Raw genomic sequence first — 57671 nt, forward strand, 5'->3', positions numbered from 1 at the left:
GTTCCTCTGCCACTTCGAGCGGGCGGTCGGCCTGACCGAGCGCGACCCCTACCAGGAGATCGTGCGCTACCTCTCGGTGCATCGGGATGCCGCGGCGCACGTCTTCGAGACCCTGTCGTACTTCGACGGCGTGAACCTCGCCGCACGTGCGACCGCGCCGGCGCTGTTCTCGGTGGCGCTCATGGATCCGGTGTGCCCGCCGTCGACGGTGTTCGCCGCCCGCAACCGGTGGGGTGCAGGGGCCGTCGGGGGCACGGGAGTGACGGATGCCGCTGGCGCCGCCGAGGTTCCGGTCGCCGACATCGTCGAGTACGCGTTCAACGAGCACGAGGGCGGGGCGGGCGCGCACTGGCCGCGGCAGGCGGCCTGGCTCGCCGAGCGGCTCGCGACGTCGCGGCGCGCGTAGCGAGGGCGGACGCGCCCCCCACGACGTTTTGCCGGTCCACGGGGGTCTGGCAAGGGTCGTAGCGCGTCAGAACGTCGTGGGAGCGTGCCGAGGGAACGCGGGAGGGGGATCGGAGCCGGAGGAGGAGTAGGGAGTGCGTGTTCTCGCGGCGGAAGCGTCAGCCCGCGTCGCGCGCCGACCGCGTGGCCTCGCGTGAGGCGCCCCATTCGACGAGCGGCTGCAGCACCTCGATGAGCCGCAGCCCCGCGGCGCTCGGCGTGTAGGTGATCGTGACGGGCGTCGTCGCCCGAACGTGCCGCTCGATCACGCCCTCGTCCTCGAGCTCCTTCAGTCGGGCCGCGAGCAGTCGGTCGGAGATGCCGTCGACGGTCATGCGGTACTCGCTGAACCGCCGCGCGCCGCGTACCCCGGCGAGCAGGATCGCCGCGTTCCACTTGCGCCCCGTGAACTCGACGTCGCGCTGGAAACGCCGGCATGCGGCCTCGTCGATATGGCCCAGCTCGTGCAGGCGGGCCCGGTGCTGCGCCAGGTCGTCGACCTGCGCCGCGGCGACCCGCTCGGCGTCGGCCGCGGCATCCGTTCGCTCGTTCGTCACTTCACTAACCATAAGTGAGCAGCTTACCAGCGGTTCGGCCTGACCCGGCCGGATGCGGAAGAGTCGAACCAGCACGACACGACGGGAGCACCATGCACTACGGACACGACCTGCAGTTCGGCACCTTCATCACCCCGAGGAACGACCCGCCGCAGGCCGCCGTTCGCCTCGCCGAGCTCAGCGAGGCCTCTGGGTACGACCTCGTGACCTTCCAGGACCACCCGTACCAGCCGGCGTTCCATGACACCCAGACCCTGCTGACGTGGGTCGCGGCGCGCACCGAGCGCATCCACGTCGCGGCCAACGTCGCGAACGTGCCGCTGCGCCCGCCGGCCGTGCTCGCCCGTGCCGCCGCGAGCCTCGACCTGCTCTCGGGCGGACGGTTCGACCTCGCGCTCGGCGCGGGAGGCTTCTGGGACCCGATCGCGGCGATGGGCGGCCCGCACCTGACGGCCGGCCAGGCGGTCGACGCGCTGTCCGAGGCGATCGACGTCATCCGAGGCACCTGGGATGTCGACGACCGCTCCCGCTTCGTCGTCGAGGGCACCTACCACCACGTGAACGGCGCGAAGCGCGGCCCGGCGCCCGCCCACAACATCCCGATCTGGATCGGCGCCCTGAAGCCCCGCATGCTCCGCCTCATCGGCCGCAAGGGCGACGGCTGGCTGCCGTCCTACGGCTACCTGCAGCCCGGCGACCTCGCCCGCGGCAACCAGGCCATCGACGACGCCGCGCTCGCCGCGGGTCGCGACCCCCGCGAGATCCGGCGCCTGCTGAACATCAACGGCCGCTTCTCGAACGGGCGCGGCGGCGGGACGTTCGACGGGCCCGCTGGCCAGTGGGTCGAGCAGATGCTCGAACTCGTGCTCGAGGACGGCGTCGGCACGTTCATCCTCGCGAGCGACGACCCCGGCACGATCGTGCACTTCGCCGAGGAGGTCGCGCCCGCGCTCCGCGAGGCGGTCGCCGCCGAACTCGCGAGCTCGGGCTCCGAGCGGGCGGATGCCGCATCCGCCGGTCTCGTCGTCGCGGCCGGGCAGCTGCGCAGCTCCACGGTGCGCGCGAAGCGCCGCGACGGCATCGACTACGAGTCGGTGCCGGCCTCGCTCGCGTCGAAGGCGATCGAGCCGGGCGACGCCGGCTACTCGCGCGTGAAGTCCACGTACATGCGCGGCGGATCGCCCGGACTCGTGCTGCAGCCCACCACGCCGGCCGAGGTCGCCGATGCCGTCGCCTACGCCCGTCGGCACCCCGACGTGCCGCTCGGCGTGCGCAGCGGCGGACACGGCATCAGCGGCCGGTCGACGAACGACGGCGGCATCGTGATCGATCTCTCGGGCATGCGCGACCTGCGGGTGCTCGACGCCGACCGGCGCCTCGTGCGAGTCGAAGCCGGTGCGCGGTGGATGGACGTCGCCGCGTTCCTCGCGCCGCACGGCTGGGCGCTGAGCTCGGGCGACTACGGCGGCGTCGGCGTCGGCGGCCTCGCCACGGCGGGCGGCATCGGCTGGCTCGTGCGCGCGCACGGCCTGACGATCGACCACGTGCGCGCCGTCGAGCTCGTGCTCGCCGACGGCAGCATCGTTCGGGCGGATGCCGCGGAGCATCCCGACCTCTTCTGGGCCGCCCGCGGCGCCGGCGCCAACATCGGCATCGCGACCGCGTTCGAGTTCGAGGTCGACGAGGTCGGCGAGGTCGGATTCGCCCAGCTCGCGTTCGACGCGAGCGACACGGCCGGGTTCCTGCAGGCGTGGGGCGACTGGGTCGTCGATGCGCCGCGCGACCTCACGAGCTTCCTGCTCATGGGCGCCCCGCGCGCCGGGCAGCCGATGATCGCGCAGGTCATGGCGGTCATCGACTCGGCCGACCCCGACACGATCATCGCCCGCCTGCAGCCGCTCGCCGAGGTCGCCCCGCTCGTCGGACAGGAGGTGCGGCTCACGACCTACGAGGCGGTCATCTCGAACGCCGCTGACACCGCGCATGGCGGCCAGGGCGAGCCGATGGCGCGATCAGGGCTCGTCGGCCGCATCACGCCGGAGTTCGCGCGTGACGCGGCCGCGTTCCTCGAGAGCGGCGCGACGCCCTTCTTCCAGATCCGCGCGGCCGGCGGTGCCGTGCACGACGTGCCGGCGGATGCCACGGCCTACGGCCACCGCGAGGCCGAGTTCTCGGTCTCGGCGATCGGGTCGCCGCGTCACGGCACGAACGAGCGCTGGAACGAGCTCATGGCCCCGCACATGTCGGGCGCGTACCTCAGCTTCGAGACCGAGGTGGGCCCCGAGCACGTCGCCGCCGCCTACCCGCCCGCCACCCTCGAGCGCCTGCGCGAGATCAAGCGGCGGGTCGACCCCGGCAACCTCTTCCGCGACAACGCGAACATCGCTTAGGCGCCGCGCCGCGGCATCCGCTCGTCGTCGCCGCCGTCGTCGTCGTCGCCCACCTTTTCAGGACCACATCGGTCATGGACGCATATTGCAGCCAACGGCGCTCTGGTCCTGAAAGGTCGACGGGACGGGGAGTCCAGCGGGATCGAACTTCCGATCGAGGCCGCGCGCACGGCCTCGGCATAGGCTCGACAGTGGAGGAACCATGGAACTCGAACCGATCCTGTTGAAGTTCGATCGGCTGGCCGGCGGGCGCGCGGCCGGGGTGAAGGCCGACGTCGAGCTCGTGCAGCACCCCCGCACGCGGCGCACGTTCACCTGGATCATCTGGCTGCTCGCGGTGGAGCTCGTGATCGGGGTGGCCGCGCTCGTCGTCGCCGTGGTGCTGTGGGTCGACGGCACCGTGCTCGCGTTCCCGGTGTGGATGCGCATCCTCATCGTGCTCGCCATGACCGCGACGCTGTTCTACTTCGCGTGGCGGGCGCAGGTCGGCTACCGCTGGGCGTACTCGCGGCTGCGACTGTTCAGCAAGATCTTCCCGGTCGTCACCCTCGTGATGGCGGCGATCCCCGGGCTCTTCCCGTTCTGGATGGTGACCGAGCAGATCATCTACAGCCTGATCCTCATCGGCATCGCCGACTTCCTCGACAGCGACCACATGCGCGCGGTGTTCCGCAAGCCCGAGACGGCCTGAGGCGGCCGCCCCGCGATCACTCCATGGTGTCGAGGATCGCCGAGAGCTGCTCGAACGTGGTGAGCGGGTTCACGATCGCGAAGCGCGTGTTCGGGCGGCCGAGGTGCGAGCTCGGGGTGACGAACGCGAGCTGATCGTCGAGGAGCTTCGCCGACCAGGCGGCGTACTGCTCGCGGGTCCAGCCGTCGCGCTCGAAGACCACGACCGAGAGCTGCGGGTCGCGCACGAGCGTGAACCCGTCGCGACGTCGGATCTCGTCGGCGATGTCCTGCGCCAGTTGCAGCGACGAGCCGATGGCCTCGCGGTAGGCCGCCCCGCCGTACGTCGCGAGCGAGAACCACATCGGAAGGCCGCGCGGGCGCCGGGTGAGGTGGATCGCGTAGTCCGACGGGCTCCACTCGGTCGTCTCGGTGAGCGTGTCGAGGTACTCGGCGTGCTGCGTGTGCGCCGCCCGCCCGCGGTTCGGGTCGCGGTAGATGAGCGCGCACGCGTCGAAGGGCGCGAACAGCCACTTGTGCGGGTCGACGATGACCGAGTCGGCGCGCTCGACGCCGTCGAAGCGCGCGCGGGCGAGCGGCGAGAGCATGGCGGCGAGCCCGTAGGCGCCGTCGATGTGCAGCCAGAAGTCGTAGTCGTCCTTGAGGGCCGCGATCGAGGCGACGTCGTCGACGATGCCGAAGTTCGTGGAGCCGCCGGTGGCGACCACGGCGAAGACGGATGTCCCGTGCTCCTCGAGTGCGGCGCGCACGGCCTCGCCGCGCAGCTGTCCGTCGGGCCCTGGCGAGACCTTCACGATGTCGACGTCCATGACGCGCGCGGCCGACGCGATGGAGGAGTGCGCCTCGGCGCTGCAGACGACCTTCCAGCGACGGGCGGATGTCGCGGGCTCGCCGTCGGCCTCCGACGCCGCCGCTTCGGCGAGTCGTGCACGGGCCGCCTCGCGGGCGGCGACGAGCGCGGACAGGTTGCCGAGCGTGCCGCCCTGTACGAACACGCCGCCGGCACCGGCCGGAAGCCCGAACTCGTTCGACAGCCAGCGCAGCACCTCGTTCTCGGCGTGCACGGCGCCGGAGCCCTCGAGCCAGGAGCCGCCGTAGATGGCGGACGCCGAGACGACGAGGTCGAACGCGCTCGCCGCGTTCGTCGGCGCGATCGGGATGAACGAGAGGTACTGGGGGTGGTCGGTCGTGATGCAGGCCGGCGCGAGCACGTGCTCGAAGATCGCGAGGGCGCGGCGCGCGCCGATGCCCTGCTCGTCGATCGTGCGCCCGGCGAGGCGGTTGAGCTCGGCGGGGGAGAAGGGCTTGTCGAGGGGCGTGTCCTCCGAGAGCATGCGGCGGCGAGAGTAGTCGAGCACGAGGTCGACGATGGCCTCGGCCTCGGCGGTGTTGGCGTGCATGCGCGTGGGGTCGGCCGGCGCCGAACCGGGGGCGATGCGGTGGTCGGAGTTCATGGTGCTTCCCTTCGGAGTCGCGCGGGTTCGGCGAGCTAGGAGCAGCGTCGCACACGAGCATGCCCTGGTGCAAAAACGCGCGCGAGAACGGAATCAGGCGCACTATTCGTGTGTTGCAGGTCGATCGATCGAACGATAATGCGCGTCGCGGTGCAGTCTTGCGCACGCCTTCTCGGCCCGCGGCGCCCGCGACGGCATCCGTGGCATCCCTGATCCGGAGGGTGCATGATGAGCGTAGAACTCGACATGAGAGAACCTCAAGGAGAGGACGTGCGCCATGCCGGTCTCAGTCGGCGGAGTGGAGCTGTACGTCGGGCCGACCTCGGTCGGCGGTCCCGACGACCTCGACCTCGCGATCCGCTCGTTCCTCGACGGGGCGAAGCACACGCTCGCGATCGCCGTGCAGGAGGTCGACTCGCGCCCGATCGCCGAGGCGATCGTCGCCGCCACGAGGCGCGGGGTGCGGGTGCGCCTCATCCTCGAGGGCGACTACCTCACCGAGGACAAGGCGATCGCAGACCCGTGGACCAGCCCGGGCGCGCACGACGAGAACCGCTTCCTGCTCGCGGCGCTGTTGAAGTCGCGCGTCGACGTGGTCAGCGACCTGAACCCCAAGATCTTCCACCAGAAGTTCATCGTGCGCGACGCGGGCGAATCGACCGCGGCCGTGCTCACCGGCTCGACGAACTTCACGCGCACCGACACCGGCACCAACACGACGACCGGATCGGGCAAGGGGCAGAACCTCAACCACGTGGTCGTGCTGCGCGGACGGCGACCGGCCGCCGAGTACCTCGTCGAGTTCGAGCGCATGCGGTCGGGCACGTTCGGCGACCTGCACGAGCGCATCGAGCCGAAGCCCTCGGAGTTCGGGCTGCCCGCCGTGCGCGTGAAGCCGCTCTTCGCCCCGAGGCACGGCCCCGAGATGGAGATCATGAAGCAGATGCTCAAGGCCAGGTCGTCGATCGACTTCGCGATGTTCACCTTCGCGCAGTCCTCGGGCATCGACGACACCATGATCCGGCTGCGGCCGCTCGTGGCGCGCATGCGCGGCGTGCTCGATCGCGGACAGGGTGCGGCGAAGTGGGCGGCGACCAAGGGGCTCGCCGGCGGCAGCGTCGAGCTGTTCACGACGAAACTCGGCACGGGCGTCCGCAAGCTGCATCACAAGCTCATGGTCCTCGACGAGCGCGTGCTCATCGTCGGAAGCTTCAACTACACGGCGCCGGCGAACACGCTGAACGACGAGAACATCGTCGTCATCGGCGACCTGGAGGAGCCGGAGGGCACGCCGACGGATGTCGCGCAGCGAACGCTCGCGGGCTACGCACTCACCGAGATCGATCGCATCATCGCCGAGCTGTCCGAGCCGATCACGGTGTGAGCCGTCCTCCCCAGGATGACCGGATCCCACGACCCGTCATCGTGCTGCGGACGCCTCCCGTGCGACGCGGTCGCCGCTGAATAGACTTCGCGAATGGCGTCCACGTGGAGTGAACAGTCGGCAGAGTACCTGACCGCCACCGGCGAGTGTCCGAGGTGCCGAGCCGCTCTCACGGCAGCGGTGTGCACGAACTGCCGCGCCGACCTCCGCGGGGCCGAGGCGACCGCCGTGCTCGGGGCGTCGCAGCGAGCGGCCTCGGCGCTGCTCGAACGCGAGCGGCTGATCCAGGCGCTGCCGACGGTGCCGGTTGCGGCGCCCGTGGCGCCTGCCGCGCCTCCCGCCGTGGCGCCCGTGGGGGGCGCGGCTCCCGTCGCGGCACCGGTGGCGGCCGCCGCAGCCGCGCCGACCGCAGAGCCCCGGTTCGCCGCGCCGACCGGCCCGCCTGCGGCATCCGCCCCCCGGACTTCGAGCCAGGCGAGCGTGCAGTCGGTGCTGGCGGTCGCCGGCGCCGCCCTCTTCGCCGTCGCCGCGATCGTGTTCTCGTTCCTCAACCCCGAGATCACGCTGGTCGTGCGCACGCTCGTGCTGGTCGGCGTCACGATCGTCTTCCTCCTCGGCGCGTGGCTGCTGCGCACCCGAGGCGTGCTGTTCTCGGCCGAGGCCATCGGCGCGCTCGGCATGGTGTTCCTCGCGCTCGACGTGCAGACGCTCGTGCAGCTCGCGCCCGATGGGGTGAGCGGGTGGGTCTTCGCCGCACTCGGCACGTTCGTGGCATCCGCCCTCATGCTCGTGGTGAGCCTGCTGACGCGCATGCGCACCTGGTTCTGGTCGGCGCTCGTCGGGCTCGTGCTCACTCCGGCGTTCCTCGGCTACGCGGGCACCGAGTTCTCGGTCGCGTGGGGCCACGTCGGGGCAGCCGCCGTGGCGCTCGGGGCCAACCTGCTCGCGCCGCGGGCCGCCGCACGATTCGGCGGCAGCATCCGCACCGAGCGCGTGACCCTCACCGTGCTGCAATTGCTCGCCACGTTCCTGGTGCTCGTGCAGGTGCCGTTCCTCCGCGACACCGCGGAGGGCGAGTTCGGCCGCGTGCTGCTCCTCCTCGCCCTCGGGGCCTGCGCGATCGTCGCGGTCGGCACCGGCGCACGGCGTTTCTGGAGTGCGGCCGGCGGCGTGCTCTGCGCGAGCGCCGTCGCCATCACACCGCTCATGCTCACGCTCTCCGCCGACGACGCGGTATGGCAGCTCACGCTGATCCCGCTCGCCGCGGCGGTCGCCCTCGCGATCGCCTCGTTCGTTCCGAGCATCGGCGCCCTGCTGGCCCAGCCGCTGCGCGCCGGCGCACTCGGCGTGCTGCTCGTGAGCGCGAGCGCCGGCTTCACGATGATGTTCGTGGCGCTCATGCGCGTGGCGGCGACGTTCGTCACCTCGCTGCCCGAGCCCGGACGGTCCTCGGCCTCGTGGGCCTTCGACGAGATGTTCACCGGCACCGCGTCGACCTGGGCGCTCGCGGCGCTGCTCGGTCTCGTCGCCGCCGCGCTCGGCATCGGCGTGCTGGCGTGGCGCTCGCACATCGACCACCGACGGGGCATCGGCACCTGGACCGGCACCGGGCTCGCCTCGGTCGCCCTGTGGGTGACCGGCCTCGCAGTGCTGCAGTTCATCGCCTGGCCGTCGCTGCTCACCGTGACGCAGGTCGCCATCGGCATCGCGGTGTCCGCGCTCGCGGCACTCGTGCTCGTCGCGCCGGCCTCGCCGCTCACGCGAACGGGGATCGCGCTGCGGGCGCCCTTCATCGTGGCCGCCCACGCGGCCCTGCTCGAGGCGGCGCTGCTCAGCTGGGCCGACGCGGCGATCACCGTGCCGCTCGGCGCCGTCATCGTCGTGGCCCTGCTGCTCGTCGCGCGCACGGTGCCCGTGCCGTTCCGCGCCGTGCACCTCGCGATCGCCTACGCCTACGCCCTCGTGCTGCTCGCCACCGCACTCGGCCGAGCCGGTGTCGAGACCGTCGCGGTGCTCTGCCTGACCACGACGACCGCCGCGCTCGTCGCGCTCGCCGCGACGCTCGTGCGGCGGATCGACGCGCGCTCCTGGTACGCGATCCTCGTCGTCACGCTCGTGCCGTTCCTCGTGGGCATCGCCACGGTGCTCGTCGAGCGCAGCATCTGGACCGCCCTCTCCACGGCCGTCATCGCGGCGCTCGCCGTCGCGCTCGTCTTCACGCGACGCCCCGGGCTCAACCGCTTCGTGCGCTCGGCGGCGGCGGCCATGATCGTGCCGGCGCTCTCGGTCGTCGTCATCTGCCTCGGCGCGGCGACGCTCGACTCGAGCGGCTCGCCCGCGACCCTGCCGATCGTCGCGGTCCTCGTCGCGGTCGCCCTGCCGCTCACCGTGCTGCTCGAGCGCACGATGCTGCGCAGCGAGATCCCGGCATCGGATGCCGCATCCGCGCGCCTGTGGTTCGAGGTGGGCGCCCTCGTGTCCGCGGCCGTCTCCGTGCTGCTCGCCCTCGTGCGCGACGCGGCCGGCCTCGGCACGGCGGCCGTCGTGCTCGTGGTCCTCGGACTCGGCGCCGCCGCCGGCCGAGTGGTCGCCGGCCGCCGCTACGGCTGGTGGCTCGCCGCCGCGAGCTGGACCGGCGCGCTCTGGTGCGTCTGGGCGATCCCGGGCGTGGCCGTCGTCGAGCCGTACACGCTGCCGCCCGCCCTCGCGGCCGTCACCGTGGCGAGCGTGCTGCTCGCGCGCCGCGGTCGCGGCATGGCGCTCCTCGCGAGCGGGCTCGCCGTCGCGGTGCTGCCGTCGCTCGTCGCGCTCGCCGCCCTCGGTTCCGAATCCACCGTGGCTCCGTGGCGAACGCTCGGCCTGCTCGCGGGGTCCGGGCTCCTGCTCGCCGCGGGCGGCCTGCTCGCCTTCGGGGCAGGCGAACGCCGTCGACGCCTCCGGGCAGCGCGTCCGCTCGTGTTCACGACGGCGATCGTCGCCGCCTCGGCCGGTGCGATCCAGGGGGTGCGCTGGGCGATCGGCGCCGATGCGGCCGGCTGGACCGACCCGGTCATGGGCCAGATACTCGCCGTGGCCGTGCTCGCCGCGGTGCTCGCGGGCCTCGGAGCGGTCGGCCTGAAGGCGGCGCTCGAGCCCGCCGAATCCGACGGCGCCGGCGTCGGTGACCGAATCACCGTGAACCCCGTCGCCGTGCACCCGGCCGCCGGTCGCGCGCTCGCGGCGAGTCGATGGTTCGGCGCCCCGGCCTTCGTCTACCTCGCACTCGGCCCGATCTTCGCGACCCAGCGTGACTGGACCTCGATCTGGACCCTGTGGGCCTTGATGGCCGTGCTGTTGGTCACCGCCGTCGTGTCCGTCGCGCGTGACCGCGCGCAGGAGCCCGTGCTGCCGCCGTTCTGGTTCGTCTACGCCCTGGCGTGGGCTGCCGGCGTCTCCGGCTGGAGCCAGCGCGACCTGCGCGTCGAGGTGTTCTCGCTGCCGCTCGGCATCGCCGTGCTCGTCGCGGGCATCCTCTGCCTGCGTCCCCGCCCCGAATGGCGCGCACCGGCCGCCACGCTCGACTCGTGGCCGGTCGGCTTCCGCGGATCGTGGCGGCTGCTCGCGCCCGGCATCATCCTGACGCTCCTGCCCTCGGTGCTCGCCACGGCGACCGATCCGCAGCTCTACCGCCCGATCATGGTGATCGCCTTCGCGCTCGTGCTGATCCTCGTGGGCTCCGCGCGCAAGCTCGCGGCACCCTTCATCCTCGGTCTCGTCGTGCTGCCCATCGAGAACATCGTCGTGTTCGTCGCCCAGATCGACCGCACCGTCGGCGCGATGCCGTGGTGGATCACCCTCGCCACGGCCGGCGCCGTGCTCCTCGCCATCGCCGTCGGGGCCGAGCGCAAGACGACGCAGGGTCGCGGCGTCGCCGCCCGCCTGCGTGAGCTCGAGTGAGCGCGCAGTTGCTCCGCCGTCCTCCCGATGCCGCCGTCCGTGCGTCGCGTCGAGCGTGGCGGTCGGCGCATGTCGGCGGCGTGTGATCTGGTTGGCGCATGGGCTTCGATGAACGCTTCCTCGGTGTCGGTGCCGCGCTTCCGCGCGTGAGCGGGGCGGATGCCGCGGCATCCGTCAGCCTCGACTACGTGCACTTCACCGTGGTGCTCGACTCGGTGCGCCGGCTCGCTCGCGTCACGGGCGTGAACGTCGACGGCGCGTCGCTGCTCGACATCCCGCGCGGCGACGACTGGCGCTTCGACGAGCGCATCCCCGAAGACTGGCAGACCGGGCCAGCAGTGTACGCCGCCAACGACCTCGATCGCGGGCACCTCGTGCGACGCCGCGATCCGGTCTGGGGCACGCCAGAGGTCGCGGCGCGCGCCAACAGCGACACCTTCCACTTCACGAACGCGGCCCCGCAGGCGGGCGGATTCAACCAGTCCGAAGAGCTGTGGCTCGGCCTCGAAGACCACGTGCTCGAACACGCCGAGGCCAACCGGCTGCGGCTCAGCGTCTTCACCGCGCCGGTGCTCGGTGTCGACGATCCGCCGTACCGCGGCATCCGCGTGCCCCTGCGCTTCTGGAAGATCGCCGCGTGGAACACCGGCGCCGACGAGCTCGCCGCCGCGGGCTTCGTGCTCGACCAGTCACCGCTCGTCGAGACGAGCGAGGTCGTCGCCCCGGCGCCCGGCGAGGTGCCGCCGCTCGGGCCGTTCCGCACCTTCCAGGTGCCGATCGCCGACATCGCCGCGATCACGGGCCTGTCGATGCCCGATCTCGTCGCGGCCGACGTGCTGCCGCAGACCGTCGCGGCCGCCGGGTGGCGACGGCTCGACGCGGCATCCGACATCCTGCTCTGACGAGCGCGTCTGAGCGTTGGCGCCTGCATGCGTGTTTCCATCCGCATCCGCATGGAGCACCCGCATGAAGCACCCGCACGACGCCCGCGCACCGCGCCCCCGCCCGCCCACCTTGCATGTGCAGGCCCATGCCCACGTCGCGCCGCGGCTGGGCCCGTGAGCGCTTTGCGTCGCCCGGCGCGCGGATGCGTCGCGAATCCGATATGCCAGTTCCGCCTCATCGATGAGGCGGAACTGGCATCTCGGAATCTGGGAACGTTCTTCGGAACCCGCGCGAGCGCAGGTCGCGAACGACGGTCGTGAGCCGCTCATCGTGACGGCCGGGAACTGCCCGCGGAACCGCGCGAACGCGTGCCGCGGACGAGGAGCGGCGCCAGTCCGGGGGCGGTCGAGCGCGCGCGAGCGCGACGACCGCGAGGCGACGGATCAGCCGGGTCGGTGCGGCTGCAGTGCCGGTCCGCCCGGCGCGGCGAGGGTGAGCGACGCGAGCTCGACCATGGCGTCGCCCTCGAGCACGGCTTCGAGGGCCCGGAGCTCGCGCGCGGCATCCGCTTCGCTGCGATCACCCACGAGGTCGACGGCCGCGATGAGCAGCACGCGACCGGGGCCGATGAACTCCATGTGCAGGAACGACACGCGGTCGACCGACGGCAGGGCGAGCAGCTCGCCGATCATGTCGGAGCGCACGTTCGACGGCACGGCCTCACCGATGAGGAACGCGCGGTTTCGGCCGATGAGCAGCACCGCGACGACGCCGAGCAGCACGCCGACGGCGATCGACCCGATCGCGTCGAAGACCGGCGAGCCCGTGACCTGGTGCAGCAGGATGCCGACGAACGCGATCAAGAGGCCGATGAGTGCGGCGGCGTCCTCGGCGAACACCGCGCGCAGCGTCGGGTCCGAGCTCTGCGACACGTGGTGCAGCGTGCCGACGCGTCGCCGCTGCGCATCGGAGCGGGCCTGGCGGTAGGCGCGGATGAACGAGATGCCCTCGAGCACGAACGCGAGGCCGAGCACCGCGTACGCGATGCCGTAGTCGCTCGCGGGCTCCGGGTCGATGAGCTCCGAGATGCCGTGCTGGATCGACACCGCGGCGCCGACCGTGAACAGGCCGAACGCGGCGAACATCGACCAGATGTAGGCGTCCTTGCCGTAGCCGAGCGGATGCCGCGCATCCGACGGCCTCCTCGATCGCCGCTCGGCGATCACGAGCAGCACCTCGTTGCCGGTGTCGGCCCACGAGTGCGCCGCCTCGGCGACCATCGATGCCGAGCCTGTGAGCGCTGCGGCGACCGACTTGGCCAGCGCGATGAGCGCGTTCACCACGAGCGCGACGATGACCGTGACGAGCGAGTCGCCGGGTGCCGCCTTGCCCGATTCGGTGTCTGCCACGAGTCCGAGTGTGGCACCGGGGCTCCGCCCGCGGGTCTGGAACCTCCGTCGCGCGGCGGATCCGTCGGCGTCGCTCCTGGGGCAGGCTCGAACCGTGGACCTCGACCTGCTCAGCGGTGCCGCCCTCACCGGACCCGCGCTGCTCGGCGCGCTCGCCGTGCTCGCGCTCGTGGACTCGACGAGCTTCGGAACGCTGCTCATCCCGATCTGGCTCATGCTGGTGCCCGGCCGGTTGCGGCGCAGTCGCATCGTGCTCTACCTCGCCACGGTCGCCGGCTTCTACCTCGTCGTCGGGCTCGTGCTGCTGGCCGCCGCGGCCGTCGCCCTGCCCCAGCTCATGGAGCTCGCCTCGACGACACCCTTCCTCTGGGCGCAGCTCGTGGTCGGTGCCGCGCTGCTCGTCGGCTCGTTCTTCGTGGGCGGCAAGCGCAAGCGCGAGGGCCCGGGTCGCTTCGCCAGGTGGCGTGAGCGGGCGGTGATGGATGCCTCGGAGGAGCGCTCGAGCGTGCTGCCGCTCATGGGGCTGGCCGTCGCGGCGGCCGGCGTCGAGGTCGCGTCGATGCTGCCGTATCTCATCGGCATCGGCCTGCTCTCGACATCCGACCTCGACCCGTCGGCCCGGGTGCTCGTGCTCGTCGGCTACTGCGTCGTGATGGTGCTGCCCGCCCTCGTGCTGCTCGCCGTCCGATCGGTCGCCAGTCGCGCGATCGAGGCCGGACTCGCCCGCATCAGCGGCTGGATGGAGCGCAACGCTGCCGAGACGACCGGCTGGATCGTCGGCATCCTCGGGTTCCTGCTCGCGCGGGCCGCCGCGGTCGAGCTCGGCCTGTTCGACGCGTTGGGCTGAGGCCGCGCGCCGGCCCGAGCCCGCGCCGGACGGCGAGGACGCCCGCCCGGGGCTCTGGCGCACGGCAGGGCGCAGTGCGAAGGTGGACGCATGGCGCCGTCAGCTCCAGCCGATGCATCCACCGACCTCAGCACCGACGTGCTCATCGTCGGCGCAGGTCCGAGCGGGCTCATGCTCGCCGTCTGCCTCGCCCGGCTCGGGGTCGACGCGATCGTGGTCGACGGCAAGGCCGGCCCCACCAGGGAGTCCCGTGCGCTCGTGGTGCAAGCCAGGTCGATGGAGCTCTACGACCAGCTCGGCCTCGTCGATCGCGTGCTCGCGAACCGCTCGCCCGCCACGAGACTGATCCCTGGCGTCGGTCGACGCGAACTCGGTCGCGTGGACCTCGCGCTGGCCGGACGCGACGTCACGCCGTACTCCGAGATCACGGTGTTCGAGCAGTCCGCCAATGAACGGCTGCTCATCGAGGCGCTCGGCGGGCTCGGGCGTGAGGTGCGGTGGGGGCATCGCCTCGATCGGCTCCTGATCGAGGGGCCGGCGGAGGGCCGGCCCGCGGCATCCGTCCTGGCCACGCTGTCGACGGGCGGCGATGACCGCGACGGCGCCGTCACCGTGCGCGCCCGCTACTGCGTCGGTGCCGACGGCGCGCGTTCGACGGTGCGGCGCGAGCTCGAGATCCCGTTCGACGGGGCCACCAATGCGTTCACGTTCACGCTCGCCGACGCGATCGGCATGCGAGGCCTCGAGGCCCAGGCCATCAACGTGCGCGTGACCGAACGCCACCTCATGCTGGGCTTCGGCATGGGCGGCGACCGCGCGCCTCATCGGCGTCGTGCGCGACGACGACCTCGGCGCCGACGGCGAGGCATCCGAAGCCGAGTCGCGCGCGGTGTTCCGTCGCGAGTTCGGCGTCGAGTACGACGAGTCCGCGTGGTTCACGACCTACCGGCTGCACCACCGGCTCGCGGCGCGCTTCCGCGAGGGGCCGTGCTTCCTCGTCGGTGATGCGGCGCACATCCACTCGCCCGTCGGCGGCCAGGGCATGAACACCGGCCTGCAGGACGCGCACAACCTTGCATGCGCCTTCGCCGACGTGCTCGTCGACGGCATGCCGGAGTCGCGGCTCGAGCGCTACGAGGCCGAGCGCCGGCCGGTCGGCAAGACCCTCGTCGAGACGACCGACCGCCTGTTCGGGCTCGTGACGAGCGACTCGCGCCGGGCCCGGTTCGTGCGGTCGCGCGTGATCCCGGCGATCGGCCGGGCCGCCGTGCGGCTGATCCCGCGTCTCGTGGGGTTGCCGCGCGCATTCGGGTTCGTCTCGCAGACGCGCATCCGCTATCGGATGCCGGATGTCGCGGGCGCGACGTCCCCGGCCCGAGACGACGGCCTGCTCGGCATCCGCCTGCCCTGGACGGGCGCCAACTTCGACGTGCTCCGCTCGATGCGCTGGCAGCTGCACGGCTACGGCGTGCCCGAGCGCTCGGTGCGGCGCATCGCGGGTGAGCTCGGGGTCGACGGCCACGTGTTCGACGCGGACCCGCACGGGCGCCTGCGCCGTGACCGGGTCTACCTCGTGCGGCGCGATGGCTTCATCGTGGCCGAGGTGCCGTCGCCTGGGACGGGTGCCGCACTCGCCGCAGCGCGGGCTCGCATCGCCGGGTGAGCACCCCGCGGCATCCGTGCGCTCGACGGCGGCGAGCCCGCGATCGGGTACGTCACTGCCCGCGAGCGGCCCTCGCTCGCGCCTTGATCGCGACGATGACGTCGGTCTTGGCGTCGGCGTAGTCGTTCATGTCGTCCCACCGCCTGCTGAGCAGGGCGCGCTTGGTGTCCTCGTAGAGGGCGCGGTCGTCGGCGTCGGAGCGGAGATGGTCGCGGAGGAGGAGGAGGTACTCGTCCACGGCGGGGTCGCCGCGCTCGAAGAGGTGCACGTGGACGTCGCGTTCCGGGGTGCGCACGAGGCGATGCCCGGGTTCGCGAACCCGCAGTTCATATCCGGCGGCCAGGAGGGGGTCGAGGTAGTCCTCCTCGGCGGTGATGTCGTCGACCGTGACCACGATGTCGATGATCGGCTTGGCCGCCAGCCCCGGAACGGACGTGGAGCCGATGTGCTCGATGTCGACGTCCGCGGGCGCCAGCGCATCCTGGATGCGCCGCCGGTGATCGAGGTACCTGCCGGGCCACCGCTCATCGGCGGGGTGCAGCTCGATCGCGAGCGCCTCCGGACCGCCGACGAGGTCGAGGGTCGTGACGTCGGGTCGTCGCGGTGTTCGAGGTCGGCTCACCCGGACATTCTCGCAGCGCACCTCGGCAGAACACGGACGACGGTATCGCGCACGACGGCAGCGGGCGATGATGGATCCATGCCCGCTGCCCACCGCCCCGGTCTCCGGGTCGACGCCGGACTCACGATCCCCGAGTCCGAGCTGTCGTGGCGGTTCTCGCGGTCGTCGGGCCCCGGCGGGCAGGGCGTGAACACGGCCGACTCCCGAGTCGAGCTCGTCTGGGATGTCGCCGGCTCCGCCGTGCTCGCTCCGCTCCAGCGGGAGCGGATCCTCGAGCGGTTGAGCGGTCGCCTGGTCGACGGAGTGCTGACGATCGCGGCATCCGAGCACCGTGCGCAGTTGCGCAACCGGGATGCTGCGCGCGCTCGACTGGCCGACCTCGTGGCCGACGCCTTGCGGCCGCCCTCGCCGTCTCGACGAGCGACGCGACCGAGCCGCGGCTCCAAGGAGCGTCGTCTCGACGCCAAGAAGCGGCGCACCGACGTCAAGCGACTGCGTCGCCCGCCGCACGACTGACGGAAGCGGACTCAGGCGGCTCGAGGGGTGAGCTGCAGGACGGGGATCCGGCGATCGGTCTTCTCGAGGTAACCCCCGAACTGCGCCTCCTCGGCCACGATCGCGTCGTACGCCTCCCGCCACTCGTCGGCCGGGATCTCGGTCGCCGTCACCGGCACCGTCACGATCTCGCCGTCGACGAGTGCCTCGATGTCGAACGACGGGTTCGCCCGCAGGTTGTGGTACCAGGCGGGGTTCTCCGGCGTGCCGCCCTTCGACGCCACCACGCGCCATCCGTGCTCGTTGCGGAAGCCGACGACCGGATTCAGGTGCGTCGCGCCCGACTTCGCCCCGATCGAGTGCAGGATGACCAGCTTCGGACCCCAGTAGTTCTCGGTGCCCTTGCTGCTGCGGAACTTCTCTATGACATCGTCATTCCAACCCATACAGGCGACAACGCAGGGGCGGCCCGGAATCTTCCGGCACCTCGCGGATCAGCTCGCCCGGCGGTAGCGGATGTGCGTGGACAGCGGCGAATGCAGCACCTCGACGGGCTCGAACCCGAAGGACTCGACGCCGTCGAAGATCCGCTCGCCCGATCCGAGCAGGACCGGGGCGATGTCGAGTGTGAGCTCGTCGATGACCCCGGCGACGAGCGCCTGGCGCACCGTCGAGGCGCCGCCAGCGATGTCGACGCCGGCGTCGCCGGCCACCTCGAGCGCTCGCGCGTAAGCGGCGTCGAAGCCGTCGGTGACGAAGAAGAAGGTCGTTCCGCCCTCCATCTCGATCGGCTCGTGGGCGTGATGGGTGAGCACGAACACCGGTGCGTGATAGGGCGGTTCAGCGCCCCACCATCCGCGCCAGTCCTCCTCCCATTCGCCCCGGATCGGCCCGAACATGTTGCGGCCCATCACATAGGCGCCGCGCGGACGCATCAGCCAGCCGGCGGCGACCTCGTCGGCCTCGGTGGCGCGCTCGTCGCCGATGTGCCAGCCGTGGAGCTCGATGCCGCGCTTGCCGAGGGGGTTCTCGCGACTCTGCTCGGGCCCGGCGACGAACCCGTCGAGCGAGATCGACATGTGGCAGGTGGTGTTCGGCATTCATGACCCTTTCGAACGGCGATGCCGACCGCGACGGCGACGGCGGGAGAGGACGTGGTCCGAAATCTACTCGGGCCGATGGTGGACGGAAAGCGTCTCGGGTGCCACGGTGGCATGCGTCGGTGGCATGCATCGTCGTCGCCGTCAGTCGAGCGGGTGGCGGAGATAGCGCTCGGGGGCGTCGAGGTAGGGGACTCCGTGGCCCTGGTCGTATGCCGGGACGACTGGTGACTGCGACATCTGCACGCGGCCAGTGTTCCAGCAGCGGCAGACATCCGAGACGAAGGGCCGGCCCGCGAGCGGGGTCGGGCGCTAGCATCGCCGCAGGCCGGGCGGCCGCCTCGACCGGCGATCGATGCCGGCGATCGAAACGGACCGCGATAGTCGGGTGCGAGCCGAGGTCGTCGAGCAGGCTCGAGGGAGAAGGGGGAAACCGTGATCGCAGTGCTCAACCGACTCGTCGAGTTCATCGAGGATCACCTCACCGAGGAGATCGACATCGCGGGCCTGGCGAGCAGCCTCGGCACCACGGAGTACCACCTGCGGCGGATGTTCTCGTCGCTGGCGGGCATGCCGTTGTCCGAGTACGTCCGGCGGCGCCGCATGGCCGTCGCCGCAGCCGACGTGCTCGGCGATGGCGACCTGCTGGGCATCGCGGTCCGGTTCGGCTACGGCTCGACCGAGGCGTTCAACCGGGCCTTCCGCTCGGTGCACGGCGTCAGCCCGGCGGACGTCCGCCGGGACGGCGGCCCCCTTCGCACGCAACCACAGCTCAGGTTCCGCCTGACCGTCGAAGGGAACACCACCATGGACACGCGCATCGCCGATCGACCGGCCTTCCGGCTCATCGGCCACTCCGCCCGCGTTCCGCTCATCCACGAGGGGGCCAATCCGCACATCCAGGCGTTCATCGCCTCACTCCCCGTCGCCGAGCACGCTCGCCTGAAGGCGCTGGGCGACACCGAGCCGGCCGGGCTCCTGCAGGTGAGCGCCGACGTGGATCCCGATTACTCCGAGGGCAGCGAGCTGACCTACCTCCACGGCGTCGCCGTCGGCGAGTCGACGGCGGTTCCCGGCGACCTCGACGCGATCGAGGTGCCGGCCGGCAGCTGGGCGGTCTTCCGCACCGAGGGCCCCTACCCGGCGGCCCTGCAGTCCATGTGGGCCGCGACCGCGACCGACTGGTTCCCCTCGAACCCGTGGCGACTGCGGCACGGGCCGTCGATCGTCGCGGTGCTCGAGCGCGCCGAGGACTTCAGCACCGCGACCTGCGAGTTGTGGATGCCGGTGGAACGCGCCTAGCGCCGGTGCGCCCGGCGATGCCGCTCGGCACCACCCGGTCAGGCGTCGCCGTCGAACTCGCGTCGCAGGTACTTCGGGGCCTGCACGCGCCAGGCGTCGGTCACGAGCTCGGCGAGGTGCTCGAGGTCGATGCCGGCCATGCGGAACGCGACCTTCGGCTCGCCCCATGGCGTCGTGGTTCGCAGGAACACGTCGGGCGCCATCTGCACGAGGGCGAGCGCGTCGACCGGGTCGGCGACCTTCACGCCGACCACGAGCTCGGTCGCGACGATCTCGCGCACGTCGTCGGGGATGCTCGGCCACGGGTGGCACTCCCACGCGTAGAGCTTGCCGCGCACGAACCACGCCACGCCGCCCGTCGTCGCCCGCTCCTCGCTGCCGGGGAGCTCGTCGGCGGTGCGGCGGAGGTCGTCGAGTGAGGCCACGATGCGAGCCTAGGCCGCACGACCGACAGGCCTGATCCGGGCGCCCGCCCGCGGCATCCGAGCCCCGGAATTGCACGTATCTTCGAACGGTGACCCACGAGACCCCGACCGCGATGACGGATGCCGCGCTCAGCCGCCGCAGGCTCACGGGCGCCGCGACGCAGGTCGGCACCGAGGTGTCGATCAATTTCGGGTCCTCGCTCGCGGGCCTCGTGATCCCGGTCGTCGGGTCGTTCGTGGTCGTCGCCGTGCGCCAGCTCGTGATGCTCGTCGCGGTGCTGCCGTTCTACCGGCCGAAGCGCGCCGAGCTCACGTGGTCGCGGCTGTGGCCGGCGCTCGCGCTGGGGGTCGTGCTCGCCGTCATGAACGTCGTGTTCTACGAGTCCGTGCACATCCTCGGCCTCGGCATCGCCGCGACGATCGAGTTCCTCGGCCCGCTGGCCATCGCGCTCGCGACCTCGCGACGGTGGCTCGACGCGGTGTGCGCGGTCGCGGCGGGCGCCGGCGTGGTCCTGCTCATCGGCCCCGGGTCGTCGGATGCCGCGGCCATCGACCCGTGGGGCGTCGCGCTCGCGCTGACGGCGGCGGCGACCTGGGCGCTGTACATCCTCCTCACGCGCCGCGTCGCGGTCGGACTGCCGGGGCTCGAGGGCCTCACGGTCGCGAGCATCGTGAGCCTCGTGCTGCTGGTGCCGTTCGCGGTCGCGACGTTCGACCCGGCCGTCATCGACTGGGGCGTGGTGCTCCTGCTGCTCGGCGTCGGCGTACTGTCGTCGGCACTGCCGTACAGCCTCGACACGTTCATCCTGCGGCGCATCTCGCCACGGCTGTACTCGATCATCACGAGCTTCGGCCCGGTGATCGCCGCGATCTTCGGCTGGCTGGTGCTCGGCGAGACGTTCTCGCCCGTCGAGGTGCTCGCCATCGCGATCGTCTGCGGCGCCGCGGGCACGGCCATCGCGACGCAGCGCGAGCGGCCGAAGTCCGACCTCGAGCAGACCGCCGAGGGCATGGCCTGACCCCGCGACACCCGGCTCGGGCTCGGTGCGTTCAGCCGCGTGCGGCGTGCCGGCGGCTCACCCACCGGTCGTACTCGGCCCAGGGGTCGTCGACGCCGATCGCGAGGGCCTCGACGTGCTCGAGGAGCGCCGGATGCCGCGCGAACCACTCCGTGCCCGCGAACCGGTGCTCGGCGAACTGCACGTGCCGACGCTGCTCGAGCCGGCGCCCGCCCGGCTCGAAGGCGAGCACCTGCTCGTGGGGGATCGCCGCGAGCCGCTGCCGCGGGTTCGCCGAGGTGCCGATCTTGACCTGGTCGCGATAGCGCACGTAGTAGACGACCTCGACGCGCACGGGCGACAGCTCGCCGTCGGGGGCGTCGCCCAGCCGCCACTCGCAGTCGGCGCAGAGCCACCCGGACGGGTAGTGCACGCCCACGCGGCATCCGCAGGCCGGGCACGGATGCGGCGCGAGGTCGGTGACGCCGACCTCGGCGGCGACCACGTCGTACGCCTCGATCAGGTGCCGCGCGCAGAGGCGCAGGGTGGCCGCCGCGACGGGTGCGCCGCATGCCGTGCCGGACGGCTCGAGGAGCCCGCACGTCGTGCCCGCGGCATCCGCTCGATCCATGCCTGCAGGCTACGTCGCCCCACCCACAGCGCAGTCGGGGCGCCACCGGATCGCCGCCGCACCTCTGCCCCCCACCGCGTCACCGGCCCACGGTAGGCTCGATCTCCGACCGAACGGGCGGTCGATGCGACGTTCGAAAGCGAGGCGGGCGGCATGGCGTGGTGGGGCAAGCGCAAGCGTCGACGGTTCAAGCCGTTCGACCGCAGCGCCCTGCCAGAGGCCGAGCCGCTCACGTTCGAAGAGACGTACAACGAGGGCCTGCTCGTCGCCGAGGCGGCCGGGCGCATGGCCCTGAAGAACCGCATCATCGTGCGCGCGCTGCGCGGCGACGAGCCGTTCGACGCCGATCGGGCGTCGGCCGAGGCGCGCGAGGTGCTGCGGGAGCTCATCCAGGAGTTCGACCAGGTCGCCGAGTGGGCCGAGACCGAGCGCGAGACCGCGGCACGGCGCGAAGGCCGGTCGGCGCACCAGCACGACTACCACCGCGCCGACTCGTGGAACCTGCGCCTGCGCGAACGCGTCAACGAGGCCGTCGCGCAACGACTCGGCGAGCTGCGCAACGACAGCGAGTACCTGGCCGCGTTCGCCGAGCGCGCGCGGCTGGAGGCGTGGGGCGAACTCTCCGAGGCGATCGAGCAGCGCCTCGCGCGCGACTGGCCCGACATCGAGATCGACGAGGCCTACATCGCCGAGCGCGAGAACCGCATGGCGGGCGTCGCGTTCGACCTGCTCAAGGACCTCGACGAGGTGCGGCAGCGGCGCGAGGAGCGCGACGCGCTCGACGACGCGTTCGGCGGTTGGTAGCGGGCGGGTCGCCTGGCGCACCCGACTGGTCGCCCGGTCTCGGCGCGGACCGGTCTGCACCGCGTCGCCGGCCCGGAGTAGCCTCGCGCGCATGAGCATCGACGACGGCCTCGTGGTCGCGACCATCACCACCTCGCTCGACGGCTTCGTGGCGGGGCCGAACCAGTCGCTCGAGGATCCGCTCGGCGAACGCGGCGAAGAGCTGCACGAGTGGCTCTTCAGCGCGACCGAGCCCGCGAGCGCGGACGTCACCGGCGAGATCCTCGGCGGCGCGGCGGTCATCCAGGGGCGCAACATGTTCGGGCCGATCCGCGGCGAGTGGCCGGATGACGCGTGGAAGGGCTGGTGGGGCGACGATCCGCCGTACCATGCGCCGGTCTTCGTGCTCACGCACCACCCGCGCGAACCCGTGGAGATGCTCGGCGGCACCACGTTCCACTTCGTCACGGGCGGCATCGAGGCGGCGCTCGAACGGGCACGCGCGGTTGCCGGCGGAGGGCGGATCTCGGTCGCGGGCGGCGCGAGCACGATCCGCCAGTTCCTCACGGCCGGGCTGCTCGACCGGCTCATCCTCAGCATCGCGCCGATCACGCTGGGGGCGGGCGAGCGGCTGTTCGACGGCGTCGAGCTCGGCGGCGAGTCCGGCATCCGCCTGACGCCCGTGCAGGTGTTCGAGAACGCGGCCGCCACGCACGTGGTCTACGACGTCGGGCGCTGACCTCGTCGAGGGGCGGATGCCGCGGCATCCGCTCGCCGGACGGCCGACCGCGGCATCCGATTCAGGAGATCGCACGCAGCTCAGGACGAACGCCGCCGGATCGGCCTGAGCAGCGTTCGAACGCCTGACGCGGGCGTCAGCAGCCCGGGGCAGTGTCGCCCCGCCGCGACGCCGAGGCCGACCCGCGGACTACTCGCCGCTCGGGTGCGCCCCGGCCCGGTCGATGACCCACGCGTAGGCGAACGCGCGCTCGCGCCAGGCCGAGTACCGGCCCGAGACGCCGCCGTGCCCGGCCGCCATCTCGATCTTCAGCAGCGGGTCGGCCCCGACCTCGCGGAGCTTCGCGACCCACTTGGCGGGCTCCACGTAGAGCACGCGCGTGTCGTTCAGCGACGTGACCGCGAGGATCGGCGGGTAGTGCGTCTCGTGCACGTTCTCGATGGGGGAGTACGACTTCATGTAGTGGTACACCTCCTCGTCGTCGAGCGGGTTGCCCCACTCGTCCCACTCGATGACCGTGAGCGGCAGCGACGGGTCGAGGATCGAGGTCAGCGGGTCGACGAACGGCACCTCGGCGAGGATGCCAGAGAAGTACTTGGGCGCGAGGTTCGCCACGGCGCCCATGAGCAGTCCGCCGGCGCTGCCGCCCTGCGCGACGAGCCGGTCGGGCGAGGTGATCTCCTCGTCGATGAGGTGCCTGGCGGCCGCCACGAAGTCGGTGAACGTGTTGCGCTTCTGGAGCTTCTTGCCGTGCTCGTACCAGAGCCGGCCCATCTCGCCGCCGCCGCGCACGTGGGCGATCGCGAAGACCATGCCGCGGTCGAGCAGCGAGAGGCGGGGAATGGCGAAGCCGGGGTCCATGGATGCCTCGTACGAGCCGTACCCGTAGAGGAGCGTCGGCGCGGGCTCGCCGAGGTTCACGAGGTCGTGGCGGTAGACGAGCGAGATCGGGATCTTGGTGCCGTCCTTGGCCGTGGCCCACTCGCGGCGCTGCGCGTAGCGGGTCGCGTCGTAGTCGCCGAGCACGGGCTGGCGCTTGCGCAGGCGGCGCTCGCCGGTCGCGATGACGAGGTCGAACACGGTGGACGGCGTCACGAAGCTCGTGTAGCCGAGGCGCAGCACGGGCTGGTCCCACGACGGGTTGCCGCGCAGGCCGACCGCGAAGAGCGCCTCGTCGAAGGCGAGCTCGTGCAGCGTGTCGTCGGGGGTCGCGTCGGCAGGAAGTCCGGCGGGCGGCAGCTTGGCGATGGCGACCCGCGACAGCCCGTCGCGGCGGTACTCGAGCGCCACGAAGTCGCGGAACGCGTCGACGCCCTCGAGGCGCACGCCCTCGCTGTGCGGCAGCAGCATGCGGCGCGGCCCCTCGGGGTCCGATGCCGAGACGCTCACGAGCTCGAAGTTCACGGCGCCGTCGTTGTGCACGATGAGCAGGCGGTCCTTGCCGCCCGCCACGACGTGCTCGACGTCGTACTCGACGCCCTCCTTGCGCGGCCAGACGACGCGGAACTCGCCGGTCGGGTCGCCGGCGTCGAGCAGGCGCGTCTCGCTCGTGATGTTCGAGCCGGCCTCGATCACGAGGTAGCGGCGGCTGCGCGTGAGCCCGACGCCGAGCCAGTAGCGCTCGTCTGGCTCGTGGAAGACCTTCACGTCGTCGGATGCGGCCGTGCCGACCTCGTGGCGCCAGACCGTGTCGGGCCGCCACGACTCGTCGACGGTCGCGTAGAAGACGTACCGGCCCGACGGGTCGAACACCGCCCCGCCGGCCGTGCCCTCGATGACGTCGTCGATCGTGCGTTCGGCGTCGTCGAGCGCACGCAGGCGCAGCGTGTAGCGCTCGTCGCCCTCGAGGTCGGTGCCGTAGAGCAGCGTCGCGCCGTCGGCGGTGATGTCGAAGCTGCCGAGCGAGTAGAACTCGTGGCCATCGGCCTCGACGTTGTCGTCGAGGAGCACCTGCTCGCCGGGCAGGCCAGCGGTGGCGGTGGCAGGCTCGCCCGCGGCATCCGTCGCCTCGAGCACGGGCGGCTCCCAGTCGTCGGGGCCGGCGATCGGCGCCCGGCAGTGGATGCCGTACTGCTGCCCTTCGACCGTGCGCGTGTAGTACCACCAGTCGCCCTCGCGGGTCGGCACCGAGAGGTCGGTCTCCTTGGTGCGCGCCCGGATCTCCTCGAAGAGCTGCTCCTGCAGCAGCGAGAGGTGCTCGGTGCGCGCGTTCGTGTACGCGTTCTCCTCGTGCAGGTGGGCGAGGACCTCGGGGTCCTCCTTGGCGCGGAGCCATTCGTAGTCGTCGACCACGGTGTCGCCGTGGTGCGTGCGTTCGATGGGGCGCTTCGGAGTCTTCGGCGGAGTCAGCACGGGCTCAACGCTACGCGCATCCCTTCGACGTGCCCAGCGGATGCCGGTGGCGGGCGCATGGCCGAGCGTGCCGAGTGCGCGTCACCCGGGAGTCGGCGTGGTGAGGAATCCCAACTTGCATTCGCGCTGAGTAAGGCTAGCCTTAGCTCATCCCACCCACCGTGCTTCCTTGGAGACATCCGTGCTCGCCACCTACCTGATCGGCCTTCGCGAGGGCCTCGAGGCGGGCCTCGTCGTCGGCATCCTGGTCGCCTACCTCGCGAAGCTCGGCCGCCGCGACCTGCTCGGCCGGCTGTGGATCGGCATCGGCCTCGCGATCGCGCTGGCGCTCGGCATCGGCGCCGTGCTCACGTGGGGGCCGTACGCGATGACGTTCCAGGCCCAGGAGATCCTCGGCGGGGTGCTCTCCATCGTCGCCGTGGCCATGGTCACGTGGATGACGTTCTGGATGGGATCGCACGGCGCGAGCCTCTCGAAGGAGCTGCGCAGCCAGGTGGATGCCGCGGTCGACCGCTCGTGGTTCGCGCTCGTGCTGCTCGGGGCGATCTCGGTCGGCCGCGAGGGCATCGAGACGGCGCTCTTCGTGTGGGCCAACGCGGCCGGAGGCAGCGACCCGCTGCTCGCGACGCTCGGCGCCGTGCTCGGCATCCTCACGGCCATCGTCATCTCGTGGGGCATCTCGCGCGGCCTCGTGCACTTCAACGTCGGCCGCTTCTTCACGTGGACCGGCCTGTTCCTGATCCTCGTCGCGGCCGGTGTGCTCGCCTACGGCGTCGGCGACCTGCAGGAGGCCTCGGTGATTCCCGGCTGGGGCACGCCCGCCTACAGCCTCGTCGGCGTGATCCCCCCGGGCAGCTGGTACGGCACCGTGCTCGCCGGCATCTTCAACTTCACGCCCGAGCCCACGTGGGCGCAGGTCATCGCCTGGGTCGCGTACGTCGCGATCACCGTGCCGCTGTACCTGCGGATGCTGCGCCGCCGCAGCCGGGCGCGCGCCGCCGCCGCGGCACCCGCCGCAGCATCCGCCCGCGCCGCATCAGCCGTCGCACCCGCGTCACCCGCAGTCGATTCCCGCCGCACCGAGCCCGCTGCGGCCGACGCGACCTGACCGGTCCGCGGCATCCGCACCCCCAACTCCACCCAGATCAGGAGCATCAATGACCCGACGTGTCCTCGCGGCCTCCGCCGCCGCGACCGTGTTCGCGCTCGCCCTCTCGGGCTGCGTCGCGAAGGCCGACCTCGCCGACGCGATCTCGGTCGCCATCACCGATGACGCCTGCGACGTGGCGGTCGACACCGCCACGGCCGGCACCGTGACGTTCGCCCTCGAGAACACCGGCTCCGACGTGAACGAGTTCGAGATCCTCGCCGACGACCAGCTGCGCATCGTGGGCGAGAAGGAGAACGTCACGCCGGGTCAGAAGGTCGACTTCGTCGCGCAGCTCGAGCCCGGCGACTACTACACGGCCTGCAAGTTCCAGCAGGTGGGCGCGCCCGTTGGCCTCGCGGCCTTCACGGTGACGGGCGAGGCATCCGAGGTCTCGGCCGACGAGCAGGAGCTCAGCGACCGGGCCGTGACCGAGTACCTCGCCTACGTGCGCTCGCAGACGTCCGAGCTGCTGCCGCTCGTCGAGCAGCTGGCCGCCGCCTACGCGGCCGGTGACGACGAGGCCGCCCGTGCGCTCTTCGCGACGGCCCGCGTGCCCTACGAGCGCATCGAACCCACGGCCGAGGCGTTCGGCGACCTCGACCCGAAGATCGACTTCCGCGAGGTCGACGCCGTGGCCGACGGCATCGACTGGACCGGATTCCACCGCATCGAGAAGGACCTCTGGCCGCCGGCGCCCGGCGACCTGAACTCCGACGGCACGGACGCGTTCCTCGACTGGGCGCCGTCGACCCCCGAGGAGCGCCAGGCCTACGCCGACGGCCTCGTCGAGAACGTCACCGAGCTGCACGGACTCGTGACCGCCGACGACTTCTCGGTCAGCCTCGCCGACATCTCGAACGGCGCCATCGCGCTGCTCGACGAGGTCGCCGCCGGCAAGATCACCGGTGAGGAGGACTGGTGGTCGGGCACCGACCTGTACGACTTCCAGGCCAACGTGCAGGGCGCCTACGTGGCGTTCGGCGCGGTGCGCGCGCTCGCCGAGTCCAAGGGCGACGAGGGCACCGAGCTCGCCGCCGAGATCGACGCGCAGTTCACGTCGCTGAACGAGGCGCTCGCCGCCTACGGCTCGCTCGACGAGGGCTTCGTGAACTACGCCGAGCTCACCGACGCCGACAAGAAGGCCCTGAGCGACCAGGTCAACGCCCTCGCCGAGCCGCTCTCCCAGCTGACGAGCACGATCCTCGGGGTCTGATGACCGAGGATTCCGCCGGTCGAGTAGGCCGCGACGAAGGAGCGTCCGTATCGAGACCCACCGTTCCCGGGTCTCGATACGGCGCTGGCGCGCCTCCTCGACCGGCGGAATCCGGGGTCAGCCGCCGCCACCTGCTCGGGCTGTTCGGCGCGGGCGCCGCGGGGGCCGCGGTCGGCGTCGCGGCGGGTGCCGCTGGGGTCGGAGTGGCGATGTCCACCGCTGCGGCGAACGCCGGCGGCGGGGACGTGGCATCCGCCTACCCCTTCTACGGCGAGCACCAGGCCGGCATCGTGACGCCCGCGCAGGACCGCCTGCACTTCGCCGCGTTCGACGTGTCGACCACGCTCGATCGCGACGGCCTCATCGGCCTGCTCCAGGACTGGACGGATGCCGCGGCGCGCCTCACGCAGGGCCTCGAGGTCGCCGAGGGCGGCGCGGTCGGCGGCTCCGACTACGCACCGCCCGCCGACACGGGCGAGGCGCTCGGCCTGCCCGCGAGCGGACTCACGATCACGTTCGGCTTCGGCCCGGGCCTGTTCGCCGATGCCGACGGCGTCGACCGCTTCGGCATCGCCGCCCGCCGCCCGGCGGAGCTCGCGGTGCTGCCCCGCTTCCAGGGCGACGCGCTGCAGCCCGAGCGCGGCGGCGGCGACCTCTGCATCCAGGCCTGCGCCGACGACCCGCAGGTCGCGGTGCACGCGATCCGCAACCTCAGTCGCATCGCGTTCGGCCGCGCGAGCCTGCGCTGGTCGCAGCTGGGGTTCGGCCGCACCTCCTCGACGTCGACGACCCAGGAGACGCCGCGCAACCTCTTCGGCTTCAAGGACGGCACGGCGAACATCAAGGCCGAGGAGACGGCGGATGTCACCGAGCAGGTGTGGGTCGGGGCATCCGACGGCCCTGCGTGGCTGGCCGGCGGCTCGTACCTCGTGGCCCGCCGCATCCGCATGATCATCGAGAACTGGGACCGCGTGCAGCTCGGCGAGCAGGAGACGCTCGTCGGTCGCTCGAAGGGGTCGGGTGCACCGCTGTCGGGCGGCACCGAGTTCACCGAGCCCGACTTCGAGGCCGAGGGGCCCACCGGCGCGCCGCTCATCGACACGGCGTCGCATGTGCGACTCGCGCATCCGACGGCCAACGGCGGCGTGCGCATGCTGCGCCGCGGCTACAACTTCGTCGACGGGAACGACGAGCTCGGCCGCCTCGACGCCGGCCTGTTCTTCCTCTCGTTCCAGCGCTCGCCCGAGCAGTTCATCACCGTGCAGCGCAGCCTCGCGGCCGACGGGCTCAACGAGTACCTCAAGCACGTCGGGTCGGCGATCTTCGCGGTTCCCGGCGGCATCCGCCCTGGCGAGTACGTGGGCCAGGCGCTCTTCGCCTGAGGTCGCTCAGACGGCGGCGAGCACCGCGGACCTGATCCGCTCGAGCGCGTCGGCGAGCTGCCGATCGCCGACGCCGGCATAGCCGAGCACGATGCCCGGCTGCCCGTCGCCCACGGCCGCCGAGTACTCGGCGAGCCTCGCGACCGCGATGCCCGCGGCATCCAACCGGCCGATGACGGACTCGACCGCGTCGTGGTGCGGCAGTCGGAGCACCGCGTGGAGTCCGCCGTCGAGGCCGCCGAGGTGCGTGCCCGGCAGGTCGCCGAGGGCCGCGATCACGAGCGCGCGTCGGTGCGCGTAGTCGCGTCGCGTCGCCGCGATGTGGCGACGCAGCGCACCGGTCGTGAGCAGGTTCGCGACCGCGAGCTGCACGATGCCTGGCACGGGCGACGGGCTCTCGAGACGCACCCGCGCGACGGCTGCGCGCAGCGCCTCGTCGCGGGGGAGCACCGCGTAGCCGAGTCGCAGCCACGGCGTGAGGATCTTCGAGAAGCTCCCGACGAGCACGACGCGGCGGTTCTCGCGCCGGGCTCCCGCGTCGGGTGCGTCGTCCGCATGCCCCCTGCCTGCGGCATCCGTCGTCTCCGTCGCGTCGGTCGCCTGCGCGGCCGAGCCGTCGAGCGAGGCGAGCGTGGGCATCGGCGGACCGACATGGCGGAACTCGCTGTCGTAGTCGTCCTCGATGACGACGGCGCCCGTTCGGCGTGCGTGCTCGAGCAGCTCGAGCCTCGCCGCGACCGGCAGCCGGCCGCCGAGCGGGTACTGATGGCTCGGCGTCACGAGGATCGCGTCGGCCGGCCGCGGCATCCGTCGCAGCAGGTCGACGCGCAGGCCGTCGTCGCCGACCTCGACGGGCACGAGCTCGGCGCCCGCGCGCGCGAGCATCCGGCGGGCGTTCGGATAGCCGGGATCCTCGACGGCCACGAGCGGCCTGGCGCCGAGGCGATCGCCCAGCGCCGTGCCGATGAGGGCGGTCGCCTCGCTCGTTCCCGCCGTGACGACGATGTCGTCCGGCTCGCAGGCGAACCCCCGCGCGTGCCGCACGTGGTCGGCGATCGCGGCACGCAGCACGGGCTCGCCGAACCGCGGCGGATCGTCGCTCGGGACCTCGGCCGCCGCCGCCCGCCGCCAGGCCGAGCGCCACGCCCGTTCGTCGATGCGGGCGGTCGAGGGGCGGCCGGGCAGCAGGTCGATGCGCGGGGGAACTGCGGCGCTCGGCGCGGGCCGGGCCGGTGCGGCGGCGCCGGGTCCGGCCGACCCGCGGCCCGCCCCCTCGGCGCGCGCGTCGGCCGGTTCGACCCGGGTGGAGGATGCCGCGGTCGGGCGCCGGCGCGCGGCATCCGCCTCGGTGCCGGTCGTGCCGCCCCCTGCCGTGCCGCGCTCGGATCCGCCGCCGCCGGCGTCGCCCAGCTGGGCGACGAGCGTCGGCGCGCCCTGCCGCAGCTCGACGTAGCCCTCGCCGGCGAGTTGCTCGTAGGCGCTGACGACCGAACTGCGGGCCGTGCCGAGCTCGGCGGCCAGCACGCGCGTGGAGGCGACGCGGTCGCCGGGCTGCAGCGTTCCGGTGAGGATCGCGTCGCGCATCGCGTCGACGATCTGTGCGACGACCGGTCGGTCGTCGAGGCGGTCGATGACGAGCAGCGGGCCGTCCATGGGCGTCTCCATCCGAACAACTGGTCTGTCCAGTGTTGCACGAACTGGACTGCGTGCAAGTCCAGTATTCGTCGAGACTGGGGCCATGACGATCTCCGAGGCCACTGCCGCACCGACCTCCGGCGCGCCCGCCGCCGCCCCCGCGCCCGTCGCACCGACCTCGGGCGCACCGACGCCCGCGCGCCGCATCCGCCGACTCTCGGAACGCCAGGTCGTCGACCGGGCCGCGGTCGACGCGCTGCTCGACGAGGAGCTCGTCGGTCACCTCACCGCGGTCGTCGACGGCATGCCGATCGTCGTGCCGATGGGGTTCGCGCGCGTCGGCGACGACGTGCTCGTGCACGGCTCGACCGGCGGCGGCTTCGCCCTGCGTGCGGCGGCCGAGAAGTCGACGGTCGCGTTCGCCGTCACGGCGCTCGACGGGCTCGTCTACGCCCGATCGCTCTTCGACAGCTCGATGAACTACCGCAGCGCCGTCGTCTACGGCGTGCTCGAGGCGGTCGCCGACGACGAGGCGGATGCCGCGCTCCTCGCGCTCTCCGAACGCCTCATGCCCGGCCGGCCGGCCGAGGTCCGCGCGACGATCCGCAAGGAGGTCGCCGCCACGCGCGTGCTTCGGCTCCGGCTCGACGACGTGGTCATGAAGGCCCGTGCCGCGGGCGTCTCCGAGGCGGTCGACGACGGCGAGGACCACTCGGTCTGGGCCGGCGTCGTGCCGCTCACCCGCACCTGGGGAACGCCGGAACGTTCGGCGCTGACGCCGGTGCAGACCCCGACCCCGGAGTCCGTGGTCGCTCTGACGACGCGGTCCGCCCCGGGTCGCAGACTGCCATGAGGCTCAGCGGAACCCTCGCTGGCCGAGCTTCGGAAGGAGGTGCGCCATGTCCATGTTCATGATCGTGCTCGCGGTTCTCGCGATCTCGGCGATCGCGTCGAGCATCGTCGATGTCGCCCGTGACGGCTACCGCCGCGTCCCGACCCTCCAGCACTGAGCCTCGCGAGCGCGGCCGGTCTCCATGCGGGCCGCGGCCGGGCTCACCCCGTCTTCGTCCAGTCGAGGTTGATGGCGTCGCCGATGTAGACGGCCTCGCCGTAGTCGTGGATCTGCGGGTTCATGCGCAGCAACTGCTGCTGCGGCAGGTCGAACCGCTGGGCGATGTCGAAGAAGCTGTCTCCGGCCACCACGACGTAGCTGATCGGCATGCCGGAACCGTCGACCGCCGGGGTGCCCATGGCGCCGTCGCGCGCACCCAGGTCGTAGGCGGGGCCCGGCTCGACGACCGGCGCAGGTGCGTTCGGCACGGGCGCGGGAGCCTCTGGCGCCGGGGCCTCCGCCACGGGCGGGGTGGTCGGCGTGGGCGTCGGGATCGGGGTCGGGGCGACCGTCTCGGTGACCGCAACGGTCACGGTTGCCGGCGCGGGTGCGGGCTGCGGCACGCAGCCGCTGAGCGCGAGCCCGGTTCCGATCACGAGGGCGCCGGCGGCCGAGGCGGCCGCGGCCGCGGTGAATGCCGGATGACGGCGCCCGCCCGTCGTACCTGACCCCACCCGTGCCTCCTCGTCGACGTGCCGAACGGCGCCCCGTCGTCGGGCGCGCCGTCACCCCCAGCCTCACGGAAACCCCTCTCCGGCGCAAGGCCCGAGGCACGGGGAGGCGGATGCCGCGCCCGAGGCGGATGTCGTCGGGTCATGGCAGCATGAACTGGTGACCACGTCTGCGCCGGCCATGATCGGCCGGGACGCCGATCTCTCGAGGCTCCTCACCGCCCTCGACGAGGTGCGAACCGGCGCGCCGTTCACCGTCATCATCGGCGGCGAGGCGGGCATCGGCAAGACCAGGCTGGTCCGCGAGTTCGCTCGTCGCGTCGGCGGCGATGCGCGCTTCGTGATCGGCCAGTGCGTCGACCTCGGCACCGTGGCCTCGCCGTACGCCCCCGTCAAGGCCGCGCTCCGCTCGCTCGTCTCCGACGAGGGCGTCGCACGCGTGCTCGAGGCCGTCGGGCCCGGCCGGGCGGCCCTCATCGCGCTGCTGCCCGAGCTCGCGGCATCCGCCGGTCTCGAGGGCGCCGACCTCGACGCGGCCCGTGCGGGTTCGGCCGGCGTCATCCGCGGCGACACCGCGACCAGCCAGTTGCACGAGGCGATCGCCGTGCTGCTCGAGACCCTCTCGCGCGACCAGCCCATCGTGTTCGTGCTCGAAGACCTCCACTGGATCGATGCGGCGAGCCTCGCGCTGCTGCGCTTCCTCATGCGCGCGCTCGGGTCGAGCCGCGTGCTCACCGTGCTCACGTACCGCAGCGAAGACGTGACCAGGGGCCATCCGGTTCGCGCGTTCCTCGCCGAGGCCGACCGCGACCGCTGGGTCGACCGCAGCGAGCTCGCCAGGCTCGCTCCCGCCGACGCCGAGGCGCTCGTCGCCTCACTCGTGCCGGCCGACTCAGCCCCCGACGCGAAGTCGGTCCAGACCATCGTGCGACGCAGCGACGGCGTGCCCTTCCTCATCGAGGAGCTCATCGGACTCGATGGCTGCCGCGACGACAGCGAGGTGCCCGAGACCCTCCGCGACCTGCTGCTCGCCCGCTACGAGGCGTTGTCCGAACCGGCCCAGCAACTGCTCCGGCTCATCTCCATCGGCGGCGTGCGGGTTCCGCACGCGCTGCTCGAGGCCGTGCACGACGGCGACGACGAGGGCATCGACGTCGCCGCGCGCGAGGCCGTGCTCGGCGGGGTGCTCACCATCGAGGGCGACGAGTACGCGTTCCGGCACGCCCTCGTGCGCGAGGCGATCCTCGCCGACCTGCTGCCGGGCGAACGCGCGCGCTTCCACGGGCGCTACGCGCTCGCCTACGAGAACGCGGCGCAGGGCACGCGGCGCGTGGCCGCCGAGATCTCGTTCCACTGGCTCGGCGCGAACGACGCCGCGCGCGCGTTCCCCGCGACGCTCAAGGCAATGGCCGAGGCCAGGGCCGCAGCGGCCTACGGCTCCGCGGCCCAGTTGGGCGAGCGGGCCATCGGCCTCTGGGACGTGGTGCCCGATCCTGCGACCACGGCGAAGATGAGCAAGCTCGAGCTCATGGGCCGCACCGCATCGCACCTGCGCAATGCCGGCGAGGGCGAGCGGGGCCTGGCCCTCGTGAGGGCGGCGCTCGAAGAGTGCCCGCGCGACGACCCCCAGTACCCGCGACTGCTGCGCGACGTCGGGCTCTACCTGGCCAACGTGGGCCGCCAGGGTTCCATCCCGATGCTCGAGCAGGCGCTCGAGGCCCTCGGTGCCGACGGCCACGACGAGCTCCGAACGACGGTGCTCATCGCGCTCTCCGGCCGCTTCATGATCGAATCCCGCCTCGACGAGGCGATCGAGATGTCCGACCGCGCCCTCACCGCGGCCGTGCGCCTCGGCAACCCCAGGTTCGCCTCCACCGCCACGAACATCTCGGGCATCAGCCGTGCGGCCGCGGGCGACGTGCAGGCCGGACTCGACCTGCTCGAGCGCGCCCGCGAACTCGCCGGCGACGACGGCCCCGCGCTGCTGCGCTACTGGGTGAACGCCTCAGACCTCTTCTACCTCATCGGCGACTTCGACGCGGCGATCCGGCTCGCCGAAGAGGGCCTCGAGCGGGCCCGCGAGCAGGGCGTCGAACGCAGCTCGGGCGTGATCCTCGCGTCGAACGCCGTCGACCCGCTGCTGGCCATCGGCGAGTGGCAGCGGGCCGAGCTGCTCACCGAGCGAGCCCTCGCACTCGATCCTCCGCTGCCGTTCACGGTCTACCTCAACCGGGCCCGCATGTGGACCGCGCTGTGGCGAGGCGAGGTCGATCGTGCGGCCGAGATGCACCGCGCGCTGCGCCCCTCGATGGCGCGCGTCATGGCTTCCGAGATGCAGACGCGGCTCGGGGTCGGCCGCGTCGCCGCCGAGATCGCCCTCGCGCAGGGCGACCCCCGCAGGGCCTGGGGCGAGGTGCGCATCCTCCTCGACCAGGAGCACACGCTGCCGCCCGGATACGCCCTCCCCTTCCTCTGGGTGGCTGCGCGCACCATCGCGGCCGTGCGCAACCGGCCAGCTGACGCCGACGACCTCACCAGAGAGGTCGAGGCCACCCTTCCTGTGCTCACCGCGATGCTCGAGCGCATGTCGTTCTGGCCGACGGCGCCGATCTGGCGGGCCTTCTTCGACGCCGAGCTGGCCGTCGTCACCGACGCACCCCCTGCCGCGGTCGGCGTTCCCGGCACCGACACCGCGGCGTGGCGAACGGCCGTCGAGCGCGCCGCAGACCCCGGCGCACAGCACTTCCTCTCCCCGTATGCGCGTCTTCGCCTCGGCGAGGCCGAGCTCGCGACCGGCGACCGCGCCGCCGCGCGTGCCGCGCTCCAGGCGGCCCACGAGCAGGCGCTCGACGGAGGCGTGACCGCCGTGACGCTCCAGGTCGTGCGGGTCGCCTCGTCCGCCGGTCTCGCGCTCGACGGGGTCGGCGGCGGCGCGGCCGTCCGAGCCGTCGTCGCGGGTCGTGCCGCGAACGCGCCAGGCGGCAGCGCCCGAGCGGCAGCCGCCGGGCCGGGCGCCGCCGGGTCTGGCATCGCCGAGTCGCCGACCGCCGACGCCGTCGAGGCGGCCGCCGCGGTCGGCGAGCTCACGGCCCGCGAACGCCAGGTGCTCGAGCTCATCGCCGAGGGGCTCAGCAACCGCCAGATCGGCGAACGCCTCTACATCAGCGGCAAGACGGCGAGCGTGCACGTCTCCGCGATCCTGCGCAAGCTCGGTGCCGCCACTCGCACCGAGGCCGCCTACCGCGCCGGGGTGCTGCGCTGACTCGTCGCGTGGTCGCCGCGCTGCGTGTCGTCGCGCCACGACCTTTCGTGCGTGTCACGGCGGTTTCGAACCGTGCCCGTTCCGTCGAAAGGTCGTGGGGCGGGCGCACAGGACGCCCGCCCGCGGCATCCGTAGCCCCAGACGCGCTGTGAACTCGCTGCACAAGGGTCGTTGACCTGGGTCAACAGGCGTAGCGTGGGACCCACCCCAGTCCCTATGCATCGGAGGCACGGATGAGCCGGCTCGACGAGATCCCCTTCACCACGATGGACGGCGGCACCGCCTCGCTCTCCGACTACGAGGGCAAGGCCGTGATGATCGTCAACGTCGCCTCGCGATGCGGCCTCGCGCCCCAGTACGAGAAGCTCGAGGCGCTGCAGAAGCAGTACGGCGACCGCGGCTTCACGGTCATCGGGTTCCCGAGCAACCAGTTCCTGCAGGAGCTCTCGACCAATGAGGCGATCTCGGAGTACTGCTCCACCACATGGGGCATCACGTTCCCGATCGTCGACCGGGTGCGCGTCAACGGCAAGAAGGAGCACCCGCTCTACACCGAGCTGAAGCAGACACCGGATGCCGACGGCAAGGCCGGCAAGGTCAGCTGGAACTTCGAGAAGTTCCTCGTGGGCGCCGACCGCAGCGTGCAGCGGTTCCGCCCGCGCACCGAGCCCGACGCGCCCGAGGTCATCGAGGCCATCGAGGCCTCGCTGCCCGCCGCGGAGTCGGCGAGCGAGTCCGCCGCCGCGGCGGCCGAAGCGGAGTAGCCCCGACCGTGGTGCTTGTGCGGCCCGCGACGGTGGCGGATGCCCCGGTGATCGCGAGCGTGCACTGGCGGAGCCACCAGACCACGTACGTCGAGCCGGGGCGGGTCGCTCGCGAGGTCGTCGAGAACTGGACGATGCGCGATCGCGTGCTCGCATGGACGGCGAACACGGCGATCTCGTCGGGCGTCTATCCGCCGCCCGACGGATTCCGACCGATGCGCGTGTGGGTCGCCGAGGTCGACGGCGAGGTCATCGGCTGGGCGAACACGAGCGATGGTCGCGACGCCGATGCTCCTCGCGATCTCGAGCTCGAAGGGCTCTACGTGCTCGACGAGCACAACGGAACGGGTGTCGGGCAGGCGCTCGTCGACACCGCGCTGGGTGATCGACCCGCCTACCTGTGGGTGCTCGACGGCAATCCGCGTGCCCAGGCCTTCTACCGCCGAAACGGCTTCGCGCCCGACGGCACCGAGAAGGTCGACGACCTCTGGCACGTGCACGAGCTCCGTCTCGTGCGCTGACCGCGCCGGCCGTCAGGCGCGCGTCGCGCCGCGGAACTCGGGCGTGGTCCAGACCTCGGCGAGGCGCACGACGGTCGCGGCGGCCGCGGCCATCTCCTGCACCGACGCCCACTCGCGCACCGAGTGGAATTCGTGTCCGCCCGTGAAGAGGTTCGGCGTCGGAAGTCCCATGGCGCTCAGCTGCGAGCCGTCGGTGCCGCCGCGGATCGACGTGCGGAGCGGATCGAGCCCCTCGGCCCGGATCGCCAGCTCAGCGGCATCCGTCACCTGCGGGAACAGGTCGACGAAGCTGCGCATGTTGGGGTACTGCGCGGTGATCTCGACCGTGGCGCGGGCTCGCGGCTCGCGGGAGATCACCTCGTCGACGGTGCGCCGCAGCACCTCGCCGTGCGCGGCCAGCAGCTCGTCGTCGAAGTCGCGCAGGATCGTGCGGATCACGGCGTGCGCCGCGGAGCCCTGCACCTCGTAGACGTGGATGAACCCCTCGCGCCCCGACGTGCGCTCCGGGGTGAGGTCGGCGGGCAGCGCGGCGACGATCTCGGCGGCGAGCCTGGCGGCGTTCACGAGCTTGCCGGTCGCGAAGCCGGGGTGCACCTCGTGGCCCTCGATCGTGACGATGCCCTCGGTGGCCGAGAACGTCTCGTCCTGCAGCTCGCCGATCTCGGATCCGTCGACCGTGTAGGCGCAGAGGGCGCCGAAGCCCTCGACGTCGAAGCGGTGCGCGCCGCGTCCGATCTCCTCGTCGGGCGTGAACGCGAGGCGCAGGGTCGGGCGGGGCAGCTCGGGGTGGGCGAGCAGGTGCGCGACCGCCGTCAGGATCGCCGCGACGCCGGCCTTGTCGTCGGCGCCGAGCAGGGTGTCGCCCGAGCTCGTGACGAGGTCGTGGCCGAGGTGGTCGAGCAGGTCGGGCATGTGCTCGGGGTCGAGGGCTGTGCCCCCGCGGGGCAGCGTGATGACGCCGCCGTCGTACTCGCGGTGCACGATCGGCTCGACGCCGTCGCCGGGTGCGTCGGGGCTCGTGTCCATGTGCGCGATGAGGCCGATGACCGGCACGGGGCCGGATGCCGCGTCGATCGTCGCGGGCAGCGTGGCGTAGACGTACCCGTCGCCGTCGAGCACCGCGTCGTCGAGTCCGAGCGCGAGCAGGTCCTCGAGGAGCACGCGACCGAGGTCGAGCTGGCGGGCGGAGCTCGGGCTGCCCTCGCCGTCGCGATCGGACTGCGTGCCGACGCGCACGTAGCGACCGAAGCGCTCGAGCAGCGAAGGTGCGAGCGACTCGGCGAGGGGTGAGGTGAACGGGGCGGGGGATGCGGCAGCCATCAGTCCAGCGTGCCACAGCGCACGGCGAGCACGAACGGCGGATGCCTCGGGGCGCGAGCACCCCGAGGCATCCGGTTCCCCGTGGTCGCGGCGGTCAGCAGCGCCGCGACCCGGTCTCAGCCGACGGTCACTTGCTGACCTTCACCGTGATCGGCTCGCTCGTGGTCGTGCCCGCGGCATTCCGGAACTCGACCGTGTAGACGTACGTGCCCTTCGGCTTGCCGCTCAGCTCGAGTGTCGCGCGCTGCGCTGCCGGCGTCGCGGCCGGGAGCGTGCCCTCGCCGACGACCGTGCCGTTCTCGAGGAATCGGTACGACGTCGCGTTCTGGCCCCACCACAGGTTGGCAGTGAGCCGGAAACGTCCGTCGCCGTCCCGGTTGTCGTGGCTCAGCACCGGCTTCGACGGATTCGCGTCGCGCACCTTGACGGTGAGTGCCTTCGTCGAGGTCGAACCCTTCGAGTTCAGGAGCTCGCCGACGAACGTGTACTCGCCGTTGCCGAGCCCCTGCACCGGCACGACCACGCGCTGGGCCTGCGGCGTGTGCGGCTCGAGCCGCGTGGTGTGCACGAGCTCACCGTCCCGGTACAGCTTGAACAGGCTCGCGTTCTCGCCCCACCACAGGTTCATGGTGACGTCGAAGTCGCCGTCCTGCAGCCCGGTGTCCCAGCCGTTGTTCGAGGAGAGCACGCCGACGGCCGGTGCGGCGGTGGCGCCGTCGTCGGTCGGCACCTCGGGTTCCTCCGGGAACATGGCGGTGGCGAGCGGTGTCACCGTGAGGGAGACGAGTTCGGCGGTGCCGCCCTCCGCCCAGAGGCCGAGCTCGTCGGCGCCCGCGTTCGGGAACACCTGGTCGGTGATCGTCGTGCGGCCGTCGGCCGAGAAGACCTCGACCGAGGATCGATCCACGTAGACCGTGACGGCCAGGCGGCCGTCGTCCAGCGCGACCGGTGCGTCGTCGAGCGACGCGAACGCGGGATGGAAGTCGGTGTTCCCCGACTCCCGGCGGTCGACGAAGAGCCGGCCGCCGTCGTAGCCGATGCGCGTCGACGCCTCGCCGTCGCCCAGCACGCTGAGCCCGAACGCCTCGGCGTCGCCCTGCTCGAACACGGCATCGACCTTCAGCACGTCGCCCGCGACCTCGTCGAGCGTCACGGTGCCCGCCTCGATCGCTTGCGGGCCAACGGTCACCGCGTCATCCGACTGCTCGAGGCCCTCGAACTCGGGCACGACCCGCTGCACGAGACGCGGCCCGCGCTCGGTCGACGTGAGGGCGACCTCGCGCGGCAGCGCCATGGCGCTGCGCCACGATCCCGTCGGGATGTCGTTCGCGTAGTCCCAGTTGTTCATCCAGCCGAGCATCACCCGCCGGTCGTCGGGGGCGTTCGAGAACGAGACGGTCGCGTAGTAATCCTTGCCCCAGTCGAGCCAGTCGTAGCCCTCGATGCGCGGCGCGGCCGCGGCATCCGCGAACATCACCTGGTCGACGAGTACGTGCCCCCACCCGAACCGGTTGTTGTCGACGATGCGAACGGATGCCTCGCGCCCGGCGTACTCCGCGACGTCCCAGCTCACCCAGTCGAGGCTCTCGCTGTTACGCCCGGTCGCCGTGCGCACGACCTCGCCATCGACGACGAGGTTGACGGAGGTCTCCTCGGATCGCGGCAGCGCCGCCTCGGCGCCGAGCACGAGGTGGTCGACGGTGAGGTGGCCCCAGCCGCCGTTCGTGCCATCGTGCACCTGGAACTGCGCGTCGCGGCCGGTGAATTCGGTGACGTCCCACGCCTTCCAGTTGAGCGCACCGCCGTCGGCGCCGGTGGCCGTGCGCACGATCTCGCCATCGACGACGAGTCGAGCCTCGAGCGTGCCGTCGAGTCGCTTGCCGCCGCCGAGGAGGAACGAGAGGTGGTCCTCACCGGGCTGGATCGTGAACGACGGCGAGGTGAGGTCGCCGAGGTTGTCGTCGCCCTTCGGCCCGGACTCGAAGGTGTTGATCCGCTTCTGTCCGAGGTAGTAGTCGCCGCCCTGCGTGGAGGGGCTGCGGCTGGGGTCGGTCGCGAAGTCGCCGGTGGCCTCCCACCCGGTGTCTGCGAGTGTCGTGCCGTCGGGGAATTCGAAGCCGTCGAAGAGCAGGCGTCCGGCGGGCGCCTCGTTGTCCAGTCGGGTGCCGTCGACGTGCGGGTGGTTTCCGCCGCCCACGAGCAGGTTCACGAACGGGTCCTCGATGGTGAAGGTCGGGGACTCCACGGTGCCGACGGGCCAGTCGAAGTCGTTGAACCCGTTGACCAGCCCGGCGCCGACGTAGCCGGTCACCGGGTTCTGGCCGGCCAGGGTTCCGGCGGCCGGGGCATCCGCGAACGGGCCGTTCTTCCAGTTGCCCGGCTCGTTGGCGACGGTCCAGCCGTCGTAGGTGCCGTCGTCGAACCCGGCGAAGACCTCGCCGGCGGGCAGCGTGTCATCGCTGACGGTGCTCTCGGAGGTGAATGCGGTGCCGTCGAAGTCGCCCACGAAGTACTGGCCGCCGGAGCCCCCGGCGACGCTGCCCGGGTTGAGGTTCACGACGAGCACCCACTTGGTGTTCGTCGGGTCGCCGTCGACCGCGAGCGGGAAGAGGTCGGGGCACTCCCAGATGCCGCCGGTCGCGTTCGCCGGTCCGAAGTCGCTGAGGTGCGTCCAGGTCTTCAGGTCGTCGCTCCGGGAGAGCACCACCTGGTACTGCAGCGCCTCGACGGCCGCCATGACCCAGTAGGACTCACCCGTCTCGGGGTTCGTGTAGCGGAACACCTTCGGGTCGCGGAAGTTCGCCGATGCGCGGTCGTACACCGGGTTGCCGTCGTACTTCGTCCAGGTCTGCCCGTGGTCGGTGCTGTACGCGAGCGATTGCGCCTGCCGGCCCGCGAGCGTCGGATGCGCCGCCGTGTAGGCACTCGTGTAGTTCGCGACCATCGGCGGATTCTCGGCGGTGCCGAAGCCGCTCGTGTTCTGCTCGTCGACCACGATCGAGCCCGAGAAGATGTCCTCGATGGCGACGCCGTCGGCGTCGAAGGTCTGTGGGATCGCGAGCGGCTGCTCCTCCCAGTGCGTGAGGTCGGCACTCGTGGCGTGGCCCCAGCTCATGTTGCCCCAGCGCGTGCCGGAGGGGTTGTGCTGGAAGAACAGGTGCCAGGTGCCGTCCTCGTACACGAGCCCGTTCGGGTCGTTCATCCAGTTGCGCTCTGGTGAGAAATGCACCGCCGGTCGGTACTGCTCGGTGGCGGGGTCGGGTGCGAGGTCATCGGCGGATGCCGCCGTCGCCGGGCCTCCGAGGAGGGAGACGGTGAGGGCGGCGACGGCTGCGAACGCCACCGCCATCCCACGCGTTGATATCGTCGTCATCGATCGATTCGCCTTTCATCGCGTGGCTCTCGAGGGAGCCATGACATCGTTGTCAGGTAGACGAGCGCGACACTACGCAGTGTCCGGCGGACATTGCAAGCCCCGATCAGCTGGAGAAGCCCGGCCCCTCCGGCGGTCGGCGCAGCAGGGCGCCCTCGTGGCGAACCGTCGCCGCGGCGATCGCCATGGCCTCACCGAGGGCGGCCGACCACGCGGCATCCGAGCGGGGCATGCCGTCGACGGCGATGCGGTGCACGACGGCCGAGAGCGTCGCGTCGCCGGCACCCATCGTGTCGATCACCCGTCCGGGCAGGTCGACGATGCCGGCTCTGACCGCGATCGGACCATCGTGCACGCGAGCGCCATCCCGACCCTCGGTGGCCAGGACGGCCGGACCGGGCTCATCGACCTGCGCACCCGAACGAAGTCGAGCGACGAACTCGTCGAGCGGAGCCTCGAGCAGGAGCTCTGCGTCCTCGTCGCCGACCTTGACGAGCAGCGCCTCGCTCGCGAGTCGCTCGAAGCCTCGGAGGAACTCGCCCCGGTCGTGCAGCATGCCCGATCGTGGATTCGCGTCGATGACGAGCCGCTCGTGCGGGCGCTCGACTGCGGTGCGGAGCTCGGCCGCCTGGTCGATGTCGTCGAACGGGAAGCAGCTCACGACGACCAGGTCGGCCGCGTCGAGCGCCGTGCGGGCCTCCTCGTCGAACCGGATGCGCCTCGCCCTGGCCGCGTCGTTGAACTCGTACCTGGGCTCGCCGCCATCTGAGCGGTCGGACACCGCCCGGGACGTGCCGAGCTCAGACGGGCTCGCGACGAGTCGCACCCGATGGTCGGCGAGGTACTGACGGATGCGACCACCGGCCTCGTCGTCGCCGAGCATCGCGAGCAAGGTCACGTCCACACCGAGGAGCGCGAGCCCGACGGCGACGTTCAGTGCGGCACCGCCGACGAACTCGCGGGTGCCCGACGGGCCGCGCAGTTCGTCGATGAGGGCGTCGCCGATGACGACGATGCGATGCGGGCGTGCCTCGACCGAGGTGTCGAGCGTCATCGTGCGCTCGCCCGCGGCGGCAGTTCTCCGCTGCCTCGCTCGATGAGGCGTGTCGGCACGATGGTGCGTGCGGCCGGTGACTCGTCGCCGTCGAGACGGGCGAAGACCCGCTCCGCGGCGATGCGCCCGATCGCGTGCGGATCCTGGGCGACGACGGTCACGCCGGGCACGAGCAGGTCGCCGAGCGGCACGTCGTCGAAGCCGACCAGCGCGGTGTCGAAATGCCGATCGAGTTCGCGCAGTGCGCGAATCACGCCGATCGTCACGAGGTTCTGCGCGCTGAAGATGGCGGTGGGCGGTTCGTCGGCGTCGAACAACGCGAGCGTCGCCCGTCTGGCCGTCTCCTCGTCGTGGAGCCCTTCGATGACCGGGGCATCGCCGGTCGCGATGCCGGCGCGGCCGAGTTCGTCGAGGAACCCGCGTCGGCGCTCCTGCGCGGTGCGGATGTCGTGCCGGTCACCGAGGTAGGCGAGGCGTCGGTGACCGTGCGCGATGAGATGGCGGGTCGCCAGCGCGGCTCCGGCCGTGTTGTCGCTGACCACGGAATCGGAGGCGACGCCGGCGGGCTGGCGGTCGACGAAGACCACCGGTGTGCCGCGCCGCAGTTCGGGGGCGAGGTAGCCCTGGTTCTCGGACACGGTCGTGAGGATGAGGCCGTCGACCCTGCGGCGGAGGAAGGCCGAGACGGCGGCCTGCTCGCGTTCGGGGTCGTCGTCGAGGCTCGAGGCGAAGACCGCGACGCCGCGGGCCAGTGCGGCATCTTCGACCGCCCGGTGCACGGCGCCCGCGAACGGGTTGTCGACGCTGCCGACGAGCAGCCCGAGTGTGCGCGTGCGACCGTCGGCTCGTCGCAGGTTGCCGGCGTGCAGGTCGGGTTCGTAGTCGAGCGACCGGGCGGCCTTCAGCACCCGCTCGATGGTCGCCGCCGAGACGTTGGGTTCGCCGTTGATGACCCGCGAGACGGTCTTCACCCCGACGCCCGCCAGCGTGGCGACGTGGCGCATCGTCGGACGGGCCCGGGAACGGGCGTCGGCCGGGAGGGACTCGTCCGGGCGCCCGGCGTTGCGCTCGGCTGCCGTCGGTTCCGCGTCTGACAACGGTGTCACGATTTGATCTCCAATGTGCGGTGTCGGCTTGACTATACACAGGCACATGGGCTAGACCTAACGCTGACATCGTTGTCAATGGGGCAACGGTTCCACACACCAGAGGAGATTCACCGATGAATCACGCAGCTCCCGGCGCAGTCCGACGCCGCCTCATCGCAGCCGGCTCGCTCACGGCGGTCGCGGCACTCGCGTTCACCGGATGCGCCTCGTCGGGCGACAGCGCCGACGGCGGCTCGGGCGGCGACGACACGATCGGCGTCTCGCTCATCGTCAAGACGACCACCAATCCCTTCTTCGTCGCCATGCAGGAGGGCGCGCAGACCGCCGCCGAGAAGCTCGGCGTCGAGCTGACGCTCGCCGCCGGCAAGGAGGACGGCGACGAGGACACGCAGATCCAGGCCGTCGAGAACGCGATCTCGAAGGGCGATGCGGGCATCCTCATCACCCCGAACGGCCCAGGCGTCGAGGACGCGCTCGTCAAGGCCCGCGATGCCGGCCTCTATGTCATCGCGCTCGACACGCCGCCGGCCGATCCCGAGGCCGTCGACATCACGTTCGCGACCGACAACTTCGAGGCCGGTCAGGAGATCGGCGCGTGGACGGCCGCCAAGCTCGGCGGCGAGAAGGCCACCATCGCGATGATCGACCTCTTCGACGACAAGATCGTCTCGGTCGACGTGCAGCGCGACCAGGGCTTCCTCGACGGCATGGGCATCGACCTCGGCGACGACGCCGCCAACGGCGACGAGGACCCGAGCGGCAGCTACAGCGGCGGCGACTACGAGATCGTCGGCAACGAGGCATCCCAGGGTGCTGAGGACGGCGGCCGCACCGCGGCCGAGACGCTGCTCTCGAAGAACCCCGACATCAACGTCGTCTACACGATCAACGAGCCCGCCGCGTACGGCGCATACGAGGCGTTCAAGGCAGCCGGCAAGACCGACGGACTCATCGTGGTCTCGGTCGACGGCGGCTGCGCGGGCATCGACGCCGTCGAGCAGGGCATGATCGGCGCCACGAGCCAGCAGTACCCGGTCAAGATGGCCGAACTCGGCGTGCAGGCGATCTTCGACCTCGTCGACACCGGCACCACGCCGGAGGTCTCCGAGGGGCTGGACTTCTTCAACACCGGAGTCGCCCTCGTCACCGACGACCCCCAGGACGGCGTCGAGTCGATCGACACGGCCGAGGGTGGAGACATCTGCTGGGGCTGATCGCCGCAGGCCGCATCGCACGGTGATTCCGGGAGGGCGGATGCCTCGATCGGGGCATCCGCTCTCCTGAACCTCAATCCCGCCCCACGAAATCGGAGCACAACGTGAGTCAGCACACGACACCCTCGCCGGCAGCGCCGGCGAACCGCACCCCAGAGGGCGAGCCGCCGACGTCGGCGCTCGACCTGGCCGAGGAGTTCCTCGACCGCACGACCCCGCTCAGCCGCATCCGGAACACCCTGCATCGCTACCCGGCAGTCAGCCCGGCCATCGTGCTCGCCCTGTCGATCATCGTCTTCGGCCTGCTCAACGACCGGTTCCTGAACCCGGCGAACCTCTCGCTCATCACGCAGCAGGTCGCCGTGGTCGGCACCCTCGCCGTCGCGCAGACGCTCATCATCCTCACGGCCGGCATCGACCTCTCGGTCGGCGCCGTCATGGTGCTGAGCTCGATGGTCACGGCGCAGACGACCGTGCACCTCGGCGTGCCGGCCGTGATCGGGCTGCTGCTCGGCCTGATCGTCGGCCTCGGCGCGGGAGCCCTCAACGGCCTGCTCGTCACCAGGCTGAAGCTGCCGCCGTTCATCGTGACGCTCGGCACGCTCAACATCTTCATCGCGCTCACCCTGCTCTACTCGAGCGGTGCAACGGTGCGCGGCGGCGAGATGCCGCCGCTGCTCACGTGGACCGGCTCGGTGATCGCCCTCGGCGGCGTCAACATCACGGTCGGCGTGCTCATGATGCTGCTGCTCTACGTCGTGATCGCGTTCATCCTGCAGAAGACGGCCTGGGGTCGTCACGTGTACGCGGTCGGCGACGACCCCGAGGCGGCGCGCCTCGCCGGCATCAGCGTGAACCGCGTGCTCATGAGCGTCTACCTCGCCGCCGGCGCGATTCTCGCGCTCGGCGCCTGGATCCAGATCGGGCGCACGAACGCGGCCTCGCCGAACGCGGGCGCCGACCTCAACCTCGACTCGATCACGGCCGTCGTCATCGGCGGCACGAGCCTCTTCGGCGGTCGCGGCACCGTCTGGGGCACCCTGCTCGGCGCGCTCATCGTCGGGGTCTTCCGCAACGGGCTCTCGCTCGCCGGACTCGACGTCCTGTGGCAGACCTTCGCCGTGGGCGTGCTCATCATCGTCGCCGTCTCCGTCGACCAGTGGATCAGGAAGGTGCGGAAATGACCACCGAAGACCAGGGCGCGGTGCGCCCCGAACCGTCCTCGCCCGCCGGCAGCCCGTCGGGCATCGGCGCACTCGCCGACGGCACGGCACCAGGGTCCGACGCGACATCCGCTCGCGCCGCCGCACCCGCTCGCGCCGCCGTCGCGGAGCGCGAACCGATCCTCCGGGCCCGACGACTCGTGAAGACCTTCGGCCGGGTCGTCGGACTCGACGGCGTGAGCCTCGAGCTGTACCCGGGCGAGGTGCTCGCGATCATCGGCGACAACGGTGCCGGCAAGTCGACGCTCATCAAGTGCCTCACCGGCGCCGAGATCCCCGATGAGGGCGAGATGTGGCTCGAGGGGAAGCCGGTGAGCTTCAAGCGTCCGCAGGACGCGCGGGATGCCGGCATCGAGACGGTCTACCAGAACCTCGCCGTCTCGCCGGCCCTCGACGTGGCCTCGAACCTGTTCCTCGGGCGCGAGCTGCGCAAGAAGGGCATCCTCGGCTCGGTGTTCCGGGTCGTCGACCAGAAGGGCATGCGACAGCGTGCCCGCGATGAGCTGCGCGCCCTCGGCATCTCGACCCTGCAGGACGTCACCGTGCCCGTCGAGAACCTCTCGGGCGGTCAGCGCCAGGCGGTCGCGGTCGCGCGTGCCGCGGCCTTCGGATCGCGGGTCGTCGTGCTCGACGAGCCGACCGCCGCGCTCGGCGTTCGCGAGTCGAACCAGGTGCTCGAGCTGATCCGTCAGCTCCGGGATCGCGGGATCCCGGTCATCCTCATCTCGCACAACATGCCGCACGTCTTCGACGTCGCCGACCGCATCCACATCCAGCGGCTCGGCAAGCGCGCGGCGACGATCACCCCGCAGTCCCACTCGATGACCGACGCCGTGGCCATCATGACGGGTGCGGCGACCGAATGAGCGAGGGCGAGCGAGCGGATGACCCGCAGCACGTCGTGCGGCTCATCGCCGAGTTCACGGCTCGATCGGGTCGCGAGGAGGAGGTCGCGCGCCTCCTCCTCGCGCTCGCCGACGACGTGCGGCGCGAACCGGGATGCCTCGAGTTCGCCACGCACCGCGTCGTCTCCCCGCCTGCTGGAGTCGACGTCGCCCACGGGCCGGCGCCGATCGGCACGCGCTTCGTCGTGACCGAGGCCTACCGCGACGAGGCGGCGTTCGCGGCGCACCTCGCGGCGCCGTACGGCTCGGTCTTCAACGCGGCGCTCGGCCCGCTCATCGTCGAGGACGGCTCGGTGCTCACGTTCCTCGCGCGGGACTGATCGCTCCGCAGGCCCGCCGTCTCGGAGGGGCGCGTCGGCCGCGCGCCGCCTCCGAGCCACCGGGCGGGTAGCGTTGTCGCGACCCCGAGGAGCACCACCGCATGAAGCCCGGACCCAGGCGCAGCATCAGCCAGGCCGACATCGTCGACGCCGCATTCGAGATCTTCGAGGAGAAGGGCGGCGACGCCGTCTCGATCCGCGGGGTCGCCGCGCGCCTCGGCCTGACGCCCACGGCGATGTACACGTACTTCACGTCGAAGAACGCGCTGCAGCGGGCCATGGTCGAGCAGGTGTTCTCGGGGCTCGACCTCGCCGCGGCATCCGACCCGTCCGTGCCGTGGCGCACGCGCGTGCAACGGCTCGCGGCAGACCTGCGAGCCCGGTTCGCCGACCACCCGGGCGCGATCGTGCTCGTGGCCAGCGGCCCGCTCGACGGCCGGCATGCGCTGACCTTCAGCGAGACCCTGCTCGAGGGCTTCACGGGCGAGGGGATGCCGCTGGCCGACGCCGCACGCGCCTCAGCCGCGGTGCGGGCCGCCGTGCTCGGCGCGATCACGCTGGATGCCGCTGCGGCGGGCGCCGACGCCGACGCCGCGGATGCGCCCGCGGCACTCTGGATCGAGGCCACCCAGCATCCGCTCACCGAGGCGGCCGCACTGCTCGCCGAGCCCGACCCGTTCGCCGCGAACCTGGATCGCCTGCTCGACGGCCTCGGCCTCGCGCCCGCGGCGACGCCCGCCGAGTAGCGCTTCGCTCCTCGACCGGCCACTGCGACCGGCAGACGCGCGCCTCCTGACACGCGACGAGGCGCCGACCCCGAAGGGCCGACGCCTCGTCGTGGCATCCGTTCGGATCAGCCCTGCGGGGCGGTGATCTTCAGGAGTGCGGCGCGGTTGCCGAGCAGCGGGAGCTGCACGTCGACGCCCGTGCCGTAGGCGACACCCGAGTCGGCCGGGTTGCCCGTGCCGAGCACGGTGAACCCGAGGTCCTCGCCGTACAGCTCGGTCGCGGGGGTGCCGTCGGGGTTGACGATGCGCGTCGTGTACGGCGCGTCGCCGATCGAGGGCACGACGGCCGAGCCGTTGGCGTAGCGCCAGAACAGCGAGCCGTTGCGGAACTCGAACCCGGGCGCCCAGCCCTGCTTGTCGGTGAAGGACTTCACCGCGGGCAGTGCTGGCACGTCGGTGCAGTACTCGGTGAGGGCGGCGTCGGTGATGCACTCCTTGAAGGGGTACGTCTTCTGCACGCCGAAGGCCGCGTTCGAGGACTGCGCCCTCGACGGCATGTTCTTCAGCGTCGTCGGGTCGACCGTGGCCGCGGCACCCGTGCGTCGCAGCGGGTCGAAGTGGCTGTCGACGATCAACAGGCCGCCCTTCGCTCCACCGCTCGGCAGGGCCGTGAGGTTGGACTGCACGTGGTTCGTGTCACCGTAGGTGGTGTCGCGGTACCAGACCAGCGCGCCGGGGGCGTTGTACTTGATCTTGTCGACCTTCCACGCGCCCTCGTCGGTCTGGTACACCGTGTCGTAGGCGTACTTCAGGCCTTCGTCGAACCCGTCGAAGTTGCGCCACTCGACCATGTAGTACTGCGCCTTGGTCGAGGTGCCGGAGTCGATGCGCCAGCCCGGTCCGGTGGTGCCGGCCCACGAGGCGACCGTCTTGGTCCAGCCGTTCTCGCCGCTCTCGACGTCGTCGGTCCACGTGGCCGAGCCGTTGCCGGTCACCGCGAAGTCATCGGCGAACCATCCGCGATCCTGGTAGGCCGCGTCGGTCGCGAGCCGCAGGCGTACGCCGATCGACTTGCCCGCGTAGGCGGACACATCGATGTAGTCGTGGCGCCAGCCGTCGGACGAGCCGGTGAGGCCGTACGTCTTGCCGCCGAACGTGGCGAGGTTGCCGTTGGGGTCGGGATAGCCGTCGGGCGTGGTGACCTCGGTGCCGTCTTCGGCGAACACCTTCTGGTCGGTCCACGTCGTTCCGCCGTCGGTCGAGATCTCGACGAAGCCGTAGTCCCAGTCCTCCTCGATGACGTAGTCGTTCCACATCCAGAACTTCGCGTCGGCCGCGCCCGCGGGCACGTCGATGTCACGGGAGATCCGGATGTCGCCCCAGTCCTGGTCGGCGCCCGTGTACCAGGCGTTCGCGCCGCTGTGCGGCGTGGTGAGCGTCTGGATCTTGTCGGGCAGGTTGATCTTCACGCCGTCCTGCGTGCCCTTGAGCGGGCGCGAGTTCTGGCCGACCAGCACCGACTTCGCCTTGTCGCCGGGGTTCACGACGAGCGGGTCGGCCCAGCCGAGCACCCACTTGTCCCAGAGGCCCATGTGCGTCGGCATCGACTGGAAGATGGGTCCGGCGTGCGAGCCGGACGACATGAGGTCCCAGAAGTCGATGTCGGAGTCGCCGACGTTCGAGGTGTCGTAGAGGTCGGGCAGGCCGAGGTCGTGGCCGTACTCGTGCGCGAACACGCCGACGCCCGAGTCCTCGGGCTGCACGATGTAGTTCGACAGCTTGAGGTCGGTGCCGGGGATGGCGGCGCCGCCTGCGACAGCGGAGGAGTGGGCCCAGATGGCGTAGGTGCCCTCGTCGCCGCCGCCACCGGACTTGTCGGCTCCGGCGTGCACGAGCACGACGTGGTCGATCACGCCGTCGGGCTCGTTGTAGTCGCCGTCGCCGTCACGGTCGCCCTGGTCCTCGATGTCGTAGTCGGCCCAGGGGAAGTCCGGCTGCGCGGCAGCGAGCGCCGCGACCGCGTCGATGGGCAGCTGGCCGGCTCCGAGCGGGTTGTCGGGGTGGCCCTGCATGTCCTGGATCGCGCCGGCCTCGTAGACGCCTTCGTCGTTCAGGTGGCAGACGCTCGCGCCGTAGTACGCCTCGGAGTGCGGCACCGTGACCCACGGGGTCGCCGTGCCGGTCACGGTGTAGGCGCCCTGCGACATCTCCTCGTACATCGCCTTCATCGTGTAGCCCGAGATGTCGATGCCCTTCTTGCCATCGGGGCCGGTGAGGTCCTTGCGCACGCGTTCGGTGATGCCCTTCTTCGAGAAGAGCATGTCGTTGTAGTGCTTCGGCGAGAAGTCGGGCACCCACATCGAGTTGTTGTCGAGGTTCGACAGGTCGGCCGGGTCGGGGAGGTTGTTGTGGAGCGGTCCGCTCTGCACATCACCCGGCTTGCAGTCGGTGGCGCCGAACGCCGTCGGCACCTGGACGCCGCTGAAGTCGTCGGCCGCGTTCTCGTCGAACTCGACGAGGATCGTCAGCAGCTTCGCGGTCTGGGTCTCCTTGGCCGACTTGTACAGGCTCTTCAGCCACTTCGGGCTCTTGCCGCTCTTGAGCGACTTCGACTCGAGCTTGGCGAGTCCCGCCGCTGCGACCGGGTTGCCCGCCGTGAACTTGCGCTCGAGCGCGTCGGCCTTGACCAGGGCGGCCTGCTGCTCCTGCGCAGTGACTCCTTCGTCGACCGTCCGATCCACGCCGAACGCGGCCTCGGCGCGCGGCTCGACGTAATTCATGTAGTACTCCGAGTCGCCGATGATCGGCGCCTCGTATGGTGCTGCTGCAGCGGACGAACCGACCACTCCCGTTGCCGCCAATGTGGCGGCCGCGAGCGCGATGACCGGAACGATCGCCACCGCGCGCTTTTTCGCACGCGTGGAGATTCCAGACATTCTTCTCCCCTCGATGCGACCGGCGGGGGATCCCGGGTCGCGACGTCGTCCGTCGGTAGGCGGACGTACTGGGGAATCTAGCTGTGACCAGTTCGGGGGGTAAACCCCGAACCTATGGATTCGCAGAATATTTGCGCAGAAGGCGCTGTGATGTCGATCGTGCGCGCCGTATGGTCACGATGCGCACATCCGTTTCGCGAACAGCGGCGAAATGACGGATGTCGCGACGACCGGCGTGCGCCCCGTCGGCCTCAGCCGAGGAGCAGCCCGCGCAGCTGGTCTGCCGAGTGCACGACGGCGAGGGCGCCGTCGGCCTCGGCGGGGGAGCCGTAGCCCCACTCCACGAGGATCGTCGGCACGCCGTTGGCCGAGGCGCCGAGGGTGTCGTACCCGCGGTCGCCGACCATCACCGAGTTCGAGGTGTCGATGCCGACGGCCTGCAGGCGACGCAGCGCCTCGGCGACGACATCCGCCTTCGTGCTGCGGGTCTCGTCGTCGCTCGCGCCCGCGATGACCGTGAAGTAGCGGGCGAGGTCGGCGTTCTCGAGCACGGCGTTCGCCATGCTCTCGGGCTTCGAGGTCGCGAGCGCGATCGGGACGCCGGCGGCGTGCAGGCGCTCGAGCACGCCGGCCACGCCGGGGAAGACGGGGGAGTGCAACAGGCGGTTCGCGTAGTCGGCCCGGTAGGTCTCGAGGGCCCGCTCGGCTCCGTCGTCGTCGAAGCCGCCCATGAGGCGCAGGCTGTCGAGCAGCGGCGGACCAACGTAGGCGAGGAGCTCGTCGGCGGGTGGCACCTCGAGGCCGAGCTCGGCGAACATGTGCGCGAGCGAGGCCGTGATGTCGGCGGCGGAGTCGACGATGGTGCCGTCGAGGTCGAACAGGACGGCGGCCCAGGTACGGGTGGGCGCCAAAGCGTTGGTGTGGCTGGGGGAGATCACGGTGTCATCCTAAGGCCCGACAATCCGAGTGACACTCAGGTTTCACTCGGGTGGCATCCGCGTGCGCGCGCTTCGGCTCTGCCAGACTCGGCCCTGTGGGACGGACACGGGTCATCTTCTCCGCCGAGCAGGCGGCCGCCGCGCTGTGGACGTACGGTGAGGACGAGCTCGCCGATCGCGCGATGCTGATCGCCGACTCGGACCTCCCGTCGCTCTGGGTCTGGGCGGGCGACCACTGGCGCGTGGATCACGATCTGCCGCTGAAGGCGAGGCTCATCCTCGACAAGATCACCGCGTTCGCGGCGATGCAGTTCCTGGAGGGCGGCGTGCGGCCGCTCGCGCAGGAGCGCCGACGACCCGCGAAGGTGATGCCCGAGCGCTTCCGCGACGCCCCGCCCGTGCCTCCGAATGCCGAGAACCAGGCCGGAATGCAGGGCTAGAACAGGCGCGAGTCGCTGTCGTCGAGTCCGCGCATCGCGTCGGAGTCGAGCACGACGCAGCGGATGCCGCGGTCCTCGGCGAGCGTGCGCGCCTGCGGCTTGATCTCCTGGGCTGCGAACACGCCGGCGACGGGCGCGAGCAGCGGGTCTCGGTTCATGGGATCGAGGGGCTTCGGGGTGCCCGAGTGTGAATCGTCCTCGGGTGGAACGGCAGGTCTCGATGCTGGACAGCTCAGCACGTTTGCTACATGCTATAGCGAAACGTCACCAAGAGATCGAGGTCGAGGAAGCCCATGCCAGCATTTCCCGCTCGCCGTTCCAGCCCGAGTCGAGGTTCGCGCCGCCCCGAGGTCGCCGAGGAGGCGACGGAGCCGGGGACGACAGGCCGGCGGGGACTCCTGATCGGCCTGGGTGCCGCCGTCGCCGGCAGTGCGATTGTGGCCGGATCGCTCGGTACGGGCGAATCGGCGTCGGCCGCCCCCGCCGGCGACGGCGTGCAGGTCGCCGAGACCGTGCTCGAGCTCACCCGGCGGCGCGCCGGCGACGGCGACGTGGTTGCGGTGCTCGGCTACCACGCTCCCGGTGATGTCCGCGGGCTGGTCTACCGCGGCATCCGTCGAGACGGGCCCGCCGCGAACGGTGGAACCGTCATCGCGGGAAGCCACGGAAGCAGATGGATGCTCCAGCACGACGGCGTGATCGCCTTCCACCATTTCGGCGTGCTCGATGCGGCCACCCCGGCCGACGATGCGCTCGACGCGCTCGTGGGCGATCCGAGCGTTCATCGCATCGAGGCGCATACCCCGGTCAACTTCGTCAGGCGCCACGTCTTCACCCGGTCGAACCTCGAGCTCGACTTCGGCGGCCACCTGGTGACCACGGAGGGCATCGAGGCGAACAGCCATGACAATCCGTTCGGCGCAGTGATGTTCTTCACCGGCACGCCGGCGAACGCGACGATCGACTACGCGCTCGACGAGCCGTTCGCAGAGTTGACCGACGCGGTGCGAGTCCCCGATGCCGCCGCGTTCCCGGTCGACAGTTGGTGGACGCTCTCGAGCGATGAGGTCAGCGGGAGCGACGAGCGAGAGCTCCAGCGCTTCGTGCGCATCACGCAGCAGGTCGACGCCACGCACGTTCGCATCGACTACCTGAACGGCTGGACGATCGATGCGGGCCGCCGGCTGCGGTGGCGTTCGGTCGAACCGGTCGAGCGCGTCCGCATCCGCAACATGCGCTTCCTCGGTGCCGGGCCCTACACCGGACCCACGGACGGGTCGTTTCCGGATCCCCGTGAGCTCTCGGGCTCGCATCCCGTCGCGTTCGAGTATGCGGTGCACTGCGACGTCAGCGACATCCACGCGAGTCGGACCTGGTGGCCGGTGATCATGCGCCGTTGGAACACCTCGTACATCACGGAGCGGTGCTCCCTCGTCAATCCGCCGACGGTGTTCTACGGCGGTGCCGGGTACCTCACGCAGCAGATCGCCTGCCTGTACGGCCATGTACGGGACTGTGCGAGCTCGAACGCGCGGCACCTGAACGACTTCACGGCGAGTGCCCACTCGATGGTCGAGAACTGTCACGGCGATGGCGACGACCAGGGCGGCAACCCGTTCACGACGCACGGGCAGTACGAGCACGACCTGGTGTTCCAGGGCTGCTCCGGGCTCATGGACATCGCAAACTCGGGCGCCCAGTGGGGGACGAGCGCCAAGCGCATCACAGTACGGGACCACGTCTGCTCGTGGTTCGTCGCCGGCACGAAGATCACCGACCTCACGCTCGAGAACGTGCGGGTGGTGCCGCGGTCGACCTTCGATCAGAGCGCCACGCTCACCGTGAACGCCGACGGAGCCCAGGTGAGGGGGTGCAGCGCGGGGCTTCTCGCGATCGGGCAGCGGAGCAGTCGATCCACGCGGCCGACGGTGATCGAGGACTGCTCCTTCGCTCTCCCGAAGGACCAGGTGCTCGTGCAGACTCCGGTCGCGAACACCGTGCACTTCGTGCGCACCACGATCACGGGCATCGACGGCACCCAGGCGCGAGGCTCGGGGCGTCTCGAGTTCGTGGACTGCGCCCTCGAGTCGCCGGAGGGTGCTGCTCCGTTCGGCATCGGATCGGCGACGCTCGTCATTCGCGGGGGGACGTTGCGGGGCGTCGGCATCGAGGCGAGCGCGGTGCGCGACCAATCGGTCGTCCTCGCGGGCGTGCACGCCGAGGCATCCCGCCCGGACGGCGCGGTCGTGTCCCGTGGGGAGGGGCCGGGGGTCGTGAGCCTCGAACTCGACGGCGGCGAGTACGTCGCCGGAACCCCTGATACCGCACTGCTCCGGATGGTGCGAGGAGAGAACCACGTGCGCATCACCGGCACCCGGTTCCGCGGCGGGCGGCTCGACGTCGCCGACGGCGGGGGAGCGTCGCCGTCGACGCTCCTCGTGAACGGCACGGTCGAGCAGGGCGTGACCCGTTCGCTTCCCGACGAATCGGATCGGTTCGTCTACGGCCCCGGCATCGTCAGGTGACCGTCTCGCCTCCATCGATCCAACGATCCATCGATCAGTACGCAGTCGAAAGGAACACACCATGAGCCACCGCGCCTCACGCCACTTCCGTGGATCCGAGACGAATCCCGCGACGGACGAGGCGATTCCGCCCGTCGAGTCGGCGGCCCAGGGCAGCGCCCGCCGCAGCGTCCTGCTCGGCCTCGGGGCATCCGTCATCGGCGGCATCGCGGCCGTCGGTGCCGCCCAGCCGGCGCAGGCGGCACCGGTCGCCGCCGCCGCCGCACTCGGCATCAAGCCCGAGGTCGTCGACACGGTGGTCGATCTCGCCGGCGAGAAGGCGAAGACGGGTGAGCTGCGCGAGGTGCTCGGCTACCACGCCCCCGGCGATGTCGCGGGCCTCTCGTACCGGGGCGTCAAGACGTCGGATGCCGCGGCGAACGGCGGCACGATCGTCGCGGGTGCCGCCGGCACCGCGTGGCTGCTGCAGCACGACGGCGTCGTCGGTTTCCATCACTTCGGGATCCTCGACGCGGCGGTACCGGCCGACGACGCGCTCGACGCCATGGTCAACGATCCCGCCGTTCGAAGGATCATCGCGCGCAGCGACCTCAACTTCGTGCGCAGGCACAAGCTCACCCGCTCGAATCTCGACTTCGACTTCGGCGGCCACCTGATGACCACCGACGGAATCGAGAACGCCGGGAAGGACGACCCGTTCGCGGCGGTGCTCTCCTTCACCGGCACCCGCACCGATCGGGTGCACGTGGCGAATCTCAGCGCGGACATGCCCGACCTGGCTGATGTGTTCGAGGTCGGAGACGCATCGTTCTTCGAGGTCGGCGGTTGGTACGCGACCGAGGTGAACGCCTTGAGCGGTCGGTGGGAGCGGGAGCTGCAGCGGCTCGTGCGGGTGACCAGGATCATCGACGGCACCCACATCCGCGTGGACTACAAGATCGGCTGGCCGCTCGCCGCGGGCCGTCAGATCACCTGGACGAAGATCGAGCCCGTTGATCGGGTGCGCGTCGAGAACCTCCGCTTCCTCGGCACCGGAACCGACGAGTTCACCGGGTCGCATCCGCTCGCGTTCGAGTACGCCGTGCACTGCGACGTGCGCGATGTCCACGCCGTCGGGAGCTTCTGGCCGGTGGTCATGCGTCGGTGGAACAGCTACTACGAGACGGTCGGATGTTCGCTGACGAACCCCACCTCGGTGACCTGGGGCGGTGCCGGCTATCTCACGCAGCAGATCTACTGCCTCTACGGGTACGTCGCCAACTGCCACACCTCCAACGCACGCCACCTGAACGACTTCACCGCGAGTGCCTACTCGCTCGTCGAGAACTGTCACGGCGACGGTGATGACGAGGGCCCGTTCGTCACGCATGGTCAGTACGAGCACGACCTCACCTATACAGGCAATTCGGGCCTGATGACCTTCGCCAACTCGGGTGCGGCGTGGGGGTCTGCGGCCAAGCGGATCACGGTGCGCAAGCACGTCTGCTCGTGGTTCGTCGCGCGCGTCCGCATCACCGACCTCACGCTCGAGGACGTCCAGGTGATCGGCAAGGCCTCGCTGGCGGGCTCGGGCATGCTCTGGATCAACGCCGACGGGGCGCAGTTGCGCGGCTGCAGCGCCGACGGGACGTTCCTCATCACGCAGTCGAGCGATGCGTCTCTGCGACCCACCGTGATCGAGGGATCGCGCTTCCGGTTCACCGCGGCGAACGACGTCACGAACGCGACGGTGACCGAGACGGTGACGTTCCGCGACGTCGTCTTCGATGGCATGAGCGGACAGAAGTTCCTCGGCGCCGGCGGCCTCGTCTTCGACGGGTGCAGGCTCACCGGAGCGGATGCCGCCGCCGACGTGGTCGTCGCGTCGCGGGATGTGCGCTTCGCCGGCAGTACCGCCCGCGGGATCTCGTTCGTCGCGCAGACGGGCGAGGGTCAGGAGATCGCCGTGGTCGCGGGATCTCGCCTCGACGGCGCCGGGGCGGCCGGTGCGCAGGTGCGCCGTGCGGGAAGCGGGCAGCTGTCGCTCCTTCTCGCGGACAGCACGCTCGAGACCGATGCCGCCGACGGCACGCTCGTCGCGCTCGACGGCGGTGTCAACACGTATCGTGCGGTCGGCGTGCGATTCGCGGGCGGGCGACTGGCGTTGGCGGCGGCGGCGTTCGGAGACGGTTCGACCCTCGTGCAGACCGGGTGCGTCGAGGCCGGCGTGAAGCGCGCCGAATTCCCCGAGGAATCCGATCGCATCGTCGTGACCGGCAACGCCATCGTGTGACGCTGCGGACCCCGTCGTCGCCACGACGAACGCGCCCACCGGGGCGCGTTCGTCAGGCCGAGGGCGGGGCGACCCCGATCCTGATGCGGGCAGCGGCGATCTCGACGTGCTTCGCCATCGTGGAGCGGGCGAGCTCGAGGTCGCCGCTCGCGATCGCATCGATGATCTCGGCGTGCGCCTGGGCGTGCGCGATGCGGTCCGCAGGCTCGAGGGCGTTGTTCGTCGCGCGGAGGAACCCGTTGATCCTGCCGCGGAGTTGCGAGGTCATGTCCATCAGCAGGTGATGTTCGGCCAGTTCCCAGAGTTGCTCGTGGAACTTGCGGTCCAGCGCGAACATCCGGTCGCCTTCACCCCGCTCGGCCGCTTCGATCATCGACGCGACGATGCGCCGCAGCTTCGCCTCCGAACGGCCGCTCCAGCGTTCTTGGACGCGCTGGCAGACGAATTGCTCCAGCACGATGCGCAGGCTCGAGATCTCGGCGAGCTCCTCACCGGTCAGCGCCGCGACACGCGCGCCGCGGCGCGGCTGCCGCTCGACGAGCCGTTCCTCCGCGAGCTTCGCGAGAGCCTCGCGGACCGGGATGTGGCTGACACCCAGCCGCTCGGCGAGCTTTCGTTCGACGAGGCGCTCGCCGGGTTCCAGTTCGCCGGATTGGATCGCCGCACGCAGTTCGTCGGCGACCCGGTCGGCGATGTTCTGGTCGGACACGTTGCCCAA

46 protein-coding genes and 2 pseudogenes (2 of these 48 cut by a window edge) are annotated in these 57671 nt (G+C 71.4%); 29 read left to right on the plus strand and 19 right to left on the minus strand.

The genetic code is table 11. The features are described 5' to 3' along the window. A protein-coding gene (locus ABIC29_RS13725) for an acetylxylan esterase (RefSeq protein WP_354246161.1) crosses the window boundary here: on the plus strand, positions 1-406 show its 3' end. The gene continues 638 nt to the left of window position 1, outside the view; only the last 406 of its 1044 coding nucleotides appear in the window; its start codon lies off the left edge, out of view; it ends in the stop codon at positions 404-406. A gap of 157 nt (positions 407-563) precedes the next feature. On the opposite strand, the gene ABIC29_RS13730 is transcribed toward ABIC29_RS13725, so the two are convergent. Beyond that, a complete protein-coding gene (locus ABIC29_RS13730; RefSeq protein ID WP_354246164.1) occupies positions 564-1001 on the minus strand; it encodes a winged helix-turn-helix transcriptional regulator in 438 nt (145 codons plus the stop codon). A gap of 92 nt (positions 1002-1093) precedes the next feature. Between ABIC29_RS13730 and ABIC29_RS13735 the strand changes: the two genes are divergently transcribed. Beyond that, the gene (locus tag ABIC29_RS13735) at positions 1094-3391 is read left to right on the plus strand and encodes an LLM class flavin-dependent oxidoreductase (protein WP_116080138.1); all 2298 of its coding nucleotides are present in this window, start codon (positions 1094-1096) and stop codon (positions 3389-3391) included. Between the two features lie 202 nt (positions 3392-3593). After that, positions 3594-4082, plus strand: coding sequence for a hypothetical protein (locus ABIC29_RS13740; RefSeq protein ID WP_116080139.1), 489 nt, complete (start codon positions 3594-3596; stop codon positions 4080-4082). 16 nt (positions 4083-4098) lie between these two features. Here the strand turns inward: ABIC29_RS13740 and ABIC29_RS13745 are convergent, their stop codons facing one another. After that, a complete protein-coding gene (locus ABIC29_RS13745; RefSeq protein WP_116080140.1) occupies positions 4099-5535 on the minus strand; it encodes a pyridoxal-dependent decarboxylase in 1437 nt (478 codons plus the stop codon). Between the two features lie 277 nt (positions 5536-5812). Here ABIC29_RS13745 and ABIC29_RS13750 point away from each other — a divergent pair, with 277 nt between their 5' ends. From ABIC29_RS13750 to ABIC29_RS13760, 3 genes are all read left to right on the plus strand, one after another. Then, complete coding sequence (locus ABIC29_RS13750; protein ID WP_158551712.1) at positions 5813-6919, plus strand: phospholipase D-like domain-containing protein; 1107 nt, start codon at positions 5813-5815, stop codon at positions 6917-6919. A gap of 180 nt (positions 6920-7099) precedes the next feature. Beyond that, complete coding sequence (locus tag ABIC29_RS13755) at positions 7100-10855, plus strand: SCO7613 C-terminal domain-containing membrane protein (protein ID WP_354246169.1); 3756 nt, start codon at positions 7100-7102, stop codon at positions 10853-10855. A gap of 98 nt (positions 10856-10953) precedes the next feature. Continuing rightward, positions 10954-11757 carry a DNA/RNA non-specific endonuclease gene (locus ABIC29_RS13760; protein WP_354246172.1) on the plus strand — a complete coding sequence of 268 codons (804 nt, stop codon included), beginning with the start codon at positions 10954-10956 and terminating at the stop codon, positions 11755-11757. Between the two features lie 426 nt (positions 11758-12183). Here ABIC29_RS13760 and ABIC29_RS13765 read toward each other — a convergent pair whose 3' ends face one another. Then, on the minus strand, positions 12184-13149 hold the full coding sequence (locus ABIC29_RS13765; RefSeq protein ID WP_354246175.1) for a cation diffusion facilitator family transporter: 966 nt from the start codon (positions 13147-13149) through the stop codon (positions 12184-12186). A gap of 94 nt (positions 13150-13243) precedes the next feature. Between ABIC29_RS13765 and ABIC29_RS13770 the strand changes: the two genes are divergently transcribed. The 3 genes and pseudogenes from ABIC29_RS13770 to ABIC29_RS13780 all read left to right on the plus strand — a co-directional run bounded on the left by ABIC29_RS13770 (position 13244) and on the right by ABIC29_RS13780 (position 15659). Further along, on the plus strand, positions 13244-13996 hold the full coding sequence (locus ABIC29_RS13770) for a GAP family protein (RefSeq protein ID WP_199471181.1): 753 nt from the start codon (positions 13244-13246) through the stop codon (positions 13994-13996). Positions 13997-14167: 171 nt separating this feature from the next. Next, positions 14168-14665 (plus strand): annotated as a pseudogene (locus tag ABIC29_RS13775) (FAD-dependent monooxygenase); the annotation flags it as partial. A 163-nt stretch (positions 14666-14828) separates the two neighbouring features. Continuing rightward, entirely contained in the window at positions 14829-15659 is an 831-nt protein-coding gene (locus tag ABIC29_RS13780) for an FAD-dependent monooxygenase (protein ID WP_354246179.1), read from the plus strand. Positions 15660-15711: 52 nt separating this feature from the next. On the opposite strand, the gene ABIC29_RS13785 is transcribed toward ABIC29_RS13780, so the two are convergent. Continuing rightward, positions 15712-16281: a GrpB family protein gene (locus ABIC29_RS13785; RefSeq protein ID WP_354246182.1), complete on the minus strand. Its 570-nt coding sequence runs from the start codon at positions 16279-16281 to the stop codon at positions 15712-15714. A gap of 78 nt (positions 16282-16359) precedes the next feature. Between ABIC29_RS13785 and arfB the strand changes: the two genes are divergently transcribed. Then, positions 16360-16797, plus strand: a complete 438-nt coding sequence (gene arfB, locus ABIC29_RS13790) for an alternative ribosome rescue aminoacyl-tRNA hydrolase ArfB (protein WP_116080146.1) — start codon at positions 16360-16362, stop codon at positions 16795-16797. An 11-nt stretch (positions 16798-16808) separates the two neighbouring features. Here arfB and ABIC29_RS13795 read toward each other — a convergent pair whose 3' ends face one another. Both ABIC29_RS13795 and ABIC29_RS13800 read right to left on the minus strand, forming a co-directional pair. Further along, the gene (locus ABIC29_RS13795) at positions 16809-17222 is read right to left on the minus strand and encodes a nitroreductase/quinone reductase family protein (protein WP_116080147.1); all 414 of its coding nucleotides are present in this window, start codon (positions 17220-17222) and stop codon (positions 16809-16811) included. A gap of 48 nt (positions 17223-17270) precedes the next feature. Then, positions 17271-17876 (minus strand): dihydrofolate reductase family protein, encoded by a 606-nt coding sequence (locus ABIC29_RS13800; protein ID WP_116080148.1) that lies wholly within the window; start codon positions 17874-17876, stop codon positions 17271-17273. A 435-nt stretch (positions 17877-18311) separates the two neighbouring features. Between ABIC29_RS13800 and ABIC29_RS13805 the strand changes: the two genes are divergently transcribed. After that, positions 18312-19178 carry a GyrI-like domain-containing protein gene (locus ABIC29_RS13805; RefSeq protein ID WP_116080150.1) on the plus strand — a complete coding sequence of 289 codons (867 nt, stop codon included), beginning with the start codon at positions 18312-18314 and terminating at the stop codon, positions 19176-19178. 38 nt (positions 19179-19216) lie between these two features. On the opposite strand, the gene ABIC29_RS13810 is transcribed toward ABIC29_RS13805, so the two are convergent. Further along, positions 19217-19603: an MmcQ/YjbR family DNA-binding protein gene (locus ABIC29_RS13810; protein WP_116080151.1), complete on the minus strand. Its 387-nt coding sequence runs from the start codon at positions 19601-19603 to the stop codon at positions 19217-19219. Between the two features lie 89 nt (positions 19604-19692). Between ABIC29_RS13810 and ABIC29_RS13815 the strand changes: the two genes are divergently transcribed. Continuing rightward, complete coding sequence (locus tag ABIC29_RS13815) at positions 19693-20622, plus strand: EamA family transporter (RefSeq protein WP_354246189.1); 930 nt, start codon at positions 19693-19695, stop codon at positions 20620-20622. A gap of 31 nt (positions 20623-20653) precedes the next feature. Here the strand turns inward: ABIC29_RS13815 and ABIC29_RS13820 are convergent, their stop codons facing one another. Then, complete coding sequence (locus ABIC29_RS13820) at positions 20654-21232, minus strand: GIY-YIG nuclease family protein (protein ID WP_354246192.1); 579 nt, start codon at positions 21230-21232, stop codon at positions 20654-20656. A 153-nt stretch (positions 21233-21385) separates the two neighbouring features. Between ABIC29_RS13820 and ABIC29_RS13825 the strand changes: the two genes are divergently transcribed. Together ABIC29_RS13825 and ABIC29_RS13830 are read left to right on the plus strand one after the other, a co-directional pair. After that, the gene (locus tag ABIC29_RS13825; protein WP_354246195.1) at positions 21386-22036 is read left to right on the plus strand and encodes a hypothetical protein; all 651 of its coding nucleotides are present in this window, start codon (positions 21386-21388) and stop codon (positions 22034-22036) included. Positions 22037-22127: 91 nt separating this feature from the next. Continuing rightward, positions 22128-22754: a dihydrofolate reductase family protein gene (locus ABIC29_RS13830; protein ID WP_116080152.1), complete on the plus strand. Its 627-nt coding sequence runs from the start codon at positions 22128-22130 to the stop codon at positions 22752-22754. Positions 22755-22943: 189 nt separating this feature from the next. Here the strand turns inward: ABIC29_RS13830 and ABIC29_RS13835 are convergent, their stop codons facing one another. After that, positions 22944-25106, minus strand: coding sequence for a S9 family peptidase (locus tag ABIC29_RS13835; protein WP_354246198.1), 2163 nt, complete (start codon positions 25104-25106; stop codon positions 22944-22946). A gap of 169 nt (positions 25107-25275) precedes the next feature. On the opposite strand from ABIC29_RS13835, the gene efeU reads away from it, so the two are divergent. The 3 genes from efeU to efeB are packed head-to-tail and all read left to right on the plus strand — an operon-like array spanning position 25276 to position 28851. Next, entirely contained in the window at positions 25276-26214 is a 939-nt protein-coding gene (efeU, locus tag ABIC29_RS13840; protein ID WP_354246201.1) for an iron uptake transporter permease EfeU, read from the plus strand. Between the two features lie 49 nt (positions 26215-26263). Continuing rightward, positions 26264-27469: an iron uptake system protein EfeO gene (gene efeO / locus ABIC29_RS13845; protein WP_116080155.1), complete on the plus strand. Its 1206-nt coding sequence runs from the start codon at positions 26264-26266 to the stop codon at positions 27467-27469. Beyond that, positions 27469-28851 carry an iron uptake transporter deferrochelatase/peroxidase subunit gene (efeB, locus tag ABIC29_RS13850; protein WP_116080156.1) on the plus strand — a complete coding sequence of 461 codons (1383 nt, stop codon included), beginning with the start codon at positions 27469-27471 and terminating at the stop codon, positions 28849-28851. Before efeO ends, efeB begins: the two co-directional genes overlap by 1 nt. Before the next feature lie 6 nt (positions 28852-28857). On the opposite strand, the gene ABIC29_RS13855 is transcribed toward efeB, so the two are convergent. Then, positions 28858-30504, minus strand: coding sequence for an aminotransferase-like domain-containing protein (locus tag ABIC29_RS13855; protein WP_354246203.1), 1647 nt, complete (start codon positions 30502-30504; stop codon positions 28858-28860). An 85-nt stretch (positions 30505-30589) separates the two neighbouring features. Between ABIC29_RS13855 and ABIC29_RS13860 the strand changes: the two genes are divergently transcribed. Further along, positions 30590-31339 (plus strand): pyridoxamine 5'-phosphate oxidase family protein, encoded by a 750-nt coding sequence (locus tag ABIC29_RS13860; RefSeq protein ID WP_354246206.1) that lies wholly within the window; start codon positions 30590-30592, stop codon positions 31337-31339. A 200-nt stretch (positions 31340-31539) separates the two neighbouring features. On the opposite strand, the gene ABIC29_RS13865 is transcribed toward ABIC29_RS13860, so the two are convergent. Further along, positions 31540-32052 carry a LysM peptidoglycan-binding domain-containing protein gene (locus ABIC29_RS13865; protein ID WP_354246209.1) on the minus strand — a complete coding sequence of 171 codons (513 nt, stop codon included), beginning with the start codon at positions 32050-32052 and terminating at the stop codon, positions 31540-31542. Between the two features lie 157 nt (positions 32053-32209). Here ABIC29_RS13865 and ABIC29_RS13870 point away from each other — a divergent pair, with 157 nt between their 5' ends. The 3 genes from ABIC29_RS13870 to ABIC29_RS13880 all read left to right on the plus strand — a co-directional run bounded on the left by ABIC29_RS13870 (position 32210) and on the right by ABIC29_RS13880 (position 36596). Beyond that, positions 32210-35311 (plus strand): helix-turn-helix transcriptional regulator, encoded by a 3102-nt coding sequence (locus tag ABIC29_RS13870; RefSeq protein WP_354246211.1) that lies wholly within the window; start codon positions 32210-32212, stop codon positions 35309-35311. 233 nt (positions 35312-35544) lie between these two features. Continuing rightward, positions 35545-36075 (plus strand): glutathione peroxidase, encoded by a 531-nt coding sequence (locus ABIC29_RS13875; protein WP_116080160.1) that lies wholly within the window; start codon positions 35545-35547, stop codon positions 36073-36075. A gap of 8 nt (positions 36076-36083) precedes the next feature. Next, positions 36084-36596, plus strand: a complete 513-nt coding sequence (locus tag ABIC29_RS13880; protein ID WP_354246214.1) for a GNAT family N-acetyltransferase — start codon at positions 36084-36086, stop codon at positions 36594-36596. A 12-nt stretch (positions 36597-36608) separates the two neighbouring features. On the opposite strand, the gene pepT is transcribed toward ABIC29_RS13880, so the two are convergent. The 4 genes from pepT to ABIC29_RS13900 form a co-directional block, all read right to left on the minus strand. Then, positions 36609-37916 carry a peptidase T gene (pepT, locus tag ABIC29_RS13885; RefSeq protein ID WP_116080162.1) on the minus strand — a complete coding sequence of 436 codons (1308 nt, stop codon included), beginning with the start codon at positions 37914-37916 and terminating at the stop codon, positions 36609-36611. Positions 37917-38043: 127 nt separating this feature from the next. Then, a complete protein-coding gene (locus ABIC29_RS13890; RefSeq protein ID WP_354246216.1) occupies positions 38044-41259 on the minus strand; it encodes a GH32 C-terminal domain-containing protein in 3216 nt (1071 codons plus the stop codon). Positions 41260-41395: 136 nt separating this feature from the next. Next, positions 41396-42343 (minus strand): PfkB family carbohydrate kinase, encoded by a 948-nt coding sequence (locus ABIC29_RS13895; protein ID WP_116080164.1) that lies wholly within the window; start codon positions 42341-42343, stop codon positions 41396-41398. After that, the gene (locus ABIC29_RS13900) at positions 42340-43347 is read right to left on the minus strand and encodes a LacI family DNA-binding transcriptional regulator (protein ID WP_116080165.1); all 1008 of its coding nucleotides are present in this window, start codon (positions 43345-43347) and stop codon (positions 42340-42342) included. Before ABIC29_RS13900 ends, ABIC29_RS13895 begins: the two co-directional genes overlap by 4 nt. Before the next feature lie 218 nt (positions 43348-43565). Here ABIC29_RS13900 and ABIC29_RS13905 point away from each other — a divergent pair, with 218 nt between their 5' ends. The 5 genes from ABIC29_RS13905 (at position 43566) to ABIC29_RS13925 (ending at position 47860) form a co-directional block, all read left to right on the plus strand. After that, positions 43566-44666, plus strand: coding sequence for a substrate-binding domain-containing protein (locus ABIC29_RS13905; protein ID WP_055854298.1), 1101 nt, complete (start codon positions 43566-43568; stop codon positions 44664-44666). A 185-nt stretch (positions 44667-44851) separates the two neighbouring features. Continuing rightward, positions 44852-45850: an ABC transporter permease gene (locus ABIC29_RS13910; RefSeq protein WP_055860453.1), complete on the plus strand. Its 999-nt coding sequence runs from the start codon at positions 44852-44854 to the stop codon at positions 45848-45850. Beyond that, a complete protein-coding gene (locus tag ABIC29_RS13915; RefSeq protein ID WP_116080166.1) occupies positions 45847-46755 on the plus strand; it encodes an ATP-binding cassette domain-containing protein in 909 nt (302 codons plus the stop codon). The genes ABIC29_RS13910 and ABIC29_RS13915 overlap by 4 nt, the downstream gene beginning before the upstream one ends. Next, positions 46752-47114 carry a putative quinol monooxygenase gene (locus tag ABIC29_RS13920; protein ID WP_116080167.1) on the plus strand — a complete coding sequence of 121 codons (363 nt, stop codon included), beginning with the start codon at positions 46752-46754 and terminating at the stop codon, positions 47112-47114. The genes ABIC29_RS13915 and ABIC29_RS13920 overlap by 4 nt, the downstream gene beginning before the upstream one ends. A 101-nt stretch (positions 47115-47215) precedes the next feature. Beyond that, positions 47216-47860: a TetR/AcrR family transcriptional regulator gene (locus ABIC29_RS13925; protein ID WP_354246221.1), complete on the plus strand. Its 645-nt coding sequence runs from the start codon at positions 47216-47218 to the stop codon at positions 47858-47860. Positions 47861-47967: 107 nt separating this feature from the next. Here the strand turns inward: ABIC29_RS13925 and ABIC29_RS13930 are convergent, their stop codons facing one another. Further along, entirely contained in the window at positions 47968-50742 is a 2775-nt protein-coding gene (locus ABIC29_RS13930; protein WP_354246224.1) for an immune inhibitor A domain-containing protein, read from the minus strand. 287 nt (positions 50743-51029) lie between these two features. Beyond that, complete coding sequence (locus tag ABIC29_RS13935; RefSeq protein ID WP_354246227.1) at positions 51030-51716, minus strand: HAD hydrolase-like protein; 687 nt, start codon at positions 51714-51716, stop codon at positions 51030-51032. Between the two features lie 95 nt (positions 51717-51811). On the opposite strand from ABIC29_RS13935, the gene ABIC29_RS13940 reads away from it, so the two are divergent. Continuing rightward, positions 51812-52156 (plus strand): hypothetical protein, encoded by a 345-nt coding sequence (locus ABIC29_RS13940; RefSeq protein ID WP_354246229.1) that lies wholly within the window; start codon positions 51812-51814, stop codon positions 52154-52156. Here ABIC29_RS13940 and ABIC29_RS13945 read toward each other — a convergent pair. Beyond that, positions 52153-52323: pseudogene (locus tag ABIC29_RS13945) on the minus strand (endonuclease NucS domain-containing protein); the annotation flags it as partial. The gene ABIC29_RS13940 and the pseudogene ABIC29_RS13945 sit on opposite strands and share 4 nt — an antisense overlap. Positions 52324-52593: 270 nt before the next feature. On the opposite strand from ABIC29_RS13945, the gene ABIC29_RS13950 reads away from it, so the two are divergent. Further along, the gene (locus tag ABIC29_RS13950) at positions 52594-54681 is read left to right on the plus strand and encodes a peptidase C14 (protein WP_354246232.1); all 2088 of its coding nucleotides are present in this window, start codon (positions 52594-52596) and stop codon (positions 54679-54681) included. Between the two features lie 61 nt (positions 54682-54742). Next, positions 54743-56953 carry a peptidase C14 gene (locus tag ABIC29_RS13955; protein WP_354246235.1) on the plus strand — a complete coding sequence of 737 codons (2211 nt, stop codon included), beginning with the start codon at positions 54743-54745 and terminating at the stop codon, positions 56951-56953. Between the two features lie 52 nt (positions 56954-57005). Here the strand turns inward: ABIC29_RS13955 and ABIC29_RS13960 are convergent, their stop codons facing one another. Continuing rightward, a protein-coding gene (locus ABIC29_RS13960; protein WP_354246238.1) for a GntR family transcriptional regulator crosses the window boundary here: on the minus strand, positions 57006-57671 show its 3' portion. 6 nt of this gene lie beyond the right edge of the window; 666 of the gene's 672 nt are visible here — the last part of the coding sequence; its start codon lies beyond the right edge, outside the window; it ends in the stop codon at positions 57006-57008.

Origin of the sequence: Agromyces sp. PvR057, assembly GCF_040547485.1 — a bacterium.
Classification (GTDB): Bacteria; Actinomycetota; Actinomycetes; order Actinomycetales; family Microbacteriaceae; genus Agromyces.

Bases quoted from the DNA above. Each gene is read 5' to 3' on its own strand.
- ABIC29_RS13735 (WP_116080138.1), top strand. From the start codon at position 1,094: ATGCACTACGGACACGACCTGCAGTTCGGCACCTTCATCACCCCGAGG.
- efeB (WP_116080156.1), top strand. From the start codon at position 27,469: ATGACCGAGGATTCCGCCGGTCGAGTAGGCCGCGACGAAGGAGCGTCC.
- pepT (WP_116080162.1), bottom strand. From the start codon at position 37,916: ATGGCTGCCGCATCCCCCGCCCCGTTCACCTCACCCCTCGCCGAGTCG.
- ABIC29_RS13920 (WP_116080167.1), top strand. From the start codon at position 46,752: ATGAGCGAGGGCGAGCGAGCGGATGACCCGCAGCACGTCGTGCGGCTC.
- ABIC29_RS13800 (WP_116080148.1), bottom strand. From the start codon at position 17,876: ATGCCGAACACCACCTGCCACATGTCGATCTCGCTCGACGGGTTCGTC.
- ABIC29_RS13895 (WP_116080164.1), bottom strand. From the start codon at position 42,343: ATGACGCTCGACACCTCGGTCGAGGCACGCCCGCATCGCATCGTCGTC.
- ABIC29_RS13820 (WP_354246192.1), bottom strand. From the start codon at position 21,232: ATGGATCGAGCGGATGCCGCGGGCACGACGTGCGGGCTCCTCGAGCCG.
- ABIC29_RS13740 (WP_116080139.1), top strand. From the start codon at position 3,594: ATGGAACTCGAACCGATCCTGTTGAAGTTCGATCGGCTGGCCGGCGGG.
- ABIC29_RS13900 (WP_116080165.1), bottom strand. From the start codon at position 43,347: ATGCGCCACGTCGCCACGCTGGCGGGCGTCGGGGTGAAGACCGTCTCG.
- ABIC29_RS13750 (WP_158551712.1), top strand. From the start codon at position 5,813: ATGCCGGTCTCAGTCGGCGGAGTGGAGCTGTACGTCGGGCCGACCTCG.
- ABIC29_RS13905 (WP_055854298.1), top strand. From the start codon at position 43,566: ATGAATCACGCAGCTCCCGGCGCAGTCCGACGCCGCCTCATCGCAGCC.
- ABIC29_RS13745 (WP_116080140.1), bottom strand. From the start codon at position 5,535: ATGAACTCCGACCACCGCATCGCCCCCGGTTCGGCGCCGGCCGACCCC.
- arfB (WP_116080146.1), top strand. From the start codon at position 16,360: ATGCCCGCTGCCCACCGCCCCGGTCTCCGGGTCGACGCCGGACTCACG.
- ABIC29_RS13925 (WP_354246221.1), top strand. From the start codon at position 47,216: ATGAAGCCCGGACCCAGGCGCAGCATCAGCCAGGCCGACATCGTCGAC.
- ABIC29_RS13875 (WP_116080160.1), top strand. From the start codon at position 35,545: ATGAGCCGGCTCGACGAGATCCCCTTCACCACGATGGACGGCGGCACC.
- ABIC29_RS13760 (WP_354246172.1), top strand. From the start codon at position 10,954: ATGGGCTTCGATGAACGCTTCCTCGGTGTCGGTGCCGCGCTTCCGCGC.
- ABIC29_RS13855 (WP_354246203.1), bottom strand. From the start codon at position 30,504: ATGGACGGCCCGCTGCTCGTCATCGACCGCCTCGACGACCGACCGGTC.
- efeO (WP_116080155.1), top strand. From the start codon at position 26,264: ATGACCCGACGTGTCCTCGCGGCCTCCGCCGCCGCGACCGTGTTCGCG.
- ABIC29_RS13860 (WP_354246206.1), top strand. From the start codon at position 30,590: ATGACGATCTCCGAGGCCACTGCCGCACCGACCTCCGGCGCGCCCGCC.
- ABIC29_RS13915 (WP_116080166.1), top strand. From the start codon at position 45,847: ATGACCACCGAAGACCAGGGCGCGGTGCGCCCCGAACCGTCCTCGCCC.
- ABIC29_RS13825 (WP_354246195.1), top strand. From the start codon at position 21,386: ATGGCGTGGTGGGGCAAGCGCAAGCGTCGACGGTTCAAGCCGTTCGAC.
- ABIC29_RS13830 (WP_116080152.1), top strand. From the start codon at position 22,128: ATGAGCATCGACGACGGCCTCGTGGTCGCGACCATCACCACCTCGCTC.
- ABIC29_RS13795 (WP_116080147.1), bottom strand. From the start codon at position 17,222: ATGGGTTGGAATGACGATGTCATAGAGAAGTTCCGCAGCAGCAAGGGC.
- ABIC29_RS13955 (WP_354246235.1), top strand. From the start codon at position 54,743: ATGAGCCACCGCGCCTCACGCCACTTCCGTGGATCCGAGACGAATCCC.